Source organism: Rhizobium arsenicireducens, from assembly GCF_964021225.1.
The window spans coordinates 1300386-1357157 of record NZ_CAXHYK020000001.1; the positions used below are offsets into that span (position 1 = coordinate 1300386).

Genomic DNA, 56772 nt, shown 5'->3' on the forward strand with positions numbered 1-56772 from the left:
TGGCAGGGAATTTCTGCCCGCGTCCGGCGCGAGCGGGTGACGGAACTACTCGAGCGGCTGGGTCTCGGCGCACGCGGTCGCCAGCATCCGCTGCAGCTTTCGGGCGGCGAGCGGCAACGGGTCGCGATCGCGCGCGCGCTTGCAAATCGTCCGGAGCTTATCGTCGCCGACGAGCCGACCGGCAGCCTCGACAGCCGGTCGAGCGCCGACATCATCGATCTGCTCGAAGACCTCCAGCGAAACGCGGCGATCACCGTGGTCATCGTCACCCATGACCGGATGATCGCCGATCGTTGCGACCGGCGGGTTGAACTGGTCGACGGCCGTATCGTCTCCGACCTTCGCCGCCAGTCTGTATCCGAGGCAACTACATGAACTTGCTCACCTTGCCCGCCCGCAATCTCTTGTCCCAGAAGCTGCGCTCGACGCTGACCGTGCTCGGTATAGCAGTGGCCGTGGGAAGTTTCGTCGCGTTGACCGGTCTGACGCGCGGTCTTCAGGACAGTTATGCGCAGGGCGTCGGCGATGTCGGCGGAGACTATGTCGTCAGCCAGCGGGGCACCTACAGCCTCGTCAGCAGTTCTATTTCGCAGGAACTCGTCGCCAGGCTCGATGCTGTGCCGGGGGTCGAGGAGGCGGCCGGTATCGTACTGTCGATCGCCGCGGTTGACGACGAGGCGAATATCTTCGTCACGGGCTGGCCGGACGGCAGCTTTCTATGGCCCTCGCTGGTGCTCGCAGAGGGGGCCCCGCCGGTTAGTGACCGCGAGGTCGTGCTTGGGCGTACCGTTGCGGAAGCGCTCGGCAAGACTGTCGGCGACGAGATTCTGATCCAGTACGAGCCCTTTCGGATTACGGGCATTTCAGTTCCGGATTCGGTTTTCAACCAGAACGTCGCGGTGGCCCGGCTTTCCGGCCTGCAGGAATTGCTCGGCCGCCCGGCCAGCGTTTCGCTGGTGCAGATCCGTCTGACGCGCCCGGTTGACCCCGGGAAGGCTGCGGCGACCAAAGCGGCGCTCGCGCAGGTTTCGCCCACGATCGAGGTCAGCGACAGCGCCGAGTTCACGGAAAACATGGACTTCGTCAAGACGGTCGACGCCATCACCTCGGCGGTGTCGCTGGTGATGATCCTTGCTTCGTCGATTCTGGTGGCAAACACGCTGCTGATGTCGGTTTCGGAACGGGTGCAGGAATTCGGCATTCTCGCCGCGATCGGCTGGACGCCCGCCCGCATTCGCCTGCTCGTGGTGGTCGAGGGATTGATGATGTGCCTGATCGGCAGCGTGATCGGCGTCGGCCTCGGGGTTGCGGCGATGCACCTCGTGTCCTGGCTGCGGATTTCGGCAGGCCTGCTCGAGCCCTATCTCAGCCTCGGTATCGTCAGCGAGGCCATGTTCTGGGTGATGGCGGTCGGCCCGCTGGCGGCACTTTATCCCGCATGGCGGGTAACGCGGGCGGCGCCGTCCGCCGCGCTGCGGGGCAGCCGCTGACGCTCCACGTTTTATTTGTGGTCGGCTTCGAACCCTTCCCCTAAGCTGTGCGTTCATGCAGCGCTGCAGTGAAGAGCCGGAGGTCGAGCTTGCGCGTCGCGAAATTTGTCCTGATCGGCTTGGTCATGTTCGCCCTGGCGTCCTGGGTCACCGTCTATGTCTACGGGCGGTTTGCCGTACAGGCGAGGGGGGCGCCCTCTCAGGCGCTGCCCGTTGCGGAGAATGTGACTGATCTCGACCGCGCCGTCGCAGCGCAGACGGCTGAACATCCCGACATGTCTGGCCTCAGGCTCGTCTCCGACAATATCGAGGCCTTCGCCGTCAGGGCCCATGTCGCGCGCGCCACCGGCCGCAGCCTCGATCTCCAATACTACTATTGGCGCGACGACCTGACCGGGGGGTTGCTCGGCCGGGAGATCCTGGCTGCGGCCGATCGCGGTGTCCGGGTGCGCCTGCTGCTGGACGACATCAACTCGCGGGACGGGGACGACGTCTATTCGGCCTATGACAGCCACCCAAACATCGAGATCAGGTTGTTCAACCCGGCCATGAGCCGTGACAGTGCATTGAGGCGGGGCCTGGAAATGATTCTCCGGGCTGTGACGGTTACGCGCCGCATGCACAACAAGGCCTTCATCGGCGATGGCCGGGTGGCGATCGTCGGCGGGCGCAATGTCGGCGACGCCTATTTCGGCGCCTCCGACACCGCCAATTTCCGCGATCTCGACGTTGCCATGGTGGGGCCAGCGGTTGACGAGACGGCGGCGATCTTCGATCGCTTCTGGAACAGCCCGGTGGTGCTGCCGATCCGCAGCCTGTCGGACCCGGAACACCGCAGCCTTGCCAAGCTGCGGACGAGGCTAGAGGACATGGCCGCGAGCGAGCCGGCGCAGCTTTACCTCTCGCGCCTTGACAGTCTCGCGGGCGCAGCCGCGGCACGGGCCGCTGAGCCACCGTTCCACTGGACACCGCATGTGGACGTGGTTTCAGACCCGCCTGAAAAGGTTTTCGATGTCGGGCAGCAGAGCTGGCTCAATCAGACGATCGATCCGGCCATCAACTCGGCGACCGGGAATGTAGAGATCACCTCGCCCTATTTCATCCCCGGGGACGAAGGGGTCTCCATGCTCCGCCGTCTGGTCGCGCGCGGGGTGCAAGTGTCTGTGCTCACCAATTCGCTCGCCGCGACAGACGTCGCCGCCGTACACGGCGCCTATGCACCCTACAGGAAGAGCCTGCTGGAGAGTGGCGTCGGTCTGTTCGAGCTCAGGGCGGAGGGCGCGCCGGGCCGCATTTCGTTGTTCGGGTCGAGCAATGCAAGCCTCCACACCAAGGCCTTTACCGTCGATGACCGGACCGGCTTCATCGGTTCGTTCAACTTCGATCCGCGGTCGATTTCGCTCAACACGGAAATGGGGGTGCTGTTCAGCGACCCGCAATTGACCGCCGAGGTGCGCCGCGAATTCGCCACCCATATCGGGCCGAGTCACAGCTATCGCCTTGTCCTGGAAGACGGCACGCTCACCTGGAAAGGTGAAGCGGGTGTTGCGCCGGAATACAACGAGCCGGGGGCAAGCTATTGGCGCAGGTTCGTCGCGACATTGATCGGATTCTTGCCGGTCGAATCGCAGTTGTGAGGGAGAATGGTGGTGAGAGCGCAGGGGTTCGAACCCTGGACCTACTGATTAAAAGTCAGTTGCTCTACCGGCTGAGCTACGCTCTCCCAATGGGGGACAAGGCGTCCCCGTGGAAGTGAGGGTTACATAGGCAGGTGCCCTTTGCGGGTCAACCGAAATTTTTCGCGACCACGCGCAAGGGTCGGCTCAATTGTCGCAGCGAACGGAAAGGTGATTGGCAACCGAGGGGGGAGAGCGCTAGGAAGGCGCCACAAGGCCGCAAATGGAGTTCCCTTCGTGTCGATTGCCGAGATTTCGCTGCTCAGCGCGCTTTTCGCCGGGGCGCTTTCCTTTCTCTCGCCTTGCGTCCTGCCGCTCGTTCCGCCCTATCTCTGCTACATGGCGGGGATTTCGGTCGAGCAGTTCCGTGGCGGCGGGGTCGCTGCGCAGGACCGTCAGGCGCGCCGCGCGGTCATGTTGTCTGCGCTTGCCTTCACACTCGGCTTTGCCACCGTGTTCGTGGCGCTGGGTGCCGGTGCCTCGACCATCGGCACGATTCTGCGCCAGCACCTCGATCTTCTCGCCAAGATCGGCGGCGTGATCATCATCATCATGGGGCTGAATTTTCTCGGGGTGTTCCGAATCGGCCTCCTGTCGCGCGAGATGCGCATTTCCGGCGGCGGCAAGCCGGCGACGTTGTCGGGCGCCTATGTCATGGGCCTTGCCTTCGCCTTCGGCTGGACGCCCTGCATCGGCCCGGTGCTCGGCGCGATCCTCGGCGTTGCCGCTGCACGTGAAACGGTCGGTGAGGGGGCCATGCTGCTGGCCGTCTATTCGCTCGGGCTCGCGGTTCCCTTCTGGATTGCCGCCGCATTCTCCGGTGCCTTCATGCGGTTCCTCACGCGCTTCCGCAAGCATCTCGGCGTCGTGGAAAAGGTCATGGGCGGGCTGCTGGTGCTCACCGGCCTTGCCTTCATCTTCGGTTTCGTCGCCGATATGGCGATTTGGTTCCAGCAGACCTTTCCAATCCTGTCGCAAATCGGCTAAGGCCGAAGGCAATGGGTCGTATGCGAACGGCCCTTTGGCGCGAGGAGTGGCGGCTTGGGAGACATTATCGCACTGGTGCTGCCGTTCTTCGGGCTGATCCTGATCGGCTATGTTTCCGGCCGAATTACCCGGCAGCCGGCGGAAGCGCTCGGATGGCTCAACTTCTTCGTCATCTACATCGCGCTCCCTTCGCTGTTCTTCAAGCTGGTGTCGCGCACGCCGATCGAGGAACTGACCCGGATCGACTTCATCGCCGCGTCGCTCGCCGCCACCTATACGATCTTTGTTCTTGTGTTCCTGATCGGCCGTTTCGTCCGTGGCAATTCGATTCCGGACTGCACGATCCAGGCGCTGGCCGGCGCCTATGGCAATATCGGATATATGGGGCCTGGCCTTGCGCTTCTCGCTTTCGGGGAAGCCGCGGCGGTCCCGGTGGCGCTGGTCTTCTGCTTCGAGAATGCCGCCCATTTCATCGCCGCGCCGGCGTTGATGGCGTTGGCCGGCGGTGACGACAGGCCGCGTTCCCGCGTGGCGCTCGATGTCGTGAAGAAGATCGCCTATCATCCGTTCATAATCGCGACCGCGATCGGCTTTTTGGCCGCTGGCCTGCAATTCGAACCGCCGCTCGCCCTGCAACGGCTGATCGACTATCTCGCCCAGGCGGCGGCTCCTTGCGCGCTGTTTGCCATGGGCGTGACGCTCGCGCTTCGACCGCTGAAGCGCATTCCCGCCGAGATCGGCTATATCGTGCCAATCAAGCTGCTGCTTCATCCGCTGCTGGTCTATGTCGTGCTCGGGCTGGTCGGCAATTTCGATCCGCTGTGGATCTTCACCGCCGTGCTGCTCGCCTCGCTGCCGACGGCGACCAATGTGTTCGTCATCGGCCAGCAATACGGCGTCTGGCAGGAGCGCGCCTCGGCCACCATCCTGATCACCACGGTGCTGTCGGTGCTGTCTGTCTCAGGCCTGCTCTACGCCATCACCAACGGCATCCTACCGCCGGATCTTTTCCCGTAGGAAATCCGGGAACGAAGTCAGCGCCCGCCCGGGCGCAACACCTTCCTGCATCACCAGATGGCGAAGCGGCGCGACACTGGAGAGCACCTGCAGGCCCGCCGCCCGCAGTATCTGCACCGGCAGGAGGCCCGACAGCAGCGAGCGATTGAGCAGGTCGACGCTCGCCGTGCGGCTGATCACGTCGACGCGGCGCTTGCGGTCGAAGCGATCTCCTGCCTCAGCGGGGATCGGCTGGCCGCTCCGGTCGCACAGGATTTCCTCGAGCGCTGCGATGTCGCGCAGGCTCAGGTTCAGACCCTGCGCGCCGATCGGCGGGAAGGCATGGCCGGCCTCGCCGATGAAGGCGGCGCGACCCTTGCCGTAGCGATTGGCAGTCATCCCGGACAGCGGCCAGGCTTGCACCCCGTCTTCGACCGAAACCTTGCCCAGCATGGATTGCATCCGGCACTCGACCGCCAGCGACAACTCTTCTTTCGTCAGCGAAAGCAGTCGGTCGGCCTTTTTCGGATCGACGACCCAGACGAGACTGGAGCGCTGACCGGGAAGCGGAACCTGGGTGAAAGGTCCGCTTTCGCCATGGAATTCGGTCGAGGTGTTCCGGTGCGGAACGCTATGGGCGAAGTTCACGACGACCGCCGTCTGGGGATAGGACCAGGTCTTGACGCCGATACCGGCGCTTTCCCTAACCAGCGACCTGCGCCCATCCGCGCCGACGACGAAAGCGGCGTCCAGGCTCTCGCCCCCCTCAAGCGTAACCACCACCTTATTCGGACCAACGGCGATGTCTTTGGCGGCGACGGCGAAGAGCGTGATGTTGGGCTCGGCGGCGACGGCGTCGGCTAGAACCTTTAGCAGGGCGCTGTTGGGCATGTTGTAGCCGAAGGCGTCCAGTCCAATCTCCGCGCTGCGAAAGGCGACGACCGGCGCGCGCAGCAGCCGGTTCGTGCCGTCGATGATCTGCATCGTGGAGAGGGCCGCTGCTGCGGGGCGCACGGCCTCCCACAGGCCGAGCCGTTCCATCATCCTGATCGACTGGTCCATCAGGGCGGTGGTGCGACTGTCCTCTTCGCCGGGCCTGGGCGCGACAAGGCCGACGCGTCGACCGCCGCGGGCAAGCGCGATGGCGGCTATGGAGCCCGCAAGCCCGCCGCCGACCACGGCGATATCAAAATCTCTCATGTCACGCACCTCTGCTATTTCGACCCTATTTAGAGCGCGCAGCGGCGGAAATCCATAAGCCGAATTGGCGCAGCTCGTTTGACGGCGCGCGACAGGGAGGCGTAATTCTGTTCATCCTTTGCCTACGCAGTTGCAAAACATGCGGTTTCGGTCGATACGAAAACGGAGGGTGAAGAACGGGGCAAAAACCGCAGATGAAGATCTTCAATTATCGGCGCGTGCCTTACGCGGAAATCCGTGCCTTCTCCGTCCATATCCTGACAGCCTCCGGTTCCTTCCTCGCTTTTCTCGGCGTGGTCGCGGCTGCAGAGCATCGTTTCGTCGATATGTTCTGGTGGCTGGGCCTTGCGCTTTTGGTCGATGGCATCGACGGTCCGATCGCCCGCAAGGTTCGGGTCAAGGAGGTCCTGCCCAACTGGTCGGGCGACACGCTCGACAACATCATCGACTATGTCACCTACGTGCTGCTGCCGGCCTTCGCGCTCTATCAGAGCGGCATGATCGGCGAGCCATGGTCCTTCGTGGCTGCGGGGCTGATCGTGGTGTCTAGCGCGATCTACTATGCCGACATGGGCATGAAGACCGACGAATACTTTTTCTCCGGCTTTCCGGTCGTATGGAACATGGTGGTTTTCACCCTGTTCGTGATCGATGCCAACGCGACGACGGCGCTGGTCGTGGTAATCGCCTCGGTCATCCTCACCTTTCTTCCGATCCATTTCCTCCATCCGGTCCGCGTCCAACGCCTTCGGCCGGTCAATCTTGCCGTGTTTTTTCTTTGGTGCGCCCTTGGCGGCTATGCGCTGCTCATGCATTTCCAGATCCCCGACTGGCTAAGCTTGGTCTTTGTCGCAACCGGTATCTATCTCTACGTCATCGGCGGGGTGCTGCAGATGTTCCCCTCGCTCGGCAAGAGCTAGGCCTGAATGCCTCAACGGTGTGCAAGTGCAAAAAAGTTGCAGGGGTCGGTTGCCGGATGGCGCAAAGCGCGTATCAATACCCTCTTGTCGCTTGAACGGTACGCTTGGGGGCTGCGGTGCGAGCGCGAGAGGAAATAGTGCCGAAGGGTGACATGACGAAGGCTGAACCACTTCTTGCCGTCGAGGGACTGACCAAACTATTCGGCAGCTTTGCCGCCTGCGACGGCATCGACCTTGAGATTGGCCACGGCGAGATCCATGCGCTGCTCGGCGAAAACGGTGCCGGCAAGTCGACGCTGGTCAAGATGCTGTTTGGCATCCTTGCGCCAAGTTCGGGGCGTGTGCTCTGGGAGGGGCAGCCCCGGGACATCGTTTCGCCAGCGGCCGCCCGCAAGCTCGGCATCGGCATGGTTTTCCAGCATTTTTCCCTATTCGAGGCACTGACAGTCGCCGAGAACATTGCCCTTGCGCTGGATGAGACGATCTCGATTGACAAGCTTTCCCAGAAAGCCGCCGAGCTCTCCAGGGCCTATGGGCTGCCGCTCGACCCTGCAGCCCATGTCGCGGACCTATCGGTTGGCGAGCGCCAGCGGATCGAAATTGTCCGGGCGCTGCTGCAAAACCCCAAGCTCATCATTCTCGATGAGCCGACCTCCGTGCTGACGCCGCAGGAGGCCGACCGGTTGTTCGAGACGCTATTCAAGCTCAAGGCCGAGGGCCGTTCGGTCCTCTATATCAGTCACCGGCTCGAGGAGGTGCAGCGCATCTGCGATAGGGCCACCGTGCTTCGCCATGGCAAGGTGACGGGGACCTGTGATCCTCGCAAAGAGACAGCCCCTTCGCTCGCCCGCATGATGGTCGGCGGCGAGGTGGCAGGCGTGATGCGGGACGAGGAGGCGACGACAGGGGACGTCCAGTTGGAAGTGCGCCATCTCAACCTGCGTCCACGTACGCCCTTTGGCATGCCGCTCAGGGATCTGTCGCTGAGTGTCAGGGCGGGGGAGGTGTTGGCGATCGCTGGAGTGGCGGGTAACGGCCAGGGCGAACTCTTTGATGCGCTGTCGGGCGAATATACCAGTCCAGACAATGACGCTGTGCGCATTCGCGGACGCTCGGTCGGGCGTCTCGGCATTACCGGTCGGCGCCTGCTGGGCGCTGGCTTCGTTCCCGAGGAGCGCAACGGCCACGGCGCCGTCTCGACTCTGCCGCTGTCTGACAATCTTCTACTCGCGCGCAACCAGTCCGATGCCAAGGCTTTTCTGTCCGGCGGGGGGCTGCAACTGATCCGCCACGACACGGTGAGAACCGCGTCGCTACGTATCTGTGAGGCAATGGACGTCCGCATGAGCGGCAGCGATCCGTTGGCTGGTTCTCTCTCGGGCGGCAACCTGCAAAAGTTTATCGTTGGCCGCGAACTCGACCGCCAGCCGGCGGTGCTCGTCGTCAACCAGCCGACCTGGGGCGTCGACGCGGGAGCCGCGAGCCGTATCCGTCAGGCGCTCGTCAATCTGGCGCGTGCCGGTTCTGCCGTCGTGGTGATCAGCCAGGATCTCGACGAAATCTTCGAGGTGGCAACGGCGATCGCGGCGATATCGGAAGGGCGGTTGTCTGAGATCTATCCGGCAGCAACGATGACGCGCGAGAAGATCGGCCTCCTGATGGGCGGTATGCATGGTTTGGAGACGGCGAATGCGCATTGAACTCGAACGCCGCCCTGGTATGTCGGGCTTCTTCGCGATCGTATCGCCGCTCATCGCGCTGCTGCTGACCGTCGTTTTTGGCGGCATCATGTTCGCCATGCTCGGCAAGGATCCGGTCGATGCGCTCTACAGCTTTTTTATCGAGCCGCTGCTCGAGGTCTGGTCATTGCATGAACTGGCGATCAAGGCGGCGCCTCTGATCCTGATCGGCGTTGGCCTCTCCGTGGCCTACCGCTCGAACAACTGGAACATCGGGGCGGAGGGGCAGTTCACCATTGGCGCCATTTCCGGCTCGTTCCTGCCGGTGGTGTTTTACGAATGGCATTCGCCGCTCCTTCTGCCGCTGATGATGATCATGGGCATGGTCGGCGGTGCGCTTTATGCCGCGATCCCGGCATTGTTGAAGACCCGCTTCAACACCAATGAAATCCTGACCAGCCTGATGCTGGTCTATATCGCCCAGCTCTTCCTCGACTGGCTGGTGCGTGGCCTGTGGCGCGATCCGGCCGGCTACAATTTCCCGCAGAGCCGGGCCTTCGTCACGGAAGCCGTGCTGCCGGAAATGCTGGCCTCCGGCCGCGCGCATTACGGTTTCGCCTTCGCCATCATCGCAGCAATCGGTGTGTGGTTCATGATGCGCTACATGCTGAAGGGGTTCCAGGTCGTTGTGCTCGGCCAATCGGAACGGGCAGGGCGGTTCGCCGGCTTTTCGTCGCGGGGCATGGTGTGGTTCTCCATGCTGTTTTCCGGCGCTCTCGCCGGGCTTGCCGGTATTTCCGAAGTGTCCGGCTCGATCGGCCACCTGCAGCCGTCAATCTCGCCGGGTTATGGGTTCACGGCGATTATCGTTGCCTTCCTCGGCCGCCTCAATCCGCTCGGTATCATCGCCTCCGGCCTGGTTCTAGCATTGACCTATCTCGGGGGTGAAGGCGCCCAGCTGTCGATCGGCGTCTCCGACAAGGTGACGCGCGTTTTCCAGGGCCTGCTGCTGTTCTTCGTCCTGTCCTGCGACACGCTGATCCATTACCGCGTCAAACTCCTGTTCGGCAAAGGCCGGGCAGTGCTCGGGGGAGCCGCCCGATGATCATCGAAGCCATCCTGCTAACCGTGATCACGGCGTCCACGCCGCTCGTCATCGCGGCCATGGGCGAGCTTGTCAGTGAGCGGTCCGGCGTGCTCAACCTCGGGGTCGAGGGGATGATGATCATCGGTGCGGTCTGCGCCTTCGCGGTTGCGCAGATGAGTGGATCGCCACTGGTCGGCGTGGGCGCGGGCATAGTCGGCGGCGCCGCGTTCTCGCTGCTCTTTGCCTTCCTGACCCTGTCGCTGGTGGCAAACCAGGTGGCCACAGGCCTCGCGCTCACCATTCTCGGCCTTGGCGTCTCGGGCATGCTGGGTGAGAGCTTTGTTGGCGTTCCAGGCGTCAAGCTTCAGCCGATCACCATTCCGCTTCTCGCCGATATTCCCTTTCTCGGGCCTCTGCTGTTCAAGCAGGATCTCATCTTCTACCTCTCCATCCTGCTGGTCGTCGGCGTGAACTGGTTCCTGTTCCGCACACGTTCGGGCCTGAAACTCAGGGCGATCGGCGACAATCATGGATCGGCGCATACGCTCGGCATTCATGTCATTCGAACCCGCTATCTCGCCGTTCTTTTCGGCGGCGCCTGCGCCGGGCTTGCCGGCGCCCAGTTGTCGCTCGTCTACACGCCGCAATGGGTGGAGAACATGTCGGCGGGGCGCGGCTGGATCGCGCTGGCGCTGGTGGTTTTCGCCTCCTGGCGCCCCTGGCGGCTGCTTGCCGGTGGCTATCTATTCGGCGCCGTCACGATCGGCCAGTTGCATGCCCAGGCGTTCGGCCTTGGTTTGCCCTCGCAATTTCTTTCAGCGCTACCCTATGCCGCGACCATTGTGGTCCTCGTCATAATCTCCCAAAATCGGCGCACAACGCTGATCAATACTCCGGCCTCGCTCGGCAAACCGTTCGTGCCGGACCGCTAAGTCAGAAATCTTTATCAACAACCAGAAGGGGTTACCCATGAAAAAGTCACTCATCACACTGGCTGCAAGCGCCGCAGTTCTCGTCGGATTTGCGGCTTCAGCTCAGGCCGAGGACAAGGCGAAGATCTGCTTCGTCTATGTCGGCACCACTACCGACGGCGGCTGGACCCAGGCTCACGATATCGGCCGCCAGCAACTGCAGGCCCATTTCGGTGACAAGATCGAGACGCCTTATCTCGAAAGCGTTCCGGAAGGTCCTGACGCCGAGCGCGCCATCGAGCGGCTTGCCCGCTCCGACTGCAAGCTGATCTACACCACCTCATTCGGCTTCATGGACGCGACCATCAAGGTCGCCGCCAAGTTCCCCGACGTGAAGTTCGAGCATGCCACCGGATTCAAGTCCGCCGACAATGTTGCGACCTACAATGCCCGTTTCTACGAGGGTCGGTATATTCAGGGCGTGATCGCCGCGAAGCTGTCTGAAAAGGGCGTCGCCGGCTACATCGCCTCCTTCCCGATTCCGGAAGTGGTCATGGGTATCAATTCGTTCATGCACGGCGCGCAGTCGGTCAATCCCGACTTCAAGGTCAAGGTTGTCTGGGCCAACACCTGGTTCGACCCCGGCAAGGAAGCCGATGCGGCCAAGGCACTGATCGACCAGGGCGTCGACATCCTGACGCAGCACACCGATACGACGGCTCCCATGCAGGTTGCCGCCGAGCGTGGCATCAAGGCTTTCGGCCAGGCATCTGACATGATCAAGGCTGGTCCGGAAACACAGCTGACGGCGATTGTCGACACATGGGGCGCCTATTACATCAAGCGCACCCAGGCGATCCTCGACGGCAGCTGGAAGTCGGAACAGATCTGGGACGGCCTGAAGGACGGCATCCTGACCATGGCGCCATACACCAACATGCCGGATGACGTTAAGGCCTTGGCGCAGGACATCGAATCCAAGATCAAGTCCGGCGAACTGCATCCCTTCACCGGCCCGATCAAGAAGCAGGACGGCACCGACTGGCTGACGGACGGCGAGAAAGCCGACGATGGCACACTGCTCGGCATGAACTTCTACATCGCAGGCGTTGACGACAAGCTGCCGCAATAATTCGTTCTGCAATGATTTTTGAGAAGGGCGTCGCGGTTCGGCGCCCTTTTTGCTGTTTGTTCCCCGTGTGCCTTGCTGCTATGAGACGGACAAACAACAACATTCTCAAATCTCGTGCCACTCGCTGGGAGTAACCATGAGCCGCAGCTGTCTCGCCGTCATCCTCGCCGCAGGCGAGAGCACCCGAATGAAATCGTCCATGTCCAAGGTGCTGCATCCTGTGGCCGGCCTGCCGATGATTGCCCATGTGATGAACGCCATCGCTTCGTCGGGCATCACCGACGTTGCGCTGGTTGTCGGACGGGACACCGAAAAGGTCGTCAAGGCCGGGAGCATCGCCGGCGTCAACGTCAGCCCCTTTCTTCAGACCGAACGCCTTGGTACCGGCCATGCGGTTCTCGCTGCACGCGAGGCAATCGCCCTTGGCTATGATGACGTTCTCGTCGCCTATGGCGATGTGCCGCTGATCACCTCGGAACCGCTGATAGCTGCGCGCGCAGCTCTGGCGAATGGCCATGACGTAGCTGTGATCGGTTTTCACACGGCCAATCCGACAGGCTACGGCCGCCTCCTCGTCAAGGATGGAGAACTGGTGGCGATCCGCGAAGAACGTGATGCAAGCGAAGCAGAGCGGGCAGTGACTTGGTGCAATAGCGGCCTGATGGCAATCAACGGACGCAGGGCCCTGGATTTGCTCACCCGCATCGGCAATGCCAATGCCAAGGGCGAGTATTATCTCACAGACATCGTGGAAATCGCCCGCGCGCTCGGCGGGCGCACTGTTGCCGTCGACGCTCCAGAGGAACAACTGACCGGCTGCAACAATCGCGCCGAACTTGCCGTGCTCGAACGGCTCTGGCAGGAGCGGCGCCGGCAGGAACTCATGGTTTCGGGTGTCTCGATGATCGCGCCGGAGACAGTCTTCCTCAGCCACGACACCCAGATTGCCCAGGATGCGCTGATCGAGCCCAACGTGGTCTTCGGCCCGGGCGTCACCGTCGAAGGTGGCGCCGTTATTCACGCCTTTTCACATCTCGAAGGTGCCCATGTTGCGAGCGGTGCAACCGTCGGACCCTTCGCCCGGTTGCGCCCCGGCGCAAATCTTGCAACCGGATCCAAGGTCGGCAATTTCTGCGAGGTCAAGAAGGCCGAGATTGGCGAGGGCGCGAAGGTCAACCACCTGACCTATATCGGCGACGCCTTCATCGGCGCCCATGCCAATATCGGCGCCGGCACCATCACCTGCAACTACGACGGCGTGAACAAACACGTGACGCGGATCGGGGAAAGGGCTTTCATCGGCTCCAACAGCGCGCTTGTCGCACCTGTCACGGTCGGCGACGGCGCCTTCGTTGCCTCCGGCAGCGTCATTACCGAGGATGTGCCCGCCGATGCGCTGGCGCTCGGCCGCGCCCGCCAGGAAATCAAGCCGGAACGGGCCAAGGCGATCCGCGCTCGCAACGAAGCGATCAAGGCATCTCGCAGCGCGAAATCCTGATTGCTGCAGTTGCGTAACGCGGCGAAACCGAATGTGACCGGCGCGCGCATTGCGCAAATCGGCAAAACCATTAGGACTGGCGCCAGGATGAAGCCAGACGGAGATCTCTATGTGCGGCATTGTCGGTATTGTCGGTAACCAACCGGTGGCGGGTCGCCTGGTTGATGCGCTGAGGCGGCTCGAATATCGGGGCTATGATTCCGCAGGGGTCGCCACGATCCACGACCGTGTGATGGATCGCCGCCGCGCCGAGGGCAAGCTGTTCAACCTGGAAAAGAAGCTCGACGCCGAGCCGCTCGCAGGCACGATCGGCATTGCCCACACCCGCTGGGCGACCCATGGCGTGCCGAACGAGACGAACGCCCATCCGCATTTCGTCGACGGCGTTGCCGTCGTCCACAACGGCATCATCGAGAACTTCTCCGAGTTGCGCGACGAGCTGACGGCCGAGGGCGCGGTGTTCACCACCCAGACCGACACCGAGATCGTCGCCCAGCTGATCGCCAAGTACCGCCGCAAGGGCCTCGACAATCGCGCCGCCATGCTCGCCATGCTGAACCATGTCAAGGGCGCCTATGCGCTGGTGGTGATGTTCGCCGACGATCCGGACACCATCATGGCGGCCCGCTTCGGGCCTCCGCTCGCCGTCGGCTTCGGCAAGGGCGAGATGTTCCTCGGCTCGGACGCGATTGCGCTGGCACCTTTCACCAACGAGATCGCCTATCTGGTCGACGGCGACTGCGCCATCATTCACCGCAATGGCGCGGAGATCATCGATTTTTCCGGCAATCCGGTCGAGCGCGCGCACCAGATCTCCCAGGCGACCGCCTTCGTGGTCGACAAAGGCAATCACCGCCATTTCATGGAAAAGGAAATCTACGAGCAGCCCGAGGTCATCTCGCACGCGCTGTCGCATTATGTCGATTTCCATAGCCATACGGTGAAGCCAATCAACGAAGCGATCGATTTCAAGGGGCTGCGCGGCCTTGCGATCTCCGCCTGCGGTACCGCCTATCTCGCCGGGCTGGTCGGCAAGTATTGGTTCGAGCGTTATGCTCGCCTGCCGGTCGAAAATGACGTCGCATCCGAGTTCCGCTACCGCGAAATGCCGCTGTCGAAGGACCAGGCGGCCCTGTTCATTTCGCAATCGGGCGAAACTGCCGATACGCTCGCCTCGCTGCGCTACTGCCACGACGAGGGCCTGAAGATCGGGGCCATCGTCAACGTCAGGGAATCGACCATCGCCCGCGAGGCTGATGCCATCTTCCCGATCCTCGCCGGCCCGGAGATCGGCGTTGCCTCGACCAAAGCGTTTACCTGCCAGCTCGCCGTTCTCGCCTCGCTGGCGATCGCCGCCGGCAAGGCGCGCGGCACGATCTCGGCGGATGACGAAAGGCAGTTGGTCAAGAGCCTGGCCGAGATGCCGCGCATCATGAGCCAGGTGCTGAACGCCATCCAGCCGCAGATGGAGGCTCTGGCGCGGGACCTGTCGAAATACAAGGACGTGCTCTATCTCGGGCGCGGCACCAGCTATCCGCTGGCCATGGAAGGGGCGCTGAAGCTCAAGGAAATCTCCTATATCCACGCCGAAGGCTATGCCGCTGGCGAGCTGAAGCACGGCCCGATCGCGCTGATCGACGAGAACATGCCGGTCATCGTCATTGCCCCGCACGACCGCTTCTTCGAGAAGACCGTGTCGAACATGCAGGAAGTGGCCGCCCGCGGTGGCAGGATCATCTTCATCACCGACGAGAAAGGCGCCGCCGCCTCCAAGCTGGAAACCATGGCGACCATTATCCTTCCGAATGTCGCGGAGATCATCGCGCCGATGGTCTTCTCGTTGCCGATCCAGCTGCTCGCCTATCACACCGCCGTATTCATGGGCACTGATGTCGACCAACCGCGCAATCTGGCAAAATCGGTGACCGTCGAATGAGGATCCGGCCGGAAGCGCCGGGGGACGAAGCGGCCATCGGCGCACTCACCGCGGCGGCTTTCACCGGCCATCCGCATAGCGACGGGACGGAGCCGCTGATCATCGAGCGGCTGCGGCGGCTCGGCATGCTCACTCTTTCGTTGGTCGCCGAGGACGGGGCCGAGATCGTCGGCCATGTCGCCTTCTCACCTGTGACGCTGTCGGGCGGCGATAGCGGTTGGTACGGTCTCGGACCGGTATCCGTCGCACCCGGTCGGCAGAAGAGCGGCATCGGCTCAGCGCTGATCCGGGAGGGCCTTGGCGTGCTCAAGGCACAAGGGGCTTCGGGTTGCGCACTGGTGGGCGACCCGGCCTATTATAATCGCTTCGGATTCGTTGTCCGCCGGGAGTTGCAGACGACCGGCGTGCCTCCGGAATTTTTCCTCGTGCTGACCTTGCACGGCGAAGTTCCGTCCGGCATTGTCGCCTTCCATCCGGCATTCTTCGGCGACGCAGAATAGGGTCGATATGACGAACGGCAGTCTCGAGCGCATCTCGCTGGCGACACGTATCCGGATAAATTTCCTGACCGGACTGATCATCTGTGCACCGATCGCCATCACCGTCTGGCTGACCTGGTCCTTTATCCATTGGGCGGACAGCTGGGTGAAGCCGTACATTCCCAACCGCTATAATCCGGAGAGCTATCTCCAATTCGCCATTCCGGGATTCGGCCTGCTGATCGCGCTCACGACGATCACACTGATCGGTTTCCTCGGCAAGAACCTGATCGGTCGTTCAATCGTCGCCTATAGCGAGTCGATTCTGCACCGCATGCCGCTGGTACGTACCGTCTACAAGAGCACCAAGCAAATCTTCGAGACCGTGCTGAAGGAGCAGTCGAGTTCGTTCAAGAAGGTCGGGCTGATCGAATTTCCGTCTCCCGGCACTTGGGCGCTCGTCTTCGTCTCGACCGACGCTAAGGGCGAGATTGCCGCGAAACTGGGCGAAGACGGCGAGGAGATGGTGGCGGTGTTCCTGGCGCCGACGCCCGTGCCGACCGCCGGCTTCCTGATGTTCGTTCCGCGGAGCAAGTTGCGGCTTCTCGACATGTCGCCGGAAGAGGGCGTGAAGCTCTTGATCTCGGCTGGTCTTGTGACACCGGAGTACAAGGCCGCCGCCACCGAAGATGCAGCGACCGTCGTTACCCCGCCCTAAGGAACCTGATCGCCTCGTCGCGGCGATGCAGGTAGAGCAGCGTGCGTACGGCCTCGCCACGCGGGCTCATGAGGTCAGGATCGCGTTCGAGCAGGTAGGCGGCATCCTTGCGGGCGATTTCCAGCAGGTCGGCATGGGCCTCGAGGCTGGCGATGCGGAAACCTGGCGTGCCGGACTGTCGCGTTCCCAGCAATTCGCCTTCGCCGCGCAGCTTCAGGTCCTCCTCGGCGATCAGGAAACCGTCCTCGCTGTCGCGCAGGATCGACAGGCGCGCCTTGCCGGTCTCGCCTAGCGGCCCCTTGTAGAGCAGGATGCAGGAGGATGCCTCGTCGCCGCGCCCGACGCGGCCGCGCAACTGGTGCAGCTGGGCAAGGCCGAAGCGCTCGGCATGCTCGATCACCATGATCGTCGCGTCCGGCACGTCGACGCCGACCTCGACGACGGTGGTGGCGACGAGGAGCCGCGTCTCGCCGTTCTTGAAGGCGAGCATGGCCGCATCCTTCTCCAGTCCGCTCATCCGGCCGTGCACAAGGCCGATCGGCGCGCCGATCGCCTTTTCGAGAACGGCAAAGCGCTCTTCGGCCGACATCAGTTCGGACACGTCGGATTCCTCGACCAGCGGGCAGATCCAGTAGGCCTTCTTGCCATCGGCGACGGCGGCGCGAAGCCGTTCGACGATCTCGCCGGTGCGCTCGCTCGGCACCGTCACCGTCTGGATCGGCTTTCGCCCGGCCGGCTTTTCGGTCAGCTTGGAGACATCCATGTCGCCAAAGGCGGCCAGCACCAGCGTGCGGGGAATGGGTGTGGCCGTCATCACCAGCATGTGCGGGGAGATGCCCTTGGCGGTCAGGCGGAGGCGCTGGTGCACGCCGAAACGGTGCTGCTCATCGACGACGGCCAGCACGAGGTTGCTGTAGTTCACCGTGTCCTGGAAGAGCGCATGGGTGCCGATGATGATCTGCGCCTCTCCGGACGCGATCCGCTCGGTGATCGCCTCGCGCTCCTTGCCCTTGGTGCGGCCCGTCAGCACCTCGACCTTGAGGCCGGCGCTCGCGGCAAATTTCGAGATTGTCGCATGGTGCTGGCGCGCCAGGATTTCGGTCGGCGCCATCAGCACCGCCTGGCCACCGCTCTCGACGGCCGCCGCCATGGCGAGCAGGGCGACCAGCGTCTTGCCGGCGCCGACGTCGCCCTGCAGCAGCCGCAGCATGCGCGTGTCGGAGGCCATGTCCTTCAAAATGTCGGCGATCGCGAGCGTCTGGCTTCCGGTCGGTGAGAAGGGCAGGGCAGCGAGGATCTTGCCCGAGATCTCGCCGGTTGCCTTGACCGGCGAGCCCGGCACCTTTCGCAGCTTCTGCCGCACCAGCGCGAGCGATACCTGGCCTGCGAGGAATTCGTCATAGGCGAGCCGGCGCCGCGCCGGCGCCTGCGGATCGACGTCCATTTCGTCGCGCGGATGATGCAGGTCAACAAAACTCTGGCGGATGCTCGGAAATCCCTGCCGGGTGACGAGCGCCGGATCCGCCCATTCGGGCAATTCCGGTACCCGCTCCACCGCATGCTCGATCTGCTTGCGCAGCACCTTGGGCGAAAGCCCGGCGGTCAGCGGATAGACCGGCTCGACCAGCGGCATGTTCTCCGCCTCGCTCGCCTTCACCATCAGGTCCGGATGCACCATGGATGGCCGGCCGTTGAACCAGTCAACCTTGCCCGACACGATGATCGTCTCTTCGACGGGCAAGGCCTTGTCCAGCCAGTTGCCCTTGACGCGGAAGAAGGTGAGCGCCAGCTCTCCGGTCTCGTCGTGCAGGAAGACGCGGTAGGGCAGGCTGGACTTGCCGGGCGGCGGCGGCTGGTGGCGGTCGACCCGTCCGGTGATCGTCACGATCGCGCCCTGTTGGGCGAGCGCAATGCCCGGCTGGTTGCGCCGGTCGATCAGCCGGAAGGGGGCGAGGAAGAGCAGGTCGACGACGCGGGCGTCCTCGGCATCCTCGCGGCCCAGCAGGCCCGCCAGCAATTGCGCAAGCTTCGGCCCGACGCCGGACAGCGAAGCGACGGAAGCAAACAGGGGGTCGAGAAGCGTTGGCCGCATGATGGCTGGCAAAATGCGCCGAGAATTACCGGCTTGGCAAGGCTGACAAGCGGCTGGGACGGCGCTATAGAGGCGCATCAACAGGAAGGTGATTGCATATGACCGGTTTGATCCTCAGCAGTGCAGAACTCGATCCGCGCCGCCGGCGCATCCTGTTCCGTTGCTGGCACCGCGGCATCCGCGAAATGGACCTGATCCTCGGCCAGTTCGCCGAGGCCGAGATCGCCACCATGGACGACGCAACGCTCGACGAGCTGGAGCGCATCATGAGCGAAGAGGACCAGGACCTGGTGAAATACATCACCGGCGCTTCGCCTGTGCCCGCGCATCTTCAGACCCCGCTGTTCGAGCGCATCGCCGCTTGTCGCCCCGATTTCTCGCCTGTCACCGTGGAAGGGCTCGGACGCTCGGAATGATCTCGCTTCTCGATACCAGGACGATCGCGGCGGCAAAAACCGCGCTCACCGTCTCGCATGTGCCGGACGGCATGGACGCCTTCGTGCTGGCGGAACTCGCCCGCCTCGGCCAGCCGGTCGCCTATATACTGTCGGACGGCCAGCGCATGGCCGACATCGAGCAGAACCTGTCCTTCGCGGCCCCCGAAATCCCGGTGCTGACGCTTCCGGCCTGGGACTGCCTGCCCTATGACCGCGTATCGCCCTCGGCCGATACGTCGGCGCGACGCCTGACGGCGCTGTCCGGCCTCGTCGCCCATGGCAAGAAGCCGCATGCGGCGATCGTTCTCGTCACCGTCAATGCCATGCTGCAGAAGGTGGCGCCGGCCGAGGTGATCGACAGCCTCGGATTCTCGGCCCGCCCCGGCAACCAGATCAAGATGGACGACATCGCCGCCCGGCTGGAGCGCAACGGTTTCGAGCGCGTGGCGACGGTGCGCGAGGTCGGCGAATTCGCCGTGCGCGGCGGCATTCTCGACGTCTTCGTGCCGGGCTCGGAGGAGCCGGTCCGCCTCGATTTCTTCGGCGACACGCTGGAGAGCATCCGCACCTTCGATCCGGCCAACCAGCGCACCATCAGTCAGGCCCGTTCGCTCGATCTCCATCCGATGAGCGAAGTGACGCTCACCCCGGATTCGATCAGCCGGTTCCGCAAGAATTATCTCTCGCTGTTCGGCGCCGCCACCCGCGATGACGCGCTCTATGCGGCCGTATCCGAAGGCCGGCGCTATGCCGGCATGGAACACTGGCTGCCGCTGTTCCACGACCATCTCGACACGGTGTTCGACTATCTCCAGGGCTTCCGTATCGTCACCGACCATACCGTGCGGGAGGCGGCCGAGGAGCGCGCCAAGCTGATCCGCGACTATTACGAGGCGCGGCTGAACACCGGCACGCCCGGCAAGGGTCACCTGTCCCAGGGAACGCCCTACAAGCCGGTCCCGCCCGAGCGGCTCTATCTCGGCGCCGGCGAATTCGGCCGGATGCTGGATACGCATGCGCCGCTCCGGCTCACCCCGTTTGCCGAGCATGACGGCGAGGCACGCAAGGTGATCGAGATCGCCGCGCGTCCCGGCCCGCGCTGGGCCAAGACAGCGATCGAGACGGGCGAGGGCAATACGCGCACCAACGTCTTCGACCAGGCGGTGAAGTACATTGCCGAGAAGCGCGCGGCCGGTTCCAAGGTGCTGATCGCCGGCTGGTCCGAGGGCTCGCTCGACCGCCTGCTGCAGGTGCTCGACGAACACGGCCTTGCCAACCTCAAGCCAGTCTCGGCGCTCAAGGATCTCGACGGACTGAAGAAGGGCGAGGCGGCGACAGCCGTGCTCAGCCTGGAGGGTGGCTTCGAAGCCGGCGACCTCGTCATCGTCGGCGAGCAGGACATTCTCGGCGACCGCATGGTGCGCCGCTCCAAGCGCCGCAAACGCGCCGCCGACTTCATCTCGGAAGTGGCAGGACTGGACGAGGGCTCGATCGTCGTCCATGCCGAGCACGGCATCGGCCGCTTCGTCGGACTGCGCACCATCGAGGCGGCCGGCGCGCCGCATGCCTGCCTCGAGCTGCGCTATGCCGACGACGCCAAGCTCTTCCTGCCGGTCGAGAACATCGATCTCCTGTCGCGCTACGGCTCGGAGTTCAGCGATGCACAGCTCGACAAGCTGGGCGGCGGCGCATGGCAGATGCGCAAGGCCAAGCTCAAGAAGCGGCTGCTCGACATGGCGGGCGCGCTCATCCGCGTCGCCGCCGAACGCATGATGCGCATGGCACCGGTGCTGACCACCCAGGAAGGTCTTTACGATGAGTTCGCCGCCCGCTTCCCCTATGACGAGACCGAAGACCAGATGAACGCCATCGAAGCGGTGCGCGGCGATCTTGGCGCGGGCCGGCCGATGGACCGGCTGATCTGCGGCGACGTCGGCTTCGGCAAGACGGAAGTGGCGCTACGCGCCGCCTTCATCGCGGCGATGAACGGCATCCAGGTCGCCGTCGTCGTGCCAACCACGCTGCTGGCACGGCAACACTTCAAGACCTTTACCGAGCGCTTCCGCGGGCTGCCGATCCGCATTCAGCAGGCTTCGCGTCTGGTCGGCACCAAGGAACTGAACCTCGTCAAGAAGGAAGTGGCCGAAGGCAAGACCGACATCGTCGTCGGCACCCATGCGCTGCTCGGCACGGGCGTCAACTTCGCCAATCTGGGGCTCTTGATCATCGACGAGGAACAACATTTCGGCGTCAAGCACAAAGAGCGGCTGAAGGACCTGAAGACCGACGTGCATGTGCTCACCCTCTCGGCGACGCCGATCCCGCGCACCCTGCAGCTCGCCATGACCGGCGTGCGCGAACTGTCGCTGATCACCACGCCGCCGGTCGACCGCATGGCGGTGCGCACCTTCATCTCGCCTTTCGATCCGCTGGTGATCCGCGAGACGCTGATGCGCGAGCATTTTCGCGGCGGCCAGAGCTTCTACGTCTGCCCGCGCTTGGCGGACCTTGCCGACATCCAGGCGTTTCTGGCCTCCGACGTGCCGGAACTGAAGGTCGCGGTCGCCCATGGCCAGATGGCGGCGGGCGAACTCGAAGACATCATGAACGCCTTCTATGACGGCCGCTATGATGTGCTGCTGTCGACCACCATCGTCGAATCCGGTCTCGATGTGCCGACCGCCAATACGCTGATCGTGCATCGCGCCGACATGTTTGGCCTGGCTCAGCTCTACCAGTTGCGCGGCCGCGTCGGCCGCTCCAAGGTCCGGGCGTTTGCGCTCCTCACGCTGCCGGTCAACAAGGTGCTGACGACGACCGCAGAGCGTCGCCTGAAAGTGCTGCAATCGCTCGACACGCTCGGCGCCGGCTTCCAGCTGGCGAGCCACGACCTCGACATTCGCGGCGCCGGCAATCTGCTCGGTGAAGAGCAATCCGGCCACATCAAGGAAGTTGGCTTCGAACTCTACCAGCACATGCTGGAGGAGGCGGTCGCCGAGGTGAAGGGCATCGACGAAGTCACTGACAGCGGCTGGTCGCCGCAGATTTCGGTCGGGACCTCGGTGATGATCCCCGACGAATACGTGCCGGACCTGCATCTGCGCCTCGGTCTCTACCGGAGGCTTGGCGAGATCACCGAACTGAACGAGATCGATGGTTTCGGCGCCGAGATGATCGACCGCTTCGGACCGCTGCCGATCGAGGTCCAGCACCTCCTGAAGGTCGTCTACATCAAGGCGCTGTGCCGCAAGGCCAATGTCGAGAAGCTCGAGGCCGGCCCCAAGGGCGTGGTCGTGCAGTTCCGCAACAAGCAGTTCCCGAACCCGGCAGCCCTGGTCGGCTATATCGCCAAGCAGGGGTCGATGGCGAAGATCCGTCCGGACCAGAGTGTGTTCCTGACCCGTGATCTTCCGACCCCGGAGAAGCGCCTGTCCGGCGCGGCGGTGGTGATGACGCATCTGGCGGAACTGGCGAAGGCCTGATCCGGTGCGGATACGCTATAACGGGGCGGCGGTCTCGTCTTCCGGCTTGATTGCCAGCGCCGCCTCGTCCTTACCGGCAACCGCAAGCGGCAGGGCGACGCCCTTCGTGCGCTCTCGCGAGATGGTGAGCAGACCGGAGCCGATGATCAGCGCGATGCCGGCCACCATGGGCAGGTCGACGCGATCGCCGAAGATCAGGTAGCCGAAAAGAATACCCCACAGCATCTGGCTGTACTGGATGGGTCCGACAACGGCGGCAGGCGCGTAGAAGGCAGAGTACATCAAAAGGACGTTGCCCAGCGCTCCGAGCAGGCCATAGCCGGCGAGCAGCAGCCATTCCTGGCCCGTCGGCCAGCGAAAATCGCCGAGCATCAGCAATCCGCAGATGACGAGCCCGCCGAGCAGGCCTGCGCCATAAAGCGAGATGTTCTTTTCCGACGGTCCGATGGCGCGATAAATGACGATCGACAACGCCCCGCCGAGGCCGGCGAAGACGGCGCCGACATGACCTATGGAAAGTTCGCGGAAACCCGGGCGCAGCACGACGAGAACGCCGATGAAGCCGATGATCACCGCACCCCAGCGGCGGATGCCAACCGGTTCTTTCAGGAACACCACCGACATGATGGTGACGAAGGAGGGGAGAAGGAAGATCAGGCAGAAGGCCTCGGCCATCGACAGATGGGTGAAGGCGGTAACGCTGCCGATGATTCCGGCGCCGGCGGAAAAGAACCTCAGCAGCCACAGCGGACGATTGGTGGTGGCCAGCACGTCCTGCCAGCGATCGCCGCGCTTCATCAGGAAGGGCAGGGCGGCGATGCCGAAGACGGCGCCGAAGAAGCCTAATTCGAAGGGGCTGACGCGCCCCTCGATGAGTTTCACGCAGGCATCGGACACCGCATAGGCGGCAAAGGCCGTAAAGGCGATGAGAATGCCTCGAAGAATGAGATCGGAGCGCACGGCAGAATGTCCCGGGAGGAAGGAGATCAGCCGTGCTTACGAAGCTTCCCGCAGCGCGTCAATTGAGTTTCGAGAGCGCCTCGGATTTCATCCGGGCGATGTCGCGCAGCGCTCCCGCGATCACGTCCGGCGTCTGCGCGCCGCTCACTGCATATTGCTGGTCGAAGATGAAGAAGGGAACGCCGTTCACGCCCATCTGCCGGGCTGCTTCGATCTCGCCCAGCACTTCAGCCTTGTCCGCGTCGCCGGTCAGCAAGGCGTCGATAAGGGCGCGATCGAGACCGGCCTTTTCCGCGATATCGAGCAGTACGGACGGATCGCCGACATTGCGGCCCTCCTCGAAGTTGGCCTTGAACAGGGCCGAGACGACGCGGTTCTGTATCTCCCGGTCCTCCACGCCCGCCCAATGGATCAGACGGTGCGCGTCGAGCGTGTTCGGTCCGACCTTGATGGCGCCGAAATCAAACACAATGCCGACCGCGGAGCCGAGTTCGCGCAACTGGTCGTGGGCGCGATCCATGTTGTCCTTGCCGCCAAGCTTCTCAGCGAGCGCCGCCTGATGATCGACGCCTTCCGGTGGGTAGTCGGGATTGAGCTGGTAGGGGCGCCAGTTGACGTCGACGCCGATCTCGTCCTGCACCTCGCCAATGGCGATATCGAGGCGCGCCTTGCCCAGATAGCACCAAGGGCAGACGACATCCGAGACGATGTCGATGGTGATGCGTTCCATGGTGCTTCCTTTCCGGGCGGCTCAGGGCCGAAATGACCGATCGCTGCCACGTAAGGGCAATCGCGGCACATTTCAACCGGTTCCCTTGCGGCAACCGCCCCGAAACGACTGAACAGCTCTATCATTGTGCGCGGGCATCCCACCACACTGGAAGCTGGTAGCCATAGAGAGGGCTCCGCTCCGGCCGGGCAATATGCTGCCAGCGGGCAAGCCACTGCTCTCCGATATGGTAGAGCGGCACAACATAGTGCCCGGCGACCAGGAGCCGGTCGTAGGCGCGCACGGCGGCGCGGAAGTCCTCCATGCTGCGGGCATTGGCCAGCGCGTCGATCATGCGGTCGACATCGGTGTCGGCGACGCCCGCATAGTTGAAACTGCCCTGGGCATCGCGCGACGACGAATCCCAGCGGTTGAATTGCTCGGCGCCGGGCGACAGCGACGAGGTATAGGCCTTGACGATCATGTCGTAGTCGAAGCTGTTCGAGCGTGACTGGTATTGGGCGTCGTCCACGGTACGGATGGTCATCTGGATGCCGATCAGCGCCAGTGCGCGCTGATAGGCGATCGCCATTTTCTCCTGGCCTTCGTTCTGTGTCATGACTTCAAAGGAAAGCTGCTTGCCCGAGGCATCCACCATCTTCCCGCCCTTGATAGCGTAGCCCGCCTCGGCCAGCAGCGAGACGGCCTGTCGCAGGATCTTGCGATCAGCGCCTGAAGCGTCCGAAACGGGCATGGCATAGGTTCCCGCCAGTATTTCCGGGGCAATCCGTTCCTTGGCGGGCCCAAGAAGCGCCAGTTCGCGTTCATCGGCGGCATTGCCGAACGCGCCGAGCGCCGAGTTCTGCCAAAAGCTCTGGCTACGCTTGAACGCTCCGCCATAAAGGTTCCTGTTCACCCACTCGAAATCGAAGGCGTAGGATAGGGCCTCGCGCACCTTGGCATCAGCGAAGATTGCCCGGCGGGTGTTGAAGACGAAGCCAAGCATGCCGGAGGGGAGGCCTGGCTGGAAAACCTCCTTCACGACGTCGCCGTTCTTGACCGCTGGGAAGTCATAGGCGCGCGCCCAGTGGCCAGAGTCGCCCTCGGGATAGATGTCGATGTCGCCCTTCTTGAAGGCCTCGAACAGCGTGGAATCCTGGAGGAAATAGGTGACCGAGATCTCGTCGTAATTGTCGAAGCCGATCTTCGACGGAATGTCCTTGCCCCAATAGTCCGGATCACGTTGGTAGACGATCTTCTCACCGGGCCTGATCGACCCGATCTTGTAGGGCCCGGATCCGAGCGGGATTTCGAGCGAACTCCGGTCGAAAATCTCCGGATCAACCGCATGCTTTGGCAGGATCGGCGACATGGCGAGGATCAGCGGCGTCTCACGATTGGCCAGCTCGTTGAAGGAGAAGCGGACGCTATTTTCACCGACCTTCTCCATTTTTTCGACGACCGCGAGGCGCTTGTTGTAAGGTGGGCGGCCTTTCTCCTGTAGCAGATTGAAGGAGAAGATCACGTCCTCGGCCGTCACCGGCTTGCCGTCGTGCCAGCGCGCCTTCGGATTGAGATTGAACTGGATGAAAGTGCGGTCCTCGTCCCATTCGACTGTTTCGGCAAGTAGGCCGTAGAGCGAGAAAGGCTCGTCGCTCGAGCGCGTCATCAGCGATTCGTAGAACAGGGCGCCGTACTCCGGATCCCATATGCCGCGTGCCGTGGTGCGCATTCCCTTCAGGACGAATGAGTTCAGGCTGTCGAAGGTACCGACGACCCCGTAGTTGATCTTGCCACCCTTCTTCACCTGCGGATTGACGTATGGGAAATGTTTATAGTCCGCGCTGAGTGCCGGTTCGCCATGCATGGCGATGCCATGCATGGGCTCGGCGTGGGCAAGAGTGCACTGGGCGAGAAAAAGCAGGCTGAGGGCGATGCGGCGCACGAAGTATCCTTTCAGCGAGGTCCGAGAATCTCAGCGAAGCTAGCATGAACACCATAATACAAACACATCGCCATGCAAAAAGCCGCGTTGCTCCCGTATACCCCCAAAGAAAGACTGGATATTCCGGACTTCGCGATGTAACAGGGGATCCGGGTGCCAAGGTCATGTATTTGCCTCATTTCGACGACAGTTGACAGGCAGCACGACCGGCGAGTGTCGCGGCCTTTACAAGTGCCCGATGTCGGTTTTCAGGAGACGGATTAGGTTATGATGTTCAATGCAACCAAAGCTACGCGGACGGCACTGTCTGCTCTCGTTCTGACCCTCGGCGCGGCTTCTGCCCCGACGGTTGTCAGCGCCCAGGACGCCGCCGCACCAGCAGCGGCCGGCCAGGCCAAGTGGTTCAAGACCTGCACCAAGCAGGAGGAGGCCGATGTCTGCGTCGTTCAGAACCAGCTGGTCGCCCAGAACGGCCAATTGATCACGGCCGTTGGCCTGATCTCGGTCGAAGGCAAGGTCAACCGCAAGATCCTGCAGGTAACCGTTCCGTCGGCACGCCTTATCCCGCCGGGCATCATGATGCAGATCGATGGCGCCAAGGGCACCAAGCTCGACTATGCCGTCTGCCTTCCGGACCGCTGCACGGCAGAAATGCCGCTGACAGACGCTGTCATCGCCAGCCTGAAGAAGGGCAATGAGGTGGTGTTCACCTCGGTCAACTTCCGCCGCGCTCCCAACCCGATCAAGATCGCGCTCGAGGGGTTCACCGGCGCCTATGATGGCGAGGCCATGTCGCAGTCACAGGCGGAAGAGCGCCAGCGGCTGTTGCAGGAAGCCATGCAGAAAAAGCAGGAAGAGCGCAACAAGGCGATCAACGACGCTCAGGACGCCGCCAAACAGGGCAACTGATCATTCGCTTCTCTCAGACATGAAAAAGGCCCGCGATGCGGGCCTTTCTTTTTGGTTCATTGCGTTCCGGCGATCCGCCACGTTCCTTTGCGAGATCCCTCAGTGCGCGAAGCTCGCCTTGGGCTTATAGCGTCCGGCCTGCTCCAGCACGAAGATCTGCTGTATCTGAGGGTTGCGCAACGGTTCTCCGCTGGGGTCCTTTTCCAGATTCTGCTCGGAGACATAGGCGACGTATTCGGTTTCGTCATTCTCGGCGAGCAAGTGGTAGAAGGGCTGATCCTTCGCGGGTCGCACTTCTGCCGGGATGGCGTTCCACCACTCCTCGCTGTTGGCGAATTCCGGATCCACATCGAACACGACGCCGCGGAACGGAAAGACCTTGTGACGGACAACTTCCCCGATGCCAAATTTTGCGCTGCTGTGTTTCATGGGCTTCACTTCCTTTCCCCATGGATTTGGGGAGGGAACCGCAAAACATCAAGACCTGACCATGTTTTCGCCGTCAGGCCGCAGGCTTGCCGCCGCGCCGACCGGGTGCGGTCGCGAGAACCAATCCACCCATGACCAGCACGATCCCGACGGCGTGGTACGCCTGGAACCGCTCACCCAGGAATAGCACCGCCATGATGATCGCCATGGGCGGCATGAGATAAAGCGTTACGCCGGCCATTGCCGGGCCGAACACCCGGACCGCATGCTGGAAGCAGTAGAAGGCGGCGAGAGAGGCAAAGAGGATGATGCCGAGAAGCTTGGTCCAATCGCTCGTCGTATCCGGCAGCAGACCGCCGGTCAGAACCTCATAGAGTGCCGGCGGAATAAGGACGAGCGTGCCAGACAGCGCCAAAAGCCCGAAGAGCGGCATGGGCGGCATGGCCTGGACCGCCGGATGGCGCAACAGTAGCGAATAGAGCGCAAAGGCGATTGCCGCAGCGAGAATGCCAAAATCGCCGATGTTGAATCGCAGGTGGAGGAGGGCAGTCCAATCGCCCTTGAGAACGATCACCGCGACGCCGCCAAAGGCGACAACCATGCCGATGATTTCGGCGGATGAAATCCTGCGCCCCTGGAACAGCCATTGCAGCAGGATGATGAACAACGAAGAGGTCGTATAGATGAGCGTCGCGTTCGACGCTGTCGTCAGTGTCAGCGCCCAATAGACGAAGCCTCCGCAGATCCCCATCCCAAGGATGCCAAGGACGAGCCAGATGGCGGTGTGAGACTTGACGAAAGCGAGGCACAGGGCACGCTCGGAATAGACGAAGGGGAAGATGATCAGCGCAGATCCTGCCCAGCGCAGGAATGCGGTGGTGAAGGGGGCAATGTCACCCGTGATGCCCCGGCCGAAGATCAAATTCGAAGAGAAGAACACGGGCGCCAAAAGGAAGAGGGCCCAGTCGAGGGGTCTCGCACCTGAGGAGGCATTGGATTGAGGCATCGAGGACAGCGATCTTTCGGAGCAGGGAGGATAGTGCCGGGCCGGGGGCCGGCCAATCAGCGACGACCACAGAGACCTTGTCGGCTTGGAAAGCAGTAAGACCTTGGGCGCCCGCTCGGCTGACTGATCGGCAACCACCTCAATCGGGCACAATTCATGAGGTTGAATCCTAAATCGCTACATAAGGAAACAGACGCAACAATTTGAAATTACCGAATTATGCCGCGAATGCACGCCAGGAACAAGAAACCGGCTTGGCCCATCGGGCCGTGCCGGTTCCGTTTTTCAGGTGACCGGCCATCCACTGGAGAGCCGGTCCACGCCTTGTCAGGCCGAGAAGTACATGTCGAATTCGACCGGGTGTGGGGTCATTTCGAAACGCATGACTTCGGCCATCTTCAGCTCGATGAACGAGTCGATCTGATCGTCGTCGAACACACCGCCGGCGGTCAGGAACTTGCGATCCTTGTCAACGCTTTCCAGCGCTTCGCGCAAGCTACCGCAGACGGTCGGGATCTTCTTCAATTCCTTCGGCGGCAGGTCGTAAAGGTCCTTGTCCATGGCCTTGCCAGGATGGATCTTGTTCTTGATGCCGTCGAGGCCGGCCATCAGCATGGCGGCAAAGGCGAGATAGGGGTTGGCGGTCGGGTCCGGGAAGCGGACTTCGACGCGCTTGGCCTTCGGGTTCGAGCCGAACGGAATACGGCAGGAGGCCGAACGGTTGCGGGCCGAATAGGCCAGCAGGACGGGCGCTTCATAGCCCGGGACCAGACGCTTGTAGGAGTTGGTCGACGGGTTGGTGAAGGCGTTCAGCGCCTTGGCATGCTTGATGATGCCGCCGATGAAGTAGAGGCAGGATTCCGATAGGCCCGCATATTCGTCGCCGGCGAAGGTCGGCTTGCCGTCCTTCCAGATCGACAGGTGGACGTGCATGCCCGAGCCGTTGTCGCCGAAGATCGGCTTCGGCATGAAGGTGGCCGTCTTGCCATAGGCATTGGCGACCTGGTGCACGACATACTTGTAGATCTGCATCTTGTCGGCGTTGCGCACCAGCGCGTCGAACTTGATGCCGAGTTCGTGCTGGGCAGCGGCCACTTCGTGGTGATGCTTTTCGACCACGACGCCCATTTCGGCGAGCACGGTCAGCATTTCGGAACGCATGTCCTGCAGGCTGTCGATCGGCGGGACCGGGAAATAGCCGCCCTTGACGCGCGGACGGTGGCCGAGGTTGCCGGTTTCATAGTCGGTGTCGTCGTTCGACGGCAGTTCGGTCGAGTCGAGCTTGAAGCCGGTGTTGTATGGATCGGCCTTGTACTTCACGTCGTCGAAGACGAAGAATTCGGCTTCCGGACCGACAAAGGCGGTGTCGCCGATGCCCGATGCCTTGAGGTAGGCTTCGGCCTTCTTGGCGGTGCCACGCGGGTCGCGGTTATAGGCTTCGCCGGAAACCGGATCGAGGATGTCGCAAATGATGACCATGGTCGACTGGGCGAAGAACGGATCCATGTGGACCGTATCCAGGTCGGGCATGAGAACCATGTCGGACTCGTTGATCGCCTTCCAGCCGCCGATCGAGGAGCCATCGAACATGACGCCGTCGGCGAACATGTCCTCATCGACGCAGACGACGTCCATCGTGACGTGCTGCAGCTTGCCCTTCGGGTCGGTAAAGCGCAGGTCGACGAACTTGACGTCGTTGTCCTTGATCTGCTTCAGAATATCGTGTGCGGTCGTCATTTTTGAATTCCTTGAGTGTGATGACGATGATGAAGTCCGGTCCCGCAGGGCGGGACAGACCGACTAGATGGCATCGACGCCCGTTTCACCGGTACGGATGCGAACGACTTCCTCGACGTTCGAAACGAAAATCTTGCCGTCGCCGATCCGGCCCGTCTGGGCGGCATTGCGGATCGCGTCGATGACAGCTTCGACGTTTTCGTCGGCGAGGACGACCTCGACCTTCACCTTGGGCAGGAAGTCCACCACATATTCCGCACCGCGGTACAATTCAGTATGGCCCTTCTGCCGGCCGAAGCCCTTGGCTTCCGTGACCGTAATACCCTGCAGGCCGACTTCCTGAAGGGCTTCCTTCACTTCGTCCAGCTTGAAAGGCTTAATGATCGCTTCGATCTTTTTCATGAGAAAATATATCTCCGCTTCCCTCAACATGGCGGAAAGTCCCGCTCGGCCAACTCGATGCATGTAACGTGCCAGTTTTGGCGCAAACTGCGATCGAAAACGGTAAAATTTCGCGCTTCCAATCGAAATCTCGCGCAAGACAGGGCAAAACGCGAGTCCATTTTGCCAAAAAACTAATTTTTCGCGCGGTTCTTTCGTCGCAGGCAAAACGGCAAATGACCGCCTGCCACACATTTCAGCACAACTGGAAGGGCAACATTTGTGCATATGCGCATTATTTCACCATTTGCCACTTGAGCACGCTTTCCATTCCCCGCTGCCGTGGAATCTGCTTTGATGGTGGGATGAAACGCGATCGTGAAAACTGGCTGCTGACACCTGCTGCGATGGGACGTGCCGATCAGGCAGCAGCGCGGTCGGGCATTGATTCCTTTGGCCTGATGGAAAAGGCAGGCCGGGCCGTCGCAGCGGCAGCCCTCAGGCTCTTGCCCGGAGCACTGCGCTTCGTCGTGTTGTGCGGCCCCGGCAACAATGGCGGGGACGGCTATGTCGCAGCACGGGCGCTTGCCGATACGGGCTGCGAGGTCGCCGTGTTTTTCCTTGACGATCGGGCGCGCCTCAAGGGCGATGCGTCACTGGCCCTTTCACTTTGTGCAATCCCCGGTGAGAAGCTTGAGTGCTACGAGCCTCGACAGGGCGACGCGATCATCGACGCGATCTTCGGCGCCGGCCTCGATCGCACTGTGCCAGACATCGTAGCAGCGGTCATCGCCAAGGTCGGAGAAGCCGGGTTGCCGGTCATCGCCGTCGATTTGCCCTCCGGGCTCGACGGCCGGACGGGCAGGGTGCTCGGTGCCTCGTTCCAGGCACTGCACACCATAACCTTCATGACGCGCAAGCCCGGTCATGTACTGCTGCCGGGCCGCAAGCTTTGCGGATCGGTCGAAGTCTTCGATATCGGCATCCCAGAGCGTATCATCGCGCACGAGGCGGAGGGCTTCCGGGTCAACACCCCGGCCGCCTGGTCCCATCTGCTGCCTTCCGTCGACCTTGAGGCCCACAAGTTCCGTCGAGGCCATCTAACCGTCTTTTCCGGCCCTGCGACAGCGACCGGCGCCGCGCGACTCTCGGCGACTGCTGGGCTGAAGGCTGGCGCCGGCGTCGTCACGATCGCCTCGCCGGTCGATGCGCTACAAACCAACGCTTCGCAACTGACCGCCGTGATGTTGAAAGCGGTAGAGGATCTTTCTGCGCTTGGCGCTTATCTCGAGGATGCGCGCCACAATGCCTTCGTGCTCGGGCCGGGATTTGGCGTCGGCCAGACGGCGCGCGATTTCGCCCTTGCACTCAAGGATCGGCGCCTCGTGCTGGACGCAGATGGCATTACGTCCTTCCGCGAAGACCCGCGTCCTTTGTTCGAGGCGTTTGGTGGCGATGAGACCCGTCTGGTCCTGACACCGCACGAAGGCGAGTTCGCCCGGCTGTTCCCGGACATCGCGTCGGACACCAACGCCAGCAAGATCGACATGGCCCATATCGCGGCTGCGCGAGCGCATGCGATCCTCGTTTACAAGGGGGCCGACACCGTGATTGCCGGACCGGACGGGCGGGCGCTGGTCAATACCAATGCGCCGTCATCGCTCGCAACCGCCGGATCAGGCGACGTTCTGGCTGGCATCATCGGCGGTCTGCTGGCGCAGGGCATGCCGGCCTTCGAAGCAGCCGCGGCGGGCGTTTGGCTGCATGGCGAGGCCGGTAGAAGGGCGGGCGAGGGGCTGACAGCCGAGACCCTGGCCGATGGCATAAGACCGCTTGACCGATAGCGCCGCGCATCGGTGCAATCGTCACCATCCACGTCGCATGAGGCGGTCCACACTGATGGATGCGCAACCGGATTCGGACGGCAAATCGACACGACAAATAGCGCCGATATGGATCACTGCTGCTATACCCAAGCGCGCTGCACTGCAAAATACATCCTGTCGCAGCGTCTATAAAATCGTTCTAAACCATGCGAAATTGTTGATAATATTCACCTATCTAAATATATTCGTGCACGTCTTGTATTGGCTCACTCGCTAATTGATAATATTCCTTGGGAACGGACATTGGGAGATGTCCTTGGCGAGGAGGGCATTGGGAGATGCCCGAAAAAACTGGGAGGAAAGCATGCAGAAATTTGAAGATTCGACGGTTTCGCGCCGCTCTTTTCTAAAGAAAACAGTTTTGGGCGGTGGTGCAGCAACGGCTACCGCCTTGGCGGCGCCGGCGGTACTGGCTCAGGCTCCGATCGTCATGAAGATGCAGACGTCCTGGCCCGCATCGGACATCTGGATGGATTTCGCCCGCCAGTACACCGAGCGGGTCGAGAAGATGTCCGGCGGACGCCTGAAGGTCGATCTCCTTCCAGCCGGCGCCATCGTTGGCGCTTTCCAGGTACTTGATGCATGCAGTGACGGCGTCCTTGACGCTGCCCATTCGGTGCCCGTCTATTGGTACGGCAAGCACAAGGCGGCCTCGCTGTTCGGCACGGGACCCGTCTTCGGCGGATCGGCGACCACCATGCTGGCATGGTTCAATGCGGGCGGCGGCGAAGAGTTCTATCGTGAGCTGGTTCAGGATGTTCTTGGGCTGAATGTCGTCGGCTTGCTCGGTTTCCCGATGTTTGCCCAGCCGTTCGGATGGTTCAAGAACGAGATCAATTCGGTCGCCGACATTCAGGGCCTCAAATACCGCACCGTTGGCCTGGCCGCCGACCTCATGCAGTCGATGGGCATGTCGGTTGCGCAGCTTCCGGGCGGTGAGATTGTGCCGGCGATGGAGCGCGGTGTGATCGACGCGTTCGAATTCAACAACCCTTCATCCGACATGCGCTTCGGTGCACAGGACGTCGCCAAGAACTACTATCTGTCGTCCTACCATCAGGCGTCGGAATCGTTCGAGTTCCTGTTCAACAAAGACTTCTTGGAAGACCTGGATCCGGACCTGCAGGCGATCCTGCGTTACAGCGTCGAGGCGGCCTCTACATCCAATACCGCCATCGCCATGGACAACTATTCCGCCGATCTGCAGAAGCTGGAGAAGGACAGCGGCGTAAACGTGCGCCGAACCTCGACCGATATCCTGGACGCACAGCTGAAGGCCTGGGACGCCTTGATTACCGAACTCGAGAAGGATGCCTTCATGAAGAAGGTTCTCGACAGCCAGCGCGCCTGGGTCGAGCGCGTCACCTACTACGAGCTCATGAACTCGCCCGACTATGCGCTCGCTTACGAACACTACTTCCCGGGCAAGCTTGCCCTTTGAGCCGTTACTGACCATTCGAACTGTTGAGGCCCCGGCAGCGCAGTGCTGCCGGGTTTGTCCGGTCAAGAGGGAAGCTCGCCCCGATGGTTGCATTCATCCGCTTCGCCGACGATCTGTCGGCATGGTTCGGCAAGGCGTTTGCCTGGCTGATCATCCTGATGTCGTTCGGCACGGGATATGAGGTTTTCGTACGCTACGTCCTCAAGAGCCCGACCCCCTGGGCGCTGGACGTTTCCTTCATCATGTATGGCTCGCTTTTCATGATGGGTGGTGCCTACACGCTGTCGCGCGGCGGTCATGTGCGCGGCGATTTTATCTATCGCCTCTGGCAGCCCCGTACCCAGGCCGTGGTCGACCTTGTGCTCTACCTGATCTTCTTCTTTCCGGGCGTCACTGCTCTCATTCTGGCGGGATGGAAGTATGCCGCGCGTTCGTGGGGCTACGGTGAGGTGAGTGTCAACAGCCCTGCCGGCATACCGATCTACCAGTTCAAGGCCATTATCGTCGCCGCCGGAATTTTGTTGTTCATCCAGGGCATAGCCCAGGTGTTGCGCTGCATCGCCTGCATTCGCGACGGCTACTGGGTAGAGCCGGAGGAAGACATTCAGGAAACGGAAGACCTCTTGTTGAAGAAAGTCACCGAAGCCGAGGCAGGGGGCCACATATGACCGATCCGCAAGTGGCCCTGCTGATGCTGGGCCTGTTTATTCTCGTCGTCTTTCTTGGCTTTCCGATTGCCTTTACGCTGATGGCCATGGGTATCGGCTTCGGCTATTACGCCTATTTCGACGCGGGCCGGATGTGGCGCGCCTATGACCGCCTCGCCGAAGGCGCAGGTTGGTGGGACAACACCACGCTCTGGCTCGAGGGGCTGTTCAACAATCGCATCTTCGACCTGTTCATCAACCAGACGTTCACGGTGATGTCCAACGAGGTGCTGACGGCGATCCCGCTCTTCCTGTTCATGGGTTATATCGTCGAACGCGCCAATATCGTCGACCGCCTGTTCACCACGCTGAACATCGCGTCGAAAAACATGCCCGGCTCCATGGGGGTTGCGGCGCTGATCACCTGCGCGTTGTTCGCAACCGCGACCGGCATCGTCGGCGCCGTGGTGACCCTGATGGGGTTGCTGGCCCTGCCGGCCATGCTGAAAGCCCGTTACGACAAATCCTTTGCTTCCGGGATCATCTGTGCCGGCGGCACGCTCGGCATCCTCATACCGCCTTCGATCATGCTGATCGTCTATGCGGCAGCCTCGGGCGTTTCGATCGTGCGGCTCTACGCCGGGGCGCTGCTGCCGGGGCTCACGCTGGTCGGGCTCTATCTTGCATACGTTATCGGCCGCTCGATCCTACAGCCCAGCGTGGCTCCTCGACCGACAGCGGAAGAAGTTCCGGACGTGCCGTTCGGCCGGCTTGTCATCATGGTGATGACCTCGTTTTTCCCGCTGGCCTTTCTGATCCTCGCGGTCCTCGGGTCGATCCTGTTTGGCCTGGCTACGCCGACAGAGGCCGCGTCCATCGGAGCGCTCGGTGGCATGCTGCTGGCGGTGGTCTATCGGGCGATGACTTGGCAGCGGATGCGCGAAAGCGTCTATCTGACGGTACGAACGACCGCGATGGTTTGCTGGTTGTTCGTCGGCTCCTACACCTTCTCGTCGGTGTTTTCATATCTCGGCGGCGAGCAGGTCATCAGCGAATTCGTACAGAGTCTGAACCTCACGCCGTTACAGTTCCTGCTGCTGGCACAGTTGATCATCTTCCTGCTCGGCTGGCCGCTGGAATGGTCGGAAATCATCATCATCTTTGTTCCGATCTTCCTGCCGCTGCTGGATATGTTCGGGATCGATCCGCTGTTCTTCGGCATTCTCGTGGCGTTGAATCTGCAGACTTCGTTCCTGACTCCGCCAATGGCCATGTCGGCCTATTACCTGAAGGGGATAGCGCCGCCGGATGTGAAGCTGACGCAGATTTTCGCGGGCGTCATGCCCTTCCTGGGTATGGTCTTCATCGCCATGCTGTTGATGTACCAGTTCCCGCAAATCGTCTTCTACTTGCCGGAGTTGTTTTATGGGAAGTGACGAGGCGCTGCTGTCGCTTGATGCGGTCACCTTGCGTGATCGCATCGCCGGTGGAGCGCTAAAGGCAATCGACCTGGCCGAGGCCTGCATTGCCCGTGTTGAGGCGCTGGACGAAACTGTGCAGGCATGGGCCTGGTTCGACGCCGAATTTGTCCGTCATCAGGCCCGGGCTCTGGATGTCTTCAGGATGTCCGGACGGCCGCTCGGCGCCTTGCACGGCATTCCCGTGGCGATGAAGGACATCATCGATACTGCCCGGATACCGACGGAAAACGGTTGCGCATTCGACAGCGGGCGGATGCCGGAGCAAGACGCAGTGGTGGTCCAGCGGCTGAAGGCGGCCGGCGCCATCATCATGGGCAAGACCGTGACGGCGGAACTGGCTTATCTATACCCCGGCAAGACCCGCAATCCCGTCAATCCCGACCACACGCCAGGCGGTTCGTCGTCGGGCTCGGCCGCGGCGGTGGCTGCCGGAATGGTGCCGCTTGCGGTCGGAACCCAGACCGGCGGATCGGTGATCCGGCCAGCCGCTTTCTGCGGCACGATAGGCTACAAGGCCAGTTTCGGCGCGATACCGCGCACCGGTATCCTCACGCAATCGCCAAGCCTCGATACCGTCGGTGTCTTTGCACGCTCGGTGGAAGATGCGGCCATGCTGGCGGAGGTGCTGTTCGGTCACGATCTCCTCGATCGGGACACAGCGCCGGCGCCGCATCCCCGGCTTCTGCATCTGGCGCGCAGCGATGCTCCGGTAAAGCCGACCTTTGCCTTGCTGAAGACGCCGTTCTGGGAGCGCGCCGATGACCAGAGCCGCGCCGCCATCGAGGAACTGGCGGGCATGCTGGGCGACCACTGCTTTGAGGCGGCCCTGCCGAATGCCTTTGCCGATGCCCCGGCCATCCGCGAGCGCATCAATCTGGCTGAAATGGCCAAATGCTATTACCGCTACGAGCAGCGGGGCAAAGCCAGTCTTTCGCCGACCATTGCCACGGCCCTTGCCGCCGGCAATGCCATATCGGCGCGCGACTATCTCGCTGCGCTCGACTGGCGCGACGTGCTCCATGCCGGTCTGGCCGAGATCTTTGATCGCTGTGATGCTATCCTGACGCTGTCGGCGCCAGGTCCGGCACCTGCCGGCCTGGAAAGCACGGGGGACTCGATCTTCAACGGCCTCTGGACGCTTTGCGGCACGCCGGCCATCACCCTGCCGGTCTTCGAGGCAGAGAACGGCCTGCCAATGGGCGTTCAACTGGTGGGGCGGCGAGGCGACGACGGGCGATTGCTCCGGACCGCCCGCTGGCTTTCCGACTACATTTCCACCTCCGGGGAGGACAACCGACCATGAACCGCTTCTTGTCCATCATCGCATTTCTCGTGCTTGTCGGATTTGTCGGCATATTGCTACTGAAGGTGCCGCGGCTTGATCTCGCCGCGATGATCTTGCTGACCGTGGGCATGGTCGGTTATGACTTCTTTGTCTACAAGGACCGCTCCGGCGATCATTGAGCCTCGCGACCCAGAACCCATCACGCATTTTGAACACTGGCATCAAAACAATGCATTTCCCTTGAGACCCGAGATCGTCGTATCGCTGATTAAAAGGTCGAGGAGAGAGTCGCATGACGCCCGTTCATGTTTTGCTGCTGGTGCTGGTCGCCGCCCTCTGGGGCTTCAATTTCGTCGTCATTCGGCTCGGGCTAGACAATTTTCCGCCGCTCTTCTTCTCCGCGCTGCGATTCTTCTTCGCGGCCGTGCCGCTCGTCTTCTTCATCCCCAAGCCTGACGTGCCCTGGCGGATCATCATCGGCATTGGCCTCATGCTGGGCGTAGTCAAGTTTTCCTTCCTGTTCATCGGCATGGATGTCGGCGTGCCGCCAGGCCTTGCCTCGCTGCTCCTGCAGTCGCAGGCCTTCTTCACCGTGCTGCTCGCCTTCCTTGTCTTCGGCGCCAAGCCAAGACCGCTACAACTCGCCGGCATGGTGATCGCCTTTTCCGGCATCGCGCTCATCGCATCGTCCATCGACGGCGATTTCACCATAACAGGCCTCGCCCTCGTCATTGCCGCGGCAATCGCCTGGGCCTCATCGAACATGCTGATGAAGAAGGCCGGCAATGTTCACATGCTCAATCTGATGGTCTGGGTCAGCCTCATTCCGCCGATCCCGCTTCTGATCATCTCGGTCCTGTTCGAGGGTTGGGACCGCGATCTCGCCGCTCTTAGCAACATCAATCTGGCGGGCGCCGGCGCGGTACTGTTCGTCGCCTATGTCGCGACCATCTTCGGTTTCGCCATCTGGGGGGCGATGATCAGCCGCTACGGTGTTTCAACCGTCGCACCGTTCTCGCTGCTCGTTCCCGTCTTTGGCATGTCGTCTTCAGCCCTTTTGCTCGGAGAGGCGTTCGGGACCCTGCGGATCGTGGCCGCCGTCCTGATTGTCGTGGGCCTGGTAATGAACGTCTACAATCCGCAATGGCTGGGCCGCAAACCGGCTGCGGCCTAAGAGTTCACGCCTAAAGCAGCCGGCTACGCCGCAGCATTCCCTCGTCCTCGAGCAGGGGATAGCCGATTGAGGCGAACAGCGAATTGATCTCCTTCAGATCGCGCATCGTGTCGATATGCAGCGAGCTGGACTCGAAGCTTGCGGCATTGCCGTCGCGCAGCCGTTGAAGATGTTGCTCCTCGCTGATTCGAACCAGATTGCGCACTGCCTCCTTGCGCGCCACCAGTTGGCGGGCGTGCTCCACGTCGCGATTGACCAGCAGGTTGAAGGCGAGGCGGGCGTTCTTCACCACCTCGTTGTGCATGGCCGTCAGTTCCGACCAGCCCTCGGGCGAGAAGGTGGTATTGCGGTCGTGCTTCTTGCGCACGCGGTTCAGCATGTTCTGCGAGATGATATCGGCGGCCTGCTCGATCTTGATCGTCGTGCCGAGCAGCGACTGGCACTGGGCGGCCGACGCCTCGTCGAGTGCCGTCTGCGATATGCGGGCGAGATAGAACTTGATGTCCCGGTGAATTTCATCGATTTCGTCGTCGAGGGCCTCGATGGCCTGCATCTTCTTCGGATCCCAGGTCTCGTAGAGCTCAATGATCCAGTTGAGCATGATCTCGGTCTTTTCGCAGACGGTCAGCACCTCGCGCGTCGCGTTGCTGATAGCCTGACGCGGATTGGTGAGGTCGGCCGGATTGAGGACGGAGAGCCGCGACGGAACCACGGTTTCGGCCGTGGGCTTGGCCAGTACCGCCTCCAGCGCCCGCGCCACGATGCCGCTGAACGGCAGCCCGAAGATCAGCACCGCGGCATTGATCGCCAGGTGGATCATCACCACGGCATCGCCCAGTCGGGCGGCAAAGAGCAGGGGATCGAGGCTGACGGCAAACTGCAGGGCGAGTGCCGCCAGCGTACCGAAGCCGCGGATGACGAAATTGCCGAGCGGTACGATGCGGGCGGCAGCCTCGGCATTCTTGGTCAGGATCGCACCGATCACAGCCGCGCCGAAATTGGCGCCGAGCACCAAGGGGATGATCAAAGCGGGCGGTAGCAGATCACGGTCGGCGAGCGAGGCGAACAGAAGGATGGTCGCAACGCTCGAATGGAAGGCCCAGGCGAGCAGCGCCGACAGCAGGAAGGCGGTGATCCAGTCGCGCGACAGGTAGTTGAACACCAGCGGCAGGATTTCGCTGGAGCGCAGCGGGTCGGAGGCTTCGCCGATCAGGCGGAGCGACAGCAATAGCAGGCCCAAACCGAAGAGGATGCGTCCCGCCTGGCGCCAGTTGCGCTGCTCCGAGGCGCGAAAGGCGATCGTACCCATCAGCAGAAGGACTGGAATCAGCAGCGCAAGATCGTAGCGCAGGATGCGAACGACAAAGGCAGAACCGAGATCGGCGCCGAGCAGGGTGGCGACGCCGATCCCCGTGGATACATAACCGCCAGCGACAAAGGACGAGACGATCAGGGCGACGGCGGTGGCGCTCTGCAGTACGATGGCAAAGAAGAAGCCGCCAACCGCGGCCGAAAAGCGATTGCTGATGGCTAGCCTCAGCCGTTCCTTGAGCAGATTGCCATAGGCGCGTTCGATGCCGGTGCGCACCATGCGGGTCGCCCAGAGCAGCAGAGCGACGGCTCCGGCGAGATTGATGAAGACGACGATCCCTGACATGCGGCATTCCCGGAGCAAGTGGGCCGGATCGCATGCGACGACATGCCCCGGCAAAGCTGGTGAGCGTCAGCCGAATCCGCGTCGAGCGCGCCCGGCCAAGCGACAGACGCTAGTCCAGAATCGCCATTGTCACAACTTGATGCACATGCCGGTGTCGACGGCAGCAAACGGCCCTAGGCGACCGCCTTCTGCAGGGCGCGCGCACCGTTCGGTGCATTGACCTTGCCGCCCGAAATGAAGAAGGCGAAGACATCGCGCGGCGCCTTGTCGACAGCCCGCTCCGGGGCGATGACCGGCAGGTCGTCCGGCGTACCCCCGCGGGCGTAGGTCTTCAGCCGGTCGGCCCAGGCTTCGATGTCCTTCGGCGGATAGCAGCTCGGAATATCGTCCTCGCCCTTCTGCAGCCGGGCATAGACGAAATCGGTCGTCGGGTCGGCGAACATCGGATAGTCATGATGATCGGCACAGACCGCCGCCACGCCGTATTTCGCCAGAAGGGCGACGAATTCCGGCACCTGGAAGGATTCATGGCGCGGCTCGACCACATGACGAAGAGCGATCCCGTCCTGGTTCTTCGGCAGGAGCGCCAGGAAGGCCTCGAAATCTTCCGGCTCGAACTTCTTCGTGCCCATGAACTGCCAGAGGATCGGACCCAGATGGGGCCCAAGCTCGGTAATGCCCTGGGTCAGGAACTTCTCGACCGACGGCCCGGCCTCGGCCAGCACCTTGCGATTGGTGCAGAAGCGGCTGGCCTTCAGCGAGAAGACGAAATTCTCCGGCACTTCCGAGGCCCATTTGGCGAAGGTCGCCGGCTTCTGGCTGGAATAATAGGTGCCGTTGACCTCGATTGCGGTGAGCTCGCGGCTGGCGAATTCGAGCTGCCGCTTCTTGGCCAGCGTCTCCGGATAGAAGCTGCCTTCCCAAGGGTCGAAGGTCCAGCCGCCGATGCCGGTGCGGATTGTGCCGGATTTGGTCATGAAGCTATCCTCATTCAGGTCTAACGCTCAATCGGCTTCTGCGGATCTTCGCCGAAACCAAGCACCGGGACTTCGTCACCACCTTCGGGCACCAGCCGGAAGACCTTTGCCTCCTCCAGCGCTCCACGGATATTGCCGGCCCGTAGCGCCCGGCGCACCCGATCGAGCTTGGCAATCTCGGCATACCCCATCGACGCTCCCCACTCGCCGACGTCCTCGAGCCTCGACGGGAACCTCTGCGAGGTGTTCACCTTCACGAATGAGCTGCACTGATCTATGGGTCATCGCTGACGCCTCCGTGTAAAACTCGCGTCCCAGCGTTGCGGATCGGGACGGTAGGCGGTGACCAAGACCGCAGGCTCACTCTGGCCCTTCGGAACTCCCCAGACCAGATGAATCGGCTCACCAGCTTCGTCGAACTGAAGAACCAGAACCGCCGGTCCTTTATGATATTCAGGGTAGTCTTCGACGACAATCGCCGTGGAAATGGCACGAATGATCGGTTCGATCAGAAGCCCGTCATCGACCAGTTCCTGCACGGCATGAAGCGAAGCCCGGAACTTGTCTTGCTCTACCAGCGCACGGACAAGTTCAAGGGTTTCGCTCATCGCTCACTCCGCCGCCTGGCGCTTCTTCAGCGGCCGCCGCTCCAGCAGTTCCTTGAGGAACTGGCCGGTATAGGATTTCTCGACCTTGACGATATCCTCGGGCGTGCCCTCGGCGACGATCGTGCCGCCGCCGTCGCCGCCCTCGGGGCCGAAGTCGAGGATCCAGTCGGCGGTCTTGATGACTTCGAGATTGTGCTCGATGACCACCACGGAATTGCCCTGATTGACCAGCTCCTGCAGCATTTCCAGAAGCTTGGCGACGTCGTGGAAATGCAGGCCGGTGGTCGGCTCGTCGAGGATGTAGAGCGTGCGGCCGGTCGACTTCTTCGACAGTTCCTTGGCCAGCTTGACGCGCTGCGCCTCGCCGCCCGACAGCGTGTTGGCCTGCTGGCCGACCTTGATATAGCCGAGCCCCACGTCGAACAGCGCCTGCAGCTTGTCGCGCACCGCCGGCACGGCGGAGAAGAAGTCGACGCCTTCCTCGACCGTCATGTCCAGCACGTCGGCGATCGACTTGCCCTTGAAGGTGACGTCGAGCGTCTCGCGGTTGTAGCGCTTGCCGTGGCAGACGTCGCAGGTGACGTAGACGTCGGGCAGGAAGTGCATCTCGATCTTGATCACGCCGTCGCCCTGGCAGGCCTCGCATCGGCCGCCCTTGACGTTAAAGGAGAAGCGGCCGGGCTGGTAGCCGCGGGCCTTGGCTTCCGGCAGGCCGGCAAACCAGTCGCGGATCGGGGTAAAGGCGCCGGTATAGGTGGCCGGGTTGGAACGCGGGGTGCGACCGATCGGCGACTGGTCGATGTCGATGACCTTGTCGATGAACTCGAAGCCGTCGATGCGGTCGTGCTCGGCCGGGTTTTCGCGCGCGCCCATGACGCGCCGGGCGGCGGCCTTGTAGAGCGTTTCGATGAGGAAGGTCGACTTGCCGCCGCCCGAGACGCCGGTGACGGCGGTGAACACGCCGAGCGGGATGGCGGCGGTGACGTTCTTCAGATTGTTGCCGCGCGCGCCGACGACCTTGACCTGCTGGCCCTTCTTCGGCTTGCGGCGTTCGGAGGGTACGGCGACGCCAAGCTCGCCGGTCAGGTATTTGCCGGTCAGCGATTTCGGATGGGCCATGATGTCCTGCGGCGAGCCCTGGGCGATCACCTCGCCGCCATGGATGCCGGCCGCCGGGCCGATGTCGACGACGTAGTCGGCGGACAGGATCGCGTCCTCGTCATGCTCGACGACGATGACCGTATTGCCGATGTCGCGCAGGTGCTTCAGCGTATCGAGCAGGCGCGCATTGTCGCGCTGGTGCAGGCCGATCGACGGCTCGTCGAGCACGTAGAGCACGCCGGTGAGCCCTGAGCCGATCTGCGAGGCAAGCCGGATGCGCTGGCTCTCGCCGCCCGAGAGGGTGCCGGAATTGCGCGACAGGCTCAGATAGTCGAGGCCGACGTCATTGAGGAAGGCGAGGCGCTCGCGGATCTCTTTCAGGATGCGAACGGCGATTTCGTTCTGCTTGGCCGTCAGCTTTTCCGGCAGGTCGACGAACCAGTTGCGGGCGACGCGGATCGACATCTCTGTCACCTGGCCGATATGCAGGCCGTTGACCTTGACCGCCAGCGCCTCGGGCTTCAGGCGGAAGCCGTTGCACGACGGGCAGGGGGCCGCCGACATGTAGCGTTCGATCTCCTCGCGGGCCCAGGCGCTGTCGGTCTCCTTCCAGCGCCGCTCGAGATTCGGCACGATGCCCTCGAAGGTCTTGGTCGTGGTGTAGGAGCGCGCGCCGTCGGCATAATGAAAGTCGATTTTCTCCTCGGTGCCGTAGAGGATCGCCTTCTGCGCCGCCTCTTTGAGATCGGACCACTTGCTCGAAAGCTTGAAGCCAAAAGCCTTGCCGAGCGCATCGAGCGTCTGGTCGTAATAGGGCGAGGAGGATTTCGCCCAGGGTGCGATCGCGCCGTCGTTCAGCCGGCGTTGGCTTTCCGGCACGATCAGCGCGGTGTCGATCTTCTGCTGGAAGCCGAGGCCGTCGCAGGTCGGGCAGGCACCGAAGGGGTTGTTGAAGGAGAACAGGCGCGGCTCGATCTCCGGAATGGTGAAGCCGGAAACCGGGCAGGCGAACTTTTCCGAAAACAGCACGTGCTCGTGGGTGTCGTTGAGCGACTTGTTGGCGCTGCCGCCGGCCGCCGTCTCTTCGGGCGGCAACGGCTTGTCGGCGAATTCGGCGATCGCCAGCCCGTCGGACAGAACGTGAAGGCAGGTCTCGAGGCTGTCGGCCAGCCGGCTTGCGATGTCGGGCCTGACCACGATGCGGTCGACGACCACGTCGATGTCGTGCTTGTACTTCTTGTCCAGCACCGGCGCCTCGGCGATCTCGTAGAACTGGCCGTCGATCTTGACGCGCTGGAAACCCTTCTTCATCAGGTCCGCGAGTTCCTTCTTGTACTCGCCCTTCCGGCCGCGCGCGATCGGCGCCAGGATGTAGAGGCGGGTGCCCTCCTCGAAGGACAGGATTCGGTCGACCATCTGGGAGACCGTCTGGCTCTCGATCGGCAGGCCGGTCGCCGGCGAATAGGGCACGCCGACGCGGGCGAACAGGAGTCGCATGTAGTCGTAGATCTCGGTGACCGTGCCGACCGTCGAACGCGGATTGCGCGAGGTCGTCTTCTGCTCGATCGAGATTGCCGGTGACAGGCCGTCGATCTGGTCGACATCCGGTTTCTGCATCATTTCGAGGAACTGCCGGGCATAGGCCGACAGGCTCTCGACATAGCGGCGCTGGCCTTCCGCATAGATGGTGTCGAAGGCGAGCGAGGACTTGCCCGAGCCGGACAGGCCGGTCATGACGATCAGCGAATTGCGCGGCAGATCGAGGTCGATGCCCTTGAGATTGTGCTCGCGCGCGCCGCGGATGGAAATATGCTTCAAATCGCTCATAGGGACTGGTCTCGACTGGACAAAGCTCTGCAGGGAGGGCGCTCGGGAGGAGGGCTCTCCTTATTTAGTGACGCCCGCGCCCCTGTCGAGCGCCGGGAGTGGATTAAAGGGTGGCAAAATGATTCTATTGACAGCATCCTAGTGCATTACTAGAACAAATAAAGAACATTTTCGTTGTGGATTAACCCCGATCGCCACCCAACCGCAGGATGGTTTGGTTTAAGGTGGGCGGATTTCTCTGTTTCGGAGCCGCATGATGGCGGCAGCAAGGTGAGTAGTATGGCTGGCAGCGTCAACAAGGTAATTTTGATCGGCAATCTTGGCGCCGACCCGGAAATCCGCCGGACCCAGGATGGCCGGCCGATCGCCAATCTGCGTATCGCCACGTCGGAAAGCTGGCGCGACAAGAACACCGGCGAGCGCAAGGAAAAGACCGAGTGGCACACCGTGGTGATCTTCAACGAAGGTCTCTGCAAGGTCGCCGAGCAGTATCTGAAGAAGGGCTCGACGGTCTATATCGAAGGCCAGTTGCAGACCCGCAAGTGGCAGGACCAGAGCGGCCAGGACCGTTACTCGACCGAAGTCGTGCTACAGGGCTTCAACGGCAACCTGACCATGCTCGGCGGTCGTGGCGATGCTGCCGGCGGCTCGCGCGGCGGCGGCGAATTCGGCGGCGGCTATAGCGGCGGTGGCGACGACTACGCCGCGCCGGCACCCCAGCGCGGCGGCGGCCAGCAGCGGGGAGGGGCAAGCGCACCCCCATCGGGCGGCTTCTCCCGCGATCTCGACGATGACATCCCGTTCTGATGTCTAGCGGCGCTTCGGCGCCGCTTTTTTGTTGTGGGCGTTCGGCGGGAAGCCCGGTCTGAAATGCATGATTTACGATGGATACTAGGGGGTATCACTATGGAAGAGACAAAACCGCAGGCCGGTCCCGCGACATGGCGCATCATCCTGGCCTTCCTGCTGGACTTCTTCACCGCCTTCTTCGTGCTCGGCTTTGCCGTCGCATCGGTGGCGGGCGGACGCACGGAGGAGGGGTTCCAGTTGAACGGGCTGCCGGCGCTTATCCTGTTCGCGCTGGTCATCGCCTATTTCATCGTGTTCAACCGCTACCTCGGCGGCACGATCTGGAAGCGCATCCTGAAGGCGCAGCGCTGAGTTTGCCCACAGGCGGCGGTCAAGCTTCGGCCATCCCTCGCGTCAGCCTGGGAAGGCCGATTTCACACCGTCGACCACGAACTGCACCGAAAGCGCCGCCAGCAGCACGCCCAGCAGGCGGGTGAGCAACGCCCGGCCGGTGACACCGAGGAAGCGGTTCAGCCGCTCGGCGAGGATCAGTGCGGCAAAGACCAGCGCCAGGCAGACGGCGATGACGCCGATCAGTTGGATCTTGCCGGCCATGCCGTCCATCGTGCCGGCGATCAGCACGGTGGCGGAGATCGCGCCAGGTCCGGCGATCAGCGGGATTGCCAGCGGAAAAACCGCCAGATTGTGGATGTGGTCCTTGGTGATTGCGGCATCGGTAGTCTTTTCCTTACGCTCGTTACGCTTCTCGAAAATCATCTCGAACGAGATGACGAAGAGCATCAGGCCGCCGGCGATGCGGAAAGCACCCATGGAAATGCCGAGCGCACCAAGAATGCTGGCGCCGAACAGGGCAAAGACGGCGAGGATGGCGAAGGCGATCAGCGAACCGCGCACCGCGACCTGCTTGCGCTCGCCGCGGGTCATGCCCTGGGTCAGGCCGAGGAACAGAGGCGCCAGTCCCGGCGGATCGACCGTGACCAGCAACGTCGTGAAGGCGTTGATCATCGAATCCGTGCCGATCATGGTTATTCCCCCGCTTTGCCGGAACATTTAAATGCCAGCCGCACGCCCTTGGCAAGTTCTTGATCGGCCGGCCTTTCCCACGCCCCAAAAGGCTGTTTATAACCGCCTTGTGAGTCCGGGCAAAATTGGCGCTTTCCGGCCCTTTCAGCTATAAACTCCGCAGTGATTCCGAACAAAGATCGTGACCTGATTTGACTGAGCAAAACACTCCCGGCGGCGGCAAGTATCCGCAAGGCATTGAGCCGATTTCCATCATGGAGGAAATGCAGCGGTCGTATCTCGATTACGCGATGAGCGTCATCGTGAGCCGCGCACTTCCCGACGTCCGCGACGGTCTGAAGCCGGTGCACCGACGCATCCTGTTTTCGATGAGCGAAATGGGCATCGACTGGAACAAGAAATATGTGAAGTCGGCGCGCGTCACAGGTGACGTGATGGGTAAATACCATCCGCACGGCGATGCCGCGATTTACGACGCGCTGGCCCGCATGGCGCAGGACTGGTCGCTGCGGCTGCCGCTGATCGACGGCCAGGGCAATTTCGGCTCGGTTGACGGCGACCCGCCGGCGGCCCAGCGTTACACGGAATGCCGCCTGCAGAAGGTTGCCCATTCGCTGCTCGATGACCTCGACAAGGATACTGTCGACTTCCGTGAGAACTATGACGGCACGATGCAGGAACCGTCCGTCGTTCCGGCACGGTTCCCCAACCTGCTGGTCAACGGCGCCGGCGGCATCGCGGTTGGCATGGCGACCAATATTCCGCCGCACAACCTGGCTGAAGTGATCGACGGATGTATCGCGCTGATCGACGATCCGGCGATCGAGCTATCCGATCTGATACAGATCATTCCAGGCCCGGACTTCCCGACCGGCGCAATGATCCTCGGTCGTTCCGGCATCCGGTCCGCCTATGAGACCGGGCGCGGCTCGGTCATCATGCGTGGCGTTGCGCGCATCGAGCCGATGCGCGGCGACCGTGAGCAGATCATCATCTCGCAGATTCCCTATCAGGTGAACAAGTCGACGATGATCGAGAAGATGGCCGAATTGGTGCGCGACAAGCGCATCGAGGGCATTTCCGACCTGCGCGACGAATCCGACCGCGAAGGCTATCGCGTCGTGATCGAACTGAAGCGCGACGCCAATGCCGACGTCATCCTCAACCAGCTCTATCGCTACACCCCGCTGCAGACCTCGTTCGGCTGCAACATGGTTGCGCTCAACGGCGGCAAGCCGGAACAGATGACGCTGCTCGACATGCTGCGCGCCTTCGTTTCCTTCCGGGAGGACGTCGTCAGCCGCCGCACCAAGTTCCTGCTGCGCAAGTCGCGCGACCGCGCCCATGTGTTGGTCGGCCTCGGCATCGCGGTGGCCAATATCGACGAGGTGATCCGCGTGATCCGTCAGGCGCCCGATCCGCAGACGGCGCGCGAACAACTGATGGAACGCCGCTGGCCGGCGTCCGATGTCGAGAGCCTGATCCTGCTGATTGACGATCCGCGCCACCGCATCAACGAGGACATGACCTACAATCTGTCCGAGGAGCAGGCGCGCGCCATTCTCGAACTGCGCCTCGCCCGCCTGACGGCTCTCGGACGCGATGAAATCGACGAAGAACTGAACAAGATCGGCGGCGAGATCAGCGACTATCTCGACATCCTGTCGTCGCGCGTCCGTATCCAGACCATCGTCAAGGACGAACTCACCGCCGTGCGTGACGAATTCGGCACGCCGCGCCGCACCGAGATCATCGAGGGCGGCCTGGAAATGGACGACGAGGATCTGATCGCCCGCGAAGACATGGTCGTCACCGTGTCGCATGCCGGCTACATCAAGCGCGTTCCGCTCGCCACCTATCGCGCCCAGCGCCGCGGCGGCAAGGGCCGTTCCGGCATGGCGATGAAGGACGAGGATTTCGCCACCCGCCTGTTCGTCGCCAATACGCACACCCCGGTTCTGTTCTTCTCCTCGCGCGGTATCGTCTACAAGGAAAAGGTCTGGCGCCTGCCGATCGGTACGCCGACCTCGCGCGGCAAGGCGCTGATCAACATGCTGCCGCTGGAGCCCGGCGAACGCATCACCACGATCATGCCGCTCCCCGAGGATGAAACGAGCTGGCAAAACCTCGACGTCATGTTCTCGACGACGCGGGGCACGGTTCGTCGCAACAAGCTCTCCGACTTCGTGCAGGTGAACCGCAACGGCAAGATCGCCATGAAGCTCGAGGAAGAGGGCGATGAGATCCTGTCGGTGGAAACCTGCACCGAACTGGACGACGTGCTGCTGACCACGGCGCTTGGCCAGGCAATCCGCTTCTCCGTCGATGACGTCCGCGTGTTTGCCGGTCGCAATTCCATCGGCGTGCGCGGTATTTCGCTCGCCGAGGGCGACCGGCTGATTTCGATGACAATTCTCCATCACGTGGATGCCGAACCATGGCAGCGTGCCGCCTATCTCAAGCGTTCGGCTGCCGAGCGTCGCGCGAGTGGCGTGGATGAAGAGGACATCGCGCTCGTCGGGGAAGAGGTGACTGAGGAAGGTCAGCTTGACGAGCAGTTTTATGAGGAAATGAAGGCACGCGAGCAGTTCGTCCTGACTGTCTCGGAGCGCGGTTATGGCAAGCGGTCGTCGTCTTATGACTTCCGCATCTCCGGTCGCGGCGGCAAGGGTATCCGTGCCACCGACACGTCGAAGACGGCGGAAATCGGCGAACTGGTTGCCGCCTTCCCGGTCGAAGACAAGGACCAGCTGATGCTCGTCTCCGACGGCGGCCAGTTGATCCGAGTCCCGGTTGACGGCATCCGTATCGCCAGCCGCGCCACCAAGGGCGTCACCATTTTCTCGACCGCCAAGGATGAAAAGGTCGTCTCGGTCGAGCGCATCAGCGAGCCGGAAGGCGAAGACGAGGGCGAACTCGAAGAGGCCCTGGCAGGCGAGGGGCCCGTGCCGGACGTCGCCGAGGGGGCCGTGCCGGACGTGGCGGAGCCCCCCGCAGCGACCGACACCCAAGAATGACGAAAAGGCCCGCCGGAAACGGCGGGCCTTTTCGTTGGAGGCAATCGGAACTTGAGGGTGTCTTGGGGGGGCACCTGCGACGTCAGCCATGAGGCTGCTCGGCAGGCAGGGGTCAGAAGACCCGCTGACGTTTCTTCAGTGCGCGGAATTCGTCGTCTTCACGGCGAAGGGCGTTGACCGTCGAAGCGACGGAAGCGAGGAACATGCCGCAGATCAAGGCGGCCAGAACGGTCAGGCTCGTAAACATGTTCTTTCAATCCTTCCTGCTTCGGCAGTTTCTTCAATAGGCGTCTATCCGCCGGCGGTCAGCGGTGCAGCGGGTAATAGCTGGACGCCAGTTGCGGGCCGTAGCTGTTCGCGTCGGCCTTGTCATTCATGTAGAAGGTGGCGGAGGTGGCGAGCATCGCCGTCATCATGCCGACCCACACCAGATTGATCATCGTAACCTTGTCGTGCATCTAAGTCGTCCTTTCGGATTTTTTCGGCTTGGATAACCGTGAAAATGCGCGGCGCGGACAAACGTTCCGCACCATTCAATCGTTTTTAGTGAAGGCGATCTGAAACGTGTCTTAACGCTCCATTCATCTGGCGTTCATCTTCGCGAAAAGAGGCGGATGGCCGATGGTCCTTCGGCCTCGAGATGGGCGCGCAGGGTCAGCAGGCCGAGCTCGGTGAAAAGAGCTGCGAGAACGGCAAAAATGGCTAGAAGCGCGAGCATATGAGTCCCCTTGCATGCGACCGTTGGCATGTCTGCGTGCCAAGTCTGGAGGAATATGAACGATGCGGACTGAAGCCGCCTTGAACGGAACATTCATTCGTCGTTCATCCGCAGGGCAGGGATGGATCGGGCCCAAATCACTTGCGGCCCTCGCGCTTCCATGACAAAAGGCGTCGAAACAATTTTCGGGCGCCCATGACGATCGCATTCTATCCCGGCTCATTCGATCCGATGACTAACGGCCATCTCGATGTGCTCGTGCAATCGCTGAACGTGGTATCGAAGGTGATCGTCGCGATCGGCGTCCATCCCGGCAAGAAGCCGCTGTTCAGCTATGAGGAGCGCGCGGACCTGATTGGCACAGCCATCGCCGAGACCCTGCCCGAGCGCGCCGGCGACGTTTCGGTCGTCGCCTTTGATGGCCTCGCTGTCGATGCGGCCCGCAAGAATGGCGCCAAGCTGCTGATCCGGGGCCTGCGCGACGGCACCGATCTCGACTATGAGATGCAAATGGCCGGCATGAACCACCAGATGGCGCCGGACCTGCAGACCGTATTCCTGCCGGCGGGTACCGCCTCGCGGCCCATTACGGCCACATTGGTACGCCAGATCGCCTCCATGGGTGGCGATGTCAGTGCCTTTGTGCCGCCCGCCGTCCTCTATGCGCTAAAGTCCAAACTCTCGCGCTGATCGTCGTTCAAGCCATTGGAGTGATCATGAAACTCTTTCAAATTGCCGCAGCCCTGTTCATTGCCGTCGCAACAGCCGGTTCGGCGATCGCCGCCTCGGAGGACAACACCTTGACCATCCAGTTGAAGGACGGTCCGGTCGTCGTCGAGCTTATGCCCGAGGTCGCACCGAAGCACGTCGCGCAAATCAAGGAACTGGCCTCCAAGGGCGAGTATGACAATGTCGCCTTCCACCGCGTCATCGAGGGCTTCATGGCCCAGACCGGCGACGTCGAGTTCGGCGACATGGAGGACGGCTTCAATGCCGGCCGCGCCGGCACCGGCGGCTCCAAGCTGCCTGATCTTCCGGCCGAGTTCTCCAAGCTTCCCTTCGAGCGCGGCGTCGTCGGTATGGCCCGCTCGCAGGATCCGAACTCCGCCAATTCGCAGTTCTTCATCATGTTCGCCGACTATCCGCCGCTGAACGGCGAGTATACCGTCGTCGGCAAGGTCGTGTCCGGCATGGAATTCGTCGACAAGATCAAGCGCGGCGAGGGAGGCAACGGCGAAGTTTCCGATCCCGACCGCATGATCAAGGTCACCGTCGGCAAGCAGTAACAATCGGGCATCCGCCCCAAAGAGGAGAAATATCATGGCCGAGATCAAGGATCCGGAAAACACCATCATCATGGAAACGACCAAGGGCAAGGTCGTGATCGCGCTCTTCCCGGATCTGGCCCCCGGCCATGTCGCACGCGTCAAGGAACTGTCGCGCGAAGGCGCCTATGACGGTGTGGTCTTCCACCGCGTTATCGAGGATTTCATGGCGCAGACCGGCGACGTGCAGTTCGGAAAGCAGGGTTCCGACAGCTTCAATCCGGCCCGCGCCGGCATGGGCGGCTCGCAGAAGCCGGACCTCCAGGCCGAATTTTCGGCCACCTCGCATGTGCGCGGCACCTGCTCCATGGCGCGCTCGCAGAGCCCGAACTCGGCCAATTCGCAGTTCTTCATCTGCTTCACCGATGCGCCGTGGCTCAACAAGCAGTATTCGGTCTGGGGCCAGGTCATCGAGGGCATGGACGTCATCGACCAGGTCAAGAAGGGCGAACCGGTGCGCGATCCCGACTCGATCGTTTCGATGAAGGTCGCCGCCGACGCCTGATCGGGCTTGCTTTGGTGACCCGCCCCGGCGTATCGCGCCGGGGCGGGTTTTCGCGTTTTGAGGAGTTGCCGTCGCGATGCGCGTAGACCAGTTCGATTTCGATCTTCCCGACGAGAATATCGCACTTAGGCCGATGAGCCCACGCGACCAGGCGCGGCTGCTCGTCGTCCGGCCGGATGGCGCGCCGGTGCTCGAAGACGCCCGGGTCTGCGACCTGCCATCCTTCCTGAAAGCCGGCGACGCCTTGGTGTTCAACGACACCAAGGTCATCCCGGCCCAGCTCGAAGGCGTGCGGCTGCGCGACGGGGCGGAGCGCACGCCGGTTTCCGCCACGCTGCATATGCGCATGGATGCCAGCCGCTGGAAGGCCTTTGCCCGGCCGGGCAAGCGCATCAAGCTCGGCGACCGGATCGAATTCGGCCATTCCGGCAATGCCTGCCTGCTCGGCACGCTTGGCGCCGTCATCGAGGAAAAGGGCGAAGCGGGCGAGGTGACGCTTCGCTTCGACTTCTCCGGCGCCGCTCTCGACGAGGCGATCGCCACTGTCGGCCATATTCCGCTGCCGCCCTATATCGCTTCCAAGCGTGACGAAGACGAGAAGGACCGGACCGACTACCAGACCATGTACGCGAAGGAGGAGGGGGCTGTTGCCGCCCCGACCGCCGGCCTGCATTTCACGCCCGACCTCTTTGCCCGGCTCGATGCCGCCGGGATCGAGCGCCATTTCGTCACGCTGCATGTCGGCGCCGGCACGTTTCTGCCGGTGAAGGCCGAAGACACCGCCGACCACAAGATGCACCACGAGATCGGCCAGGTCTCGCGCGCCACCGCCTCGGCGCTCAATGCGGTCAAGGCCCGCGGCGGGCGGATCGTCTCGGTCGGCACCACGTCGCTGCGCCTGCTCGAAAGCGCCACCTCCGAGGCGGGCGAAATCCTGCCCTGGTCCGGCGCGACCGACATCTTTATCACGCCGGGCTACCGCTTCAGGGCGGTCGACGTGCTGATGACCAATTTCCATCTGCCGAAATCCACGCTGTTCATGCTGGTCTCGGCCTTTGCCGGCCTCGACACCATGCGGGCGGCCTACGCCCACGCGATCGCGGACGGCTACCGATTCTATTCCTATGGCGATACCAGCCTGCTCTTCCGGGACAAGGGCTAACGAGGTGCTCAAAGGAGCTTGCGATCTTTTCGGACAAGAAGGCTACACGGATATCTCAGCCGGCGAGTTGTGCGTCGAATACGAATTGCTTTCCAGACGTCAGACAATGATAGATCGAAGTAACTGGCTGATTGAGCACTTAGATCCCGTTGAAAACGTATTGCTCGACATGGAAGGACATATCCTTCTGGGACAAGTCACCGGCTGCTTCGTCAATGGTATGGATGCCGCGACGATTATTTGCGCTGTAGCATTCGTAGAAAGGCTCCTCACGGATGCATTGGAGATGAGGGGACGAGACCACACGACAAAGCGCGGGCTCGGAAACATATTATCCGAACTCGAAAAACTGAATCTGATGGATCCATTTTTGGTTTCGCGCCTACAGCATCTTAACAGGGTGCGAGTGAATTTTACGCACGATAAGGGCCCGGACAGCGAATACTCACTGTTTCAACGCAAGTTGAGAATCGTAAGGCGCTGGCCAGATGTAGAGTTTCCTGAAGAGCTTATCTTACGCAACGATGCGAGAGAGGCGATCTGTTTTTGCTATCTCTTGGCGGAACGTGTTCAACGACACTTCCCCCGACTAAATCTCCCCGGTCATCCCAGCATTAGTGAAGAACTAAAAAATGTCCCCATCTTTCGAATTTAAGCTCAAGGCCACATCGGGCAAGGCCCGCCTCGGCGAGATTTCCATGCCGCGCGGCGTAATCCGCACACCGGCCTTCATGCCGGTCGGCACGGTCGGGACGGTCAAGGCGATGTATCTCGACCAGGTCAGGGAAGGGGGCGCCGACATCATTCTCGGCAATACCTATCACCTGATGCTGCGCCCCGGTCCGGAGCGCGTGGCGCGCCTCGGCGGCCTGCACGAGCTGATCCGCTGGCCCGGGCCCATCCTCACCGATTCGGGAGGCTTCCAGGTCATGTCGCTCTCGGGCCTGCGCAAGCTCGACGAGCAGGGCGTGACCTTCAAGAGCCATGTCGACGGCTCGACCCATTACATGTCGCCGGAACGCTCGATCGAGATCCAGGGCATGCTCGACAGCGACATCCAGATGCAGCTCGACGAATGCGTGGCGCTGCCGGCCGAACCGAAAGACATCGAGCGGGCGATGGAAATGTCGCTGCGCTGGGCCGAGCGCTGCCGCGTCGCGTTTGGCGAACAGCCGGGCAAGGCGATGTTCGGCATCGTCCAGGGCGGTGACATTCCGGACCTGCGCGTCCGCTCGGCCGAGGGCCTGAAGCAGCTCGACCTCAAGGGCTATGCGGTCGGCGGCCTGGCGGTCGGCGAGCCGCAGCACGTCATGCTGGAAATGCTCGGCATCACGCTGCCGGTCCTGCCGAGGGCAAAGCCGCGCTACCTCATGGGCGTCGGCACGCCGGACGACATCCTCAAATCGGTGGCCGAGGGTATCGACATGTTCGACTGCGTCATGCCAACCCGCTCCGGCCGCCACGGCCTGGCGTTCACCCGCCGCGGCAAGGTCAATATCCGCAATGCCCGTCATGCCGAGGACATGCGGCCGCTCGACGACCAGTCGAACTGTCCAGCCAGCCGCGACTATTCCCGCGCCTATCTGCATCACCTGGTCCGCTCGAACGAGGCGCTGGGCGGCATGCTCCTGTCGTGGAACAACCTCTCCTACTATCAGGAACTGATGCAGGGCATCCGCAAGTCGATCGAGGAAGGCCGCTTCGAAGACTTCAAGGCGGAGACACAGGAGATGTGGGCACGGGGCGACATCGATCCGGTGTGAAGGGGCGGCGGGAGAACCGACGGCGCTTGTTGGCCGTGCGCCGCATTCAACCCCAATTCCCCTCCCAACCCCTCCCCACAAGGGGGAGGGGCTAACGTCGAGCGCGGAGCGAACCACTCGTCTTCTCCCCCCTCGTGGGGGGTGCGGAACGGTCCGCGCAGCGGAGCAATCGATCCTGTGAATCGATTGCAGTGACAAACGCCGGCAGCCCAGAGGGGGCCTTTTGCGCCGCGGCAATGCGATCACCTGCTGGCGGGTCGGCTGGAAGTCCGGCGAACGTGCCTTAGTCGCTGAGCCGGCCGGCGAGAAATTCCCCGGCCAGTTCAATACCTTCCGCCGAAATCGTATGGTCGACACCCGGAAGGATCCGGCTTTCGACGTCAACGCCCAGGCCCTGTAAAATGGCAGTGGCCTTGACTGTCTCGGCAGCCGGGATCACCGAATCCGCAGCGCCATGGACGAGCAGGACCGGCGTCGCCTGGCCCGGCGAAAGCGGAAGCGGCGAGGCGAGGCGGCCGGAGAAACCGACGATCGCGCCGACCGGCCAACGTCCGGATGCAAGCGCGTCGAGCGCCATGATCGTGCCTTGCGAAAAGCCGACGAAGGCGACGCGGTCGAGCTTGTCAGCAAATCCATGTGTCTCGATTATCTCACCAATGACACGGTCGAAATCGGCGCGCGCGGCCTTGATGCGGCTGGCCCGGTTATCCTCGGTCACGCCGGCAATGCTGAACCACTGATGGCCCATGCCGTAAGGAAAGGGGAAGGGGGCATCGGGTGCGGCAAAGGCCGTGCCGGGCAGGGCGTCGCGCAAGCGGCCGGCAAGGGGCCGCAGGTCCGCGCCCCTGCTACCCACCCCGTGCAGGAAAATCACGAGGCGTGTTGCATCTTGCATGATCAGGTCCTCGGCAGCGAGACGGGATCGAGGCCGGGCAGGTCCGGACCGACCGGCACGATCCGGTTCGGATTGAGCGCCTTGATCGAGTAATAGCCGTGCTTGATGTGCGGGATGCTGACCGTCTCGCGCACGCCGAGCAGGGCGAGGATGCGCAGCATGTAGGCGGACAGCGCCGCATAGTCGGCAAGACGCCGCAGGTTGCACTTGAACAGGCCGTGATAGGCGGCGTCGAAGCGGACGAGCGTGACGAACAGCCGGATATCCGCCTCGGTCAACTGGTCGCCGCTCAGATAGGCGCGGTCGTCGGACAGCCGGGCTTCCAGCGTGTCGAGCATGTGGAACACGTCACCGAAGGCTTCCTCGTAGGCGCCTTGCGTCGTGGCAAAACCGGCGCGATAGACGCCGTTGTTGAGCTTCGGGTAGATTTCGGCGTTGAGCGCCTCGATCTCGTCGCGCAGCGCTTCGGGGTAGAGGTCGATTTCATGCTTCGCCAGCGCTCCGAAACCAGAATTCATCATGCGGAGGATCTCGGCCGACTCGTTGTTGACCATGGTTCCGGTCTTCTTGTCCCACAGCACCGGCACGGTGGCGCGGCCCGTATAGGTGGGGTCGGCTTTGGTGTAGATCTCGTGCAGGTAGGTCGCGCCATTGACGGCATCGCGGTCGGCGCC

53 protein-coding genes and 1 tRNA gene (2 of these 54 running past the window's edge) are annotated in these 56772 nt (G+C 62.3%); 33 read left to right on the plus strand and 21 right to left on the minus strand.

The genetic code is table 11. The features are described from left to right. The 3 genes from ACWPVA_RS06125 to ACWPVA_RS06135 all read left to right on the plus strand — a co-directional run. A protein-coding gene (locus ACWPVA_RS06125) for an ABC transporter ATP-binding protein (RefSeq protein ID WP_454286836.1) crosses the window boundary here: on the plus strand, positions 1-375 show its 3' portion. 360 nt of this gene lie to the left of the window's left edge; 375 of the gene's 735 nt are visible here — the last part of the coding sequence; its start codon lies beyond the left edge, outside the window; it ends in the stop codon at positions 373-375. Beyond that, entirely contained in the window at positions 372-1490 is a 1119-nt protein-coding gene (locus ACWPVA_RS06130) for an ABC transporter permease (RefSeq protein WP_454286837.1), read from the plus strand. The genes ACWPVA_RS06125 and ACWPVA_RS06130 overlap by 4 nt, the downstream gene beginning before the upstream one ends. 125 nt (positions 1491-1615) lie before the next feature. Then, positions 1616-3127 carry a phospholipase D-like domain-containing protein gene (locus ACWPVA_RS06135; RefSeq protein ID WP_454289542.1) on the plus strand — a complete coding sequence of 504 codons (1512 nt, stop codon included), beginning with the start codon at positions 1616-1618 and terminating at the stop codon, positions 3125-3127. A gap of 10 nt (positions 3128-3137) precedes the next feature. On the opposite strand, the gene ACWPVA_RS06140 is transcribed toward ACWPVA_RS06135, so the two are convergent. Next, positions 3138-3213 (minus strand) — tRNA-Lys (locus ACWPVA_RS06140). Positions 3214-3403: 190 nt separating this feature from the next. Here ACWPVA_RS06140 and ACWPVA_RS06145 point away from each other — a divergent pair. Together ACWPVA_RS06145 and ACWPVA_RS06150 are read left to right on the plus strand one after the other, a co-directional pair. Continuing rightward, a complete protein-coding gene (locus tag ACWPVA_RS06145) occupies positions 3404-4153 on the plus strand; it encodes a cytochrome c biogenesis CcdA family protein (protein ID WP_454286838.1) in 750 nt (249 codons plus the stop codon). A gap of 54 nt (positions 4154-4207) precedes the next feature. Continuing rightward, positions 4208-5170: an AEC family transporter gene (locus tag ACWPVA_RS06150; protein WP_454286839.1), complete on the plus strand. Its 963-nt coding sequence runs from the start codon at positions 4208-4210 to the stop codon at positions 5168-5170. Here ACWPVA_RS06150 and ACWPVA_RS06155 read toward each other — a convergent pair. Continuing rightward, positions 5147-6349, minus strand: a complete 1203-nt coding sequence (locus ACWPVA_RS06155; protein ID WP_454286840.1) for a UbiH/UbiF family hydroxylase — start codon at positions 6347-6349, stop codon at positions 5147-5149. The genes ACWPVA_RS06150 and ACWPVA_RS06155 overlap by 24 nt on opposite strands. 194 nt (positions 6350-6543) lie before the next feature. Here ACWPVA_RS06155 and pcsA point away from each other — a divergent pair, with 194 nt between their 5' ends. The 9 genes from pcsA to ACWPVA_RS06200 all read left to right on the plus strand — a co-directional run bounded on the left by pcsA (position 6544) and on the right by ACWPVA_RS06200 (position 16709). Next, positions 6544-7269 carry a phosphatidylcholine synthase gene (gene pcsA, locus ACWPVA_RS06160; RefSeq protein WP_454286841.1) on the plus strand — a complete coding sequence of 242 codons (726 nt, stop codon included), beginning with the start codon at positions 6544-6546 and terminating at the stop codon, positions 7267-7269. Between the two features lie 152 nt (positions 7270-7421). Further along, the gene (locus ACWPVA_RS06165; protein ID WP_454286842.1) at positions 7422-8969 is read left to right on the plus strand and encodes an ABC transporter ATP-binding protein; all 1548 of its coding nucleotides are present in this window, start codon (positions 7422-7424) and stop codon (positions 8967-8969) included. After that, complete coding sequence (locus tag ACWPVA_RS06170) at positions 8959-10053, plus strand: ABC transporter permease (protein WP_454286843.1); 1095 nt, start codon at positions 8959-8961, stop codon at positions 10051-10053. Before ACWPVA_RS06165 ends, ACWPVA_RS06170 begins: the two co-directional genes overlap by 11 nt. Beyond that, positions 10050-10967: an ABC transporter permease gene (locus tag ACWPVA_RS06175; protein WP_454286844.1), complete on the plus strand. Its 918-nt coding sequence runs from the start codon at positions 10050-10052 to the stop codon at positions 10965-10967. Before ACWPVA_RS06170 ends, ACWPVA_RS06175 begins: the two co-directional genes overlap by 4 nt. Before the next feature lie 37 nt (positions 10968-11004). Beyond that, on the plus strand, positions 11005-12078 hold the full coding sequence (locus ACWPVA_RS06180) for a BMP family ABC transporter substrate-binding protein (protein ID WP_454286845.1): 1074 nt from the start codon (positions 11005-11007) through the stop codon (positions 12076-12078). 136 nt (positions 12079-12214) lie between these two features. After that, positions 12215-13576 carry a bifunctional UDP-N-acetylglucosamine diphosphorylase/glucosamine-1-phosphate N-acetyltransferase GlmU gene (glmU, locus tag ACWPVA_RS06185; RefSeq protein ID WP_454286846.1) on the plus strand — a complete coding sequence of 454 codons (1362 nt, stop codon included), beginning with the start codon at positions 12215-12217 and terminating at the stop codon, positions 13574-13576. Between the two features lie 109 nt (positions 13577-13685). Further along, positions 13686-15512, plus strand: coding sequence for a glutamine--fructose-6-phosphate transaminase (isomerizing) (gene glmS, locus ACWPVA_RS06190; protein ID WP_454286847.1), 1827 nt, complete (start codon positions 13686-13688; stop codon positions 15510-15512). Next, complete coding sequence (locus ACWPVA_RS06195; RefSeq protein ID WP_454286848.1) at positions 15509-16012, plus strand: GNAT family N-acetyltransferase; 504 nt, start codon at positions 15509-15511, stop codon at positions 16010-16012. Before glmS ends, ACWPVA_RS06195 begins: the two co-directional genes overlap by 4 nt. Before the next feature lie 7 nt (positions 16013-16019). Then, positions 16020-16709 (plus strand): DUF502 domain-containing protein, encoded by a 690-nt coding sequence (locus ACWPVA_RS06200; protein ID WP_454286849.1) that lies wholly within the window; start codon positions 16020-16022, stop codon positions 16707-16709. On the opposite strand, the gene recG is transcribed toward ACWPVA_RS06200, so the two are convergent. Next, positions 16696-18801: an ATP-dependent DNA helicase RecG gene (recG, locus tag ACWPVA_RS06205; protein ID WP_454286850.1), complete on the minus strand. Its 2106-nt coding sequence runs from the start codon at positions 18799-18801 to the stop codon at positions 16696-16698. The two genes, ACWPVA_RS06200 and recG, sit on opposite strands and share 14 nt — an antisense overlap. A gap of 98 nt (positions 18802-18899) precedes the next feature. Here recG and ACWPVA_RS06210 point away from each other — a divergent pair, with 98 nt between their 5' ends. Both ACWPVA_RS06210 and mfd read left to right on the plus strand, forming a co-directional pair. Next, positions 18900-19217, plus strand: coding sequence for a succinate dehydrogenase assembly factor 2 (locus ACWPVA_RS06210; RefSeq protein WP_454286851.1), 318 nt, complete (start codon positions 18900-18902; stop codon positions 19215-19217). Next, entirely contained in the window at positions 19214-22720 is a 3507-nt protein-coding gene (gene mfd, locus ACWPVA_RS06215) for a transcription-repair coupling factor (RefSeq protein WP_454286852.1), read from the plus strand. Before ACWPVA_RS06210 ends, mfd begins: the two co-directional genes overlap by 4 nt. Before the next feature lie 15 nt (positions 22721-22735). Here mfd and ACWPVA_RS06220 read toward each other — a convergent pair whose 3' ends face one another. From ACWPVA_RS06220 to ACWPVA_RS06230, 3 genes are all read right to left on the minus strand, one after another. Continuing rightward, a complete protein-coding gene (locus ACWPVA_RS06220) occupies positions 22736-23680 on the minus strand; it encodes a DMT family transporter (RefSeq protein WP_454286853.1) in 945 nt (314 codons plus the stop codon). A 58-nt stretch (positions 23681-23738) separates the two neighbouring features. Continuing rightward, complete coding sequence (locus tag ACWPVA_RS06225) at positions 23739-24410, minus strand: DsbA family oxidoreductase (RefSeq protein ID WP_454286854.1); 672 nt, start codon at positions 24408-24410, stop codon at positions 23739-23741. Between the two features lie 121 nt (positions 24411-24531). Continuing rightward, positions 24532-26334 carry an extracellular solute-binding protein gene (locus tag ACWPVA_RS06230; RefSeq protein ID WP_454286855.1) on the minus strand — a complete coding sequence of 601 codons (1803 nt, stop codon included), beginning with the start codon at positions 26332-26334 and terminating at the stop codon, positions 24532-24534. A 267-nt stretch (positions 26335-26601) separates the two neighbouring features. On the opposite strand from ACWPVA_RS06230, the gene ACWPVA_RS06235 reads away from it, so the two are divergent. Next, the gene (locus ACWPVA_RS06235) at positions 26602-27243 is read left to right on the plus strand and encodes an invasion associated locus B family protein (protein ID WP_454286856.1); all 642 of its coding nucleotides are present in this window, start codon (positions 26602-26604) and stop codon (positions 27241-27243) included. A 99-nt stretch (positions 27244-27342) separates the two neighbouring features. On the opposite strand, the gene hspQ is transcribed toward ACWPVA_RS06235, so the two are convergent. From hspQ to ACWPVA_RS06255, 4 genes are all read right to left on the minus strand, one after another. Next, positions 27343-27672, minus strand: coding sequence for a heat shock protein HspQ (gene hspQ / locus ACWPVA_RS06240; protein ID WP_454286857.1), 330 nt, complete (start codon positions 27670-27672; stop codon positions 27343-27345). Between the two features lie 73 nt (positions 27673-27745). Continuing rightward, positions 27746-28678 (minus strand): DMT family transporter, encoded by a 933-nt coding sequence (locus tag ACWPVA_RS06245; RefSeq protein ID WP_454286858.1) that lies wholly within the window; start codon positions 28676-28678, stop codon positions 27746-27748. Positions 28679-29005: 327 nt separating this feature from the next. Continuing rightward, a complete protein-coding gene (gene glnA, locus ACWPVA_RS06250) occupies positions 29006-30415 on the minus strand; it encodes a type I glutamate--ammonia ligase (protein WP_454286859.1) in 1410 nt (469 codons plus the stop codon). Between the two features lie 63 nt (positions 30416-30478). After that, entirely contained in the window at positions 30479-30817 is a 339-nt protein-coding gene (locus tag ACWPVA_RS06255) for a P-II family nitrogen regulator (RefSeq protein WP_015916113.1), read from the minus strand. A 344-nt stretch (positions 30818-31161) separates the two neighbouring features. Here ACWPVA_RS06255 and ACWPVA_RS06260 point away from each other — a divergent pair, with 344 nt between their 5' ends. The 7 genes from ACWPVA_RS06260 to ACWPVA_RS06290 all read left to right on the plus strand — a co-directional run bounded on the left by ACWPVA_RS06260 (position 31162) and on the right by ACWPVA_RS06290 (position 38710). Next, the gene (locus tag ACWPVA_RS06260) at positions 31162-32640 is read left to right on the plus strand and encodes an NAD(P)H-hydrate dehydratase (protein WP_454286860.1); all 1479 of its coding nucleotides are present in this window, start codon (positions 31162-31164) and stop codon (positions 32638-32640) included. Positions 32641-32986: 346 nt separating this feature from the next. Beyond that, positions 32987-34123 (plus strand): TRAP transporter substrate-binding protein, encoded by a 1137-nt coding sequence (locus tag ACWPVA_RS06265; RefSeq protein ID WP_454286861.1) that lies wholly within the window; start codon positions 32987-32989, stop codon positions 34121-34123. 83 nt (positions 34124-34206) lie between these two features. Further along, complete coding sequence (locus ACWPVA_RS06270; protein WP_454286862.1) at positions 34207-34791, plus strand: TRAP transporter small permease subunit; 585 nt, start codon at positions 34207-34209, stop codon at positions 34789-34791. After that, positions 34788-36206 (plus strand): TRAP transporter large permease, encoded by a 1419-nt coding sequence (locus tag ACWPVA_RS06275; RefSeq protein WP_454286863.1) that lies wholly within the window; start codon positions 34788-34790, stop codon positions 36204-36206. The genes ACWPVA_RS06270 and ACWPVA_RS06275 overlap by 4 nt, the downstream gene beginning before the upstream one ends. Further along, positions 36196-37554, plus strand: coding sequence for an amidase (locus tag ACWPVA_RS06280; protein WP_454286864.1), 1359 nt, complete (start codon positions 36196-36198; stop codon positions 37552-37554). Before ACWPVA_RS06275 ends, ACWPVA_RS06280 begins: the two co-directional genes overlap by 11 nt. After that, entirely contained in the window at positions 37551-37715 is a 165-nt protein-coding gene (locus tag ACWPVA_RS06285) for a hypothetical protein (protein WP_454286865.1), read from the plus strand. The genes ACWPVA_RS06280 and ACWPVA_RS06285 overlap by 4 nt, the downstream gene beginning before the upstream one ends. Before the next feature lie 113 nt (positions 37716-37828). After that, on the plus strand, positions 37829-38710 hold the full coding sequence (locus tag ACWPVA_RS06290) for an EamA family transporter (protein WP_454286866.1): 882 nt from the start codon (positions 37829-37831) through the stop codon (positions 38708-38710). 10 nt (positions 38711-38720) lie between these two features. On the opposite strand, the gene ACWPVA_RS06295 is transcribed toward ACWPVA_RS06290, so the two are convergent. The 5 genes from ACWPVA_RS06295 to uvrA form a co-directional block, all read right to left on the minus strand. Beyond that, positions 38721-40367 carry a Na/Pi cotransporter family protein gene (locus ACWPVA_RS06295; protein ID WP_454286867.1) on the minus strand — a complete coding sequence of 549 codons (1647 nt, stop codon included), beginning with the start codon at positions 40365-40367 and terminating at the stop codon, positions 38721-38723. A gap of 173 nt (positions 40368-40540) precedes the next feature. Next, entirely contained in the window at positions 40541-41344 is an 804-nt protein-coding gene (locus ACWPVA_RS06300) for a DUF72 domain-containing protein (protein ID WP_454286868.1), read from the minus strand. Between the two features lie 20 nt (positions 41345-41364). Further along, positions 41365-41535: a hypothetical protein gene (locus ACWPVA_RS06305; RefSeq protein ID WP_454286869.1), complete on the minus strand. Its 171-nt coding sequence runs from the start codon at positions 41533-41535 to the stop codon at positions 41365-41367. 90 nt (positions 41536-41625) lie between these two features. Then, complete coding sequence (locus tag ACWPVA_RS06310; RefSeq protein ID WP_454286870.1) at positions 41626-41952, minus strand: DUF4258 domain-containing protein; 327 nt, start codon at positions 41950-41952, stop codon at positions 41626-41628. 3 nt (positions 41953-41955) lie between these two features. Next, the gene (gene uvrA, locus ACWPVA_RS06315; RefSeq protein ID WP_454286871.1) at positions 41956-44880 is read right to left on the minus strand and encodes an excinuclease ABC subunit UvrA; all 2925 of its coding nucleotides are present in this window, start codon (positions 44878-44880) and stop codon (positions 41956-41958) included. 279 nt (positions 44881-45159) lie between these two features. Between uvrA and ACWPVA_RS06320 the strand changes: the two genes are divergently transcribed. Continuing rightward, entirely contained in the window at positions 45160-45687 is a 528-nt protein-coding gene (locus ACWPVA_RS06320) for a single-stranded DNA-binding protein (RefSeq protein WP_454286872.1), read from the plus strand. A gap of 99 nt (positions 45688-45786) precedes the next feature. Continuing rightward, positions 45787-46041: a hypothetical protein gene (locus tag ACWPVA_RS06325; protein WP_454286873.1), complete on the plus strand. Its 255-nt coding sequence runs from the start codon at positions 45787-45789 to the stop codon at positions 46039-46041. 42 nt (positions 46042-46083) lie between these two features. Here ACWPVA_RS06325 and ACWPVA_RS06330 read toward each other — a convergent pair whose 3' ends face one another. After that, on the minus strand, positions 46084-46713 hold the full coding sequence (locus ACWPVA_RS06330; RefSeq protein WP_454286874.1) for a MarC family protein: 630 nt from the start codon (positions 46711-46713) through the stop codon (positions 46084-46086). Positions 46714-46904: 191 nt separating this feature from the next. Here ACWPVA_RS06330 and gyrA point away from each other — a divergent pair, with 191 nt between their 5' ends. Further along, the gene (gene gyrA, locus ACWPVA_RS06335) at positions 46905-49730 is read left to right on the plus strand and encodes a DNA gyrase subunit A (protein WP_454286875.1); all 2826 of its coding nucleotides are present in this window, start codon (positions 46905-46907) and stop codon (positions 49728-49730) included. Positions 49731-49842: 112 nt separating this feature from the next. On the opposite strand, the gene ACWPVA_RS06340 is transcribed toward gyrA, so the two are convergent. The 3 genes from ACWPVA_RS06340 to ACWPVA_RS06350 all read right to left on the minus strand — a co-directional run bounded on the left by ACWPVA_RS06340 (position 49843) and on the right by ACWPVA_RS06350 (position 50448). Continuing rightward, positions 49843-49977: a hypothetical protein gene (locus tag ACWPVA_RS06340; RefSeq protein WP_454286876.1), complete on the minus strand. Its 135-nt coding sequence runs from the start codon at positions 49975-49977 to the stop codon at positions 49843-49845. Positions 49978-50035: 58 nt separating this feature from the next. Continuing rightward, on the minus strand, positions 50036-50188 hold the full coding sequence (locus tag ACWPVA_RS06345; protein WP_454286877.1) for a hypothetical protein: 153 nt from the start codon (positions 50186-50188) through the stop codon (positions 50036-50038). Positions 50189-50322: 134 nt separating this feature from the next. Next, positions 50323-50448 (minus strand): hypothetical protein, encoded by a 126-nt coding sequence (locus ACWPVA_RS06350; protein ID WP_454286878.1) that lies wholly within the window; start codon positions 50446-50448, stop codon positions 50323-50325. Between the two features lie 195 nt (positions 50449-50643). On the opposite strand from ACWPVA_RS06350, the gene coaD reads away from it, so the two are divergent. From coaD to tgt, 6 genes are all read left to right on the plus strand, one after another. After that, a complete protein-coding gene (gene coaD, locus ACWPVA_RS06355) occupies positions 50644-51138 on the plus strand; it encodes a pantetheine-phosphate adenylyltransferase (RefSeq protein WP_454286879.1) in 495 nt (164 codons plus the stop codon). Between the two features lie 26 nt (positions 51139-51164). Continuing rightward, positions 51165-51734, plus strand: coding sequence for a peptidylprolyl isomerase (locus ACWPVA_RS06360; RefSeq protein WP_454286880.1), 570 nt, complete (start codon positions 51165-51167; stop codon positions 51732-51734). A 34-nt stretch (positions 51735-51768) separates the two neighbouring features. Further along, positions 51769-52278 carry a peptidylprolyl isomerase gene (locus ACWPVA_RS06365; RefSeq protein ID WP_454286881.1) on the plus strand — a complete coding sequence of 170 codons (510 nt, stop codon included), beginning with the start codon at positions 51769-51771 and terminating at the stop codon, positions 52276-52278. Between the two features lie 76 nt (positions 52279-52354). Continuing rightward, entirely contained in the window at positions 52355-53440 is a 1086-nt protein-coding gene (gene queA / locus ACWPVA_RS06370; protein ID WP_454286882.1) for a tRNA preQ1(34) S-adenosylmethionine ribosyltransferase-isomerase QueA, read from the plus strand. After that, positions 53403-54095 (plus strand): hypothetical protein, encoded by a 693-nt coding sequence (locus tag ACWPVA_RS06375; protein WP_454286883.1) that lies wholly within the window; start codon positions 53403-53405, stop codon positions 54093-54095. Before queA ends, ACWPVA_RS06375 begins: the two co-directional genes overlap by 38 nt. Next, a complete protein-coding gene (tgt, locus tag ACWPVA_RS06380; RefSeq protein ID WP_454286884.1) occupies positions 54073-55203 on the plus strand; it encodes a tRNA guanosine(34) transglycosylase Tgt in 1131 nt (376 codons plus the stop codon). Before ACWPVA_RS06375 ends, tgt begins: the two co-directional genes overlap by 23 nt. A 283-nt stretch (positions 55204-55486) precedes the next feature. Here the strand turns inward: tgt and ACWPVA_RS06385 are convergent, their stop codons facing one another. Together ACWPVA_RS06385 and ACWPVA_RS06390 are read right to left on the minus strand one after the other, a co-directional pair. Continuing rightward, complete coding sequence (locus tag ACWPVA_RS06385; RefSeq protein WP_454286885.1) at positions 55487-56098, minus strand: alpha/beta hydrolase; 612 nt, start codon at positions 56096-56098, stop codon at positions 55487-55489. Positions 56099-56100: 2 nt separating this feature from the next. Continuing rightward, positions 56101-56772: the 3' portion of a glutathione S-transferase family protein gene (locus ACWPVA_RS06390; protein ID WP_454286886.1), read on the minus strand. Its footprint extends 306 nt past the window's final position; the window shows 672 of its 978 coding nt (coding positions 307-978); the start codon falls outside the window, past its right edge; its stop codon occupies positions 56101-56103.

Excerpts from the sequence above, each read along its gene's own strand:
- queA (WP_454286882.1), top strand. The coding sequence starts at position 52,355 with ATGCGCGTAGACCAGTTCGATTTCGATCTTCCCGACGAGAATATCGCA.
- ACWPVA_RS06210 (WP_454286851.1), top strand. The coding sequence starts at position 18,900 with ATGACCGGTTTGATCCTCAGCAGTGCAGAACTCGATCCGCGCCGCCGG.
- ACWPVA_RS06295 (WP_454286867.1), bottom strand. The coding sequence starts at position 40,367 with ATGTCAGGGATCGTCGTCTTCATCAATCTCGCCGGAGCCGTCGCTCTG.
- ACWPVA_RS06285 (WP_454286865.1), top strand. The coding sequence starts at position 37,551 with ATGAACCGCTTCTTGTCCATCATCGCATTTCTCGTGCTTGTCGGATTT.
- hspQ (WP_454286857.1), bottom strand. The coding sequence starts at position 27,672 with ATGAAACACAGCAGCGCAAAATTTGGCATCGGGGAAGTTGTCCGTCAC.
- glmS (WP_454286847.1), top strand. The coding sequence starts at position 13,686 with ATGTGCGGCATTGTCGGTATTGTCGGTAACCAACCGGTGGCGGGTCGC.
- ACWPVA_RS06310 (WP_454286870.1), bottom strand. The coding sequence starts at position 41,952 with ATGAGCGAAACCCTTGAACTTGTCCGTGCGCTGGTAGAGCAAGACAAG.
- pcsA (WP_454286841.1), top strand. The coding sequence starts at position 6,544 with ATGAAGATCTTCAATTATCGGCGCGTGCCTTACGCGGAAATCCGTGCC.
- ACWPVA_RS06385 (WP_454286885.1), bottom strand. The coding sequence starts at position 56,098 with ATGCAAGATGCAACACGCCTCGTGATTTTCCTGCACGGGGTGGGTAGC.
- ACWPVA_RS06200 (WP_454286849.1), top strand. The coding sequence starts at position 16,020 with ATGACGAACGGCAGTCTCGAGCGCATCTCGCTGGCGACACGTATCCGG.
- ACWPVA_RS06305 (WP_454286869.1), bottom strand. The coding sequence starts at position 41,535 with ATGGGGTATGCCGAGATTGCCAAGCTCGATCGGGTGCGCCGGGCGCTA.
- ACWPVA_RS06235 (WP_454286856.1), top strand. The coding sequence starts at position 26,602 with ATGATGTTCAATGCAACCAAAGCTACGCGGACGGCACTGTCTGCTCTC.
- uvrA (WP_454286871.1), bottom strand. The coding sequence starts at position 44,880 with ATGAGCGATTTGAAGCATATTTCCATCCGCGGCGCGCGCGAGCACAAT.
- ACWPVA_RS06265 (WP_454286861.1), top strand. The coding sequence starts at position 32,987 with ATGCAGAAATTTGAAGATTCGACGGTTTCGCGCCGCTCTTTTCTAAAG.
- ACWPVA_RS06155 (WP_454286840.1), bottom strand. The coding sequence starts at position 6,349 with ATGAGAGATTTTGATATCGCCGTGGTCGGCGGCGGGCTTGCGGGCTCC.
- ACWPVA_RS06300 (WP_454286868.1), bottom strand. The coding sequence starts at position 41,344 with ATGACCAAATCCGGCACAATCCGCACCGGCATCGGCGGCTGGACCTTC.
- ACWPVA_RS06325 (WP_454286873.1), top strand. The coding sequence starts at position 45,787 with ATGGAAGAGACAAAACCGCAGGCCGGTCCCGCGACATGGCGCATCATC.
- glnA (WP_454286859.1), bottom strand. The coding sequence starts at position 30,415 with ATGACGACCGCACACGATATTCTGAAGCAGATCAAGGACAACGACGTC.
- recG (WP_454286850.1), bottom strand. The coding sequence starts at position 18,801 with ATGCGGCCAACGCTTCTCGACCCCCTGTTTGCTTCCGTCGCTTCGCTG.
- ACWPVA_RS06175 (WP_454286844.1), top strand. The coding sequence starts at position 10,050 with ATGATCATCGAAGCCATCCTGCTAACCGTGATCACGGCGTCCACGCCG.
- ACWPVA_RS06280 (WP_454286864.1), top strand. The coding sequence starts at position 36,196 with ATGGGAAGTGACGAGGCGCTGCTGTCGCTTGATGCGGTCACCTTGCGT.
- ACWPVA_RS06260 (WP_454286860.1), top strand. The coding sequence starts at position 31,162 with ATGAAACGCGATCGTGAAAACTGGCTGCTGACACCTGCTGCGATGGGA.
- ACWPVA_RS06320 (WP_454286872.1), top strand. The coding sequence starts at position 45,160 with ATGGCTGGCAGCGTCAACAAGGTAATTTTGATCGGCAATCTTGGCGCC.
- ACWPVA_RS06375 (WP_454286883.1), top strand. The coding sequence starts at position 53,403 with ATGGCGATACCAGCCTGCTCTTCCGGGACAAGGGCTAACGAGGTGCTC.
- ACWPVA_RS06245 (WP_454286858.1), bottom strand. The coding sequence starts at position 28,678 with ATGCCTCAATCCAATGCCTCCTCAGGTGCGAGACCCCTCGACTGGGCC.
- coaD (WP_454286879.1), top strand. The coding sequence starts at position 50,644 with ATGACGATCGCATTCTATCCCGGCTCATTCGATCCGATGACTAACGGC.
- ACWPVA_RS06270 (WP_454286862.1), top strand. The coding sequence starts at position 34,207 with ATGGTTGCATTCATCCGCTTCGCCGACGATCTGTCGGCATGGTTCGGC.
- ACWPVA_RS06225 (WP_454286854.1), bottom strand. The coding sequence starts at position 24,410 with ATGGAACGCATCACCATCGACATCGTCTCGGATGTCGTCTGCCCTTGG.
- ACWPVA_RS06360 (WP_454286880.1), top strand. The coding sequence starts at position 51,165 with ATGAAACTCTTTCAAATTGCCGCAGCCCTGTTCATTGCCGTCGCAACA.
- mfd (WP_454286852.1), top strand. The coding sequence starts at position 19,214 with ATGATCTCGCTTCTCGATACCAGGACGATCGCGGCGGCAAAAACCGCG.
- ACWPVA_RS06275 (WP_454286863.1), top strand. The coding sequence starts at position 34,788 with ATGACCGATCCGCAAGTGGCCCTGCTGATGCTGGGCCTGTTTATTCTC.
- ACWPVA_RS06180 (WP_454286845.1), top strand. The coding sequence starts at position 11,005 with ATGAAAAAGTCACTCATCACACTGGCTGCAAGCGCCGCAGTTCTCGTC.
- ACWPVA_RS06345 (WP_454286877.1), bottom strand. The coding sequence starts at position 50,188 with ATGCACGACAAGGTTACGATGATCAATCTGGTGTGGGTCGGCATGATG.
- ACWPVA_RS06290 (WP_454286866.1), top strand. The coding sequence starts at position 37,829 with ATGACGCCCGTTCATGTTTTGCTGCTGGTGCTGGTCGCCGCCCTCTGG.
- ACWPVA_RS06170 (WP_454286843.1), top strand. The coding sequence starts at position 8,959 with ATGCGCATTGAACTCGAACGCCGCCCTGGTATGTCGGGCTTCTTCGCG.
- ACWPVA_RS06165 (WP_454286842.1), top strand. The coding sequence starts at position 7,422 with ATGACGAAGGCTGAACCACTTCTTGCCGTCGAGGGACTGACCAAACTA.
- ACWPVA_RS06195 (WP_454286848.1), top strand. The coding sequence starts at position 15,509 with ATGAGGATCCGGCCGGAAGCGCCGGGGGACGAAGCGGCCATCGGCGCA.
- ACWPVA_RS06135 (WP_454289542.1), top strand. The coding sequence starts at position 1,616 with ATGTTCGCCCTGGCGTCCTGGGTCACCGTCTATGTCTACGGGCGGTTT.
- ACWPVA_RS06130 (WP_454286837.1), top strand. The coding sequence starts at position 372 with ATGAACTTGCTCACCTTGCCCGCCCGCAATCTCTTGTCCCAGAAGCTG.
- ACWPVA_RS06255 (WP_015916113.1), bottom strand. The coding sequence starts at position 30,817 with ATGAAAAAGATCGAAGCGATCATTAAGCCTTTCAAGCTGGACGAAGTG.
- ACWPVA_RS06350 (WP_454286878.1), bottom strand. The coding sequence starts at position 50,448 with ATGCTCGCGCTTCTAGCCATTTTTGCCGTTCTCGCAGCTCTTTTCACC.
- ACWPVA_RS06365 (WP_454286881.1), top strand. The coding sequence starts at position 51,769 with ATGGCCGAGATCAAGGATCCGGAAAACACCATCATCATGGAAACGACC.
- ACWPVA_RS06340 (WP_454286876.1), bottom strand. The coding sequence starts at position 49,977 with ATGTTTACGAGCCTGACCGTTCTGGCCGCCTTGATCTGCGGCATGTTC.
- tgt (WP_454286884.1), top strand. The coding sequence starts at position 54,073 with ATGTCCCCATCTTTCGAATTTAAGCTCAAGGCCACATCGGGCAAGGCC.
- glmU (WP_454286846.1), top strand. The coding sequence starts at position 12,215 with ATGAGCCGCAGCTGTCTCGCCGTCATCCTCGCCGCAGGCGAGAGCACC.
- ACWPVA_RS06330 (WP_454286874.1), bottom strand. The coding sequence starts at position 46,713 with ATGATCGGCACGGATTCGATGATCAACGCCTTCACGACGTTGCTGGTC.